We start from the raw sequence: 57,402 nt of genomic DNA, 5'->3' as shown, positions 1-57,402 counted from the left end.
GCAGCACCCGACCTGAAGCCCAGGATCTGGTACGGGATGCCTGCCTACGCCACCTCTGCGAGTACCCCGGCACTGGTGACGCTGCGCAACGACGAGCGCCTCAACCTCGCACTCACCGAGAAGGTCGCCCTCCGACCAGAAGGGGGCGCAGACGGGACGCTGATGCCGGCCGCGTGGTACTTCGAGACTGTCGACAAGGACGCCGAACAGCGCATCACCGACATCGTGCGCACCGCCGTCGCCTGATCACCCGTCCCGCCGGTGCATCACCACGGCGGCGACGGCTCCGGCAACCAGGATCCAGCCGAGCAGGACCAGAGCCCCTGTCACTGGCCCCAAGACCGGATCGGACTGCGCACGGTACAGCATCCCGCCGGCCTCACCGGGCAGCCACCGTGCATGCTCGGTGACCGCGGCGATCACCGGCGGGAACACGACCACCACCCCCAGCAACCCGACCAGTGCCGGGACCATGTACCTGACGGACACGGTGACGAGGTGGGAGAGCACCCCGATCAGGACGAGGTACACCACGGCGCCGAGCAGTCGGGATACGTCGTCACCGGGGGACGTGCTGTCGGCATCTCCCGACACCATCGCCATCAGCACACCGCTGCCCACCGTCAGGATCACGGCGACCACCACCACGATGCCCGCAGCGAGTGTCTTGCCGAGCAGTAGGCGACCGCGATGGGGCTCCGCTGCCAGAGTGGTCCGGAACTGGCTCCCGGCGTATTCGTGCGCGCTCGGCAGGATCCCCAGCAGAATGATGCCGACCTGCAGGAAAGGAATGATCTGCAGCACCGGCATGTCCTCGGACGGCCCTCCCAGAGCCGCGGTGAAGAGCATGGTGAAAGCCACCGTGGCAACGATGGTCAGACCAACCGCGGGGAGGGTGCGCAGTTTCTGAAGTTCCGCTGCAGTGGTCATCGCTCACCCGTCCCGTCGTTCGAAGGCAACGCCGGCAATGACCAGCAGCATCAGCGTCCGCACCAGCATGACCACCGCCCCGGGGAGGGGATCCAGGCCCCCGTCCGCGCCGTCGATGCCGAAGAGGTTGCGTCCGGCCATGTCCGGTAGCCAGTTCGCCACCTCGGTCACCTGGCTCAGCAGGAAGGTCACCGACACCAGCGAGCCGTTGGCGATGAACACGACCAGGGGGATCACCCCGCTGCGGGTCAGGACGGTGACGGCGAAGGCGATCAGTCCCATACACGCCCAGTAGAGCGTCGCGCCGCCGGAGCGAAGCAGAGCGTCGGACAGGGACACACTTTCCTCGGCGACGGACCCCGTCGCCACCCAGGCCGCCCCCACCGAGAGCGGGATCGTCACCACGGCAGTCGCGATGACGAGCGCCACGACGCTGAGAATCTTGGCGACCAGCAGCGTCCCACGGTGCGGCGAGGCGACCAGGGTCGTCGCGATCTGGCGTCCTCCACCGGACTCGGCGCGGTCGGCGGTGTACTCGCTGCCGATGACCACGACACCGATGACCAACGCACCGACGACACCGGTGATCGGCATCGCGGTGAAGCCGGACTCGAACGGCGAGGTAGGCGACGACCCGGAGACCAGGTCAGCCTGACCGGAGTCCACGGCGCCGCGCACACTGACGGCATTGAGGACGGCCAGCGCCACCGAGCCCACCACCGTCACCGCTGCCCCGGCCCAGACGGCGGGCAGTGTGGCTGCCTTGTGCAGCTCGGCGCTGACGGTGCCGGCGATGTTGTTCGCTCCGGTCATCGTCCTGCCCCCGCCCCGCCGGTGAGGTCGAAGAAGGCGTCCTCCAGCGTGGGGTACCCGCGGGTGACGTCCTCCACCGAGCCGGTGGCGACGATGCGTCCGCCGGCGATGACGACGAGGTCGTCGGCGATCTCGGCGACCTCGCCCATCAGGTGGCTGGAGAGAAGGACGGTTCTCCCGGCGTCCGCGTGCTCGCGCAGCAACCGGCGCAGCCACCGGATCCCCTCCGGGTCGAGCCCGTTCACCGGTTCGTCGAGGATCAGCACGTCCGGTTCTCCCAGCAGTGCAGTCGCCAGGCCGAGCCGTTGTCCCATCCCCAGGGAGAACCGCCCCACCCGGGTACGTGCGGCGTCAGCCAGGCCGACGGCCTGGAGGACCTCGTCCACCCTGCTGCCCGGGATCCCGTTGCTGCGGGCGACCCAGGCCAGGTGGTTGCGGGCGGTGCGGGAACGGTGGGCGCCGGAACCGTCCAGGAGGGAACCGACGTGGGTGATGGGACGGTCCAGTGCCGGGTACGGGCGTCCGTCGATGAGTGCGGTACCGGAGGACGCGCGGTCGATGCCCAGCAGGATGCGTAGTGTGGACGACTTCCCTGCACCGTTCGGCCCCAGGAAGCCGGTCACGGTACCGGGCCTGGCGTGGAAGGAGACGTCGTCGAGGATGGTCCGGTTCCCTCGCGTCTTCGTGAGATCCTCAATATTGATCATGACACTCATCCAATCCGGCGCACCCGCCGGTGGTCATCGGTCCGGGGACCGGACTTCGACCCGACGCCGTGGACCGTGGTCCCTCGTACCGTGGTCCGATGTGGACGTCGTCTGCGGCGGATACACTCCGGGGTTATGCACGACGACCGGCCGACCTGGCATTCACGGACCTGGCTCGCCGCGACGGTGGCCATCGTCGCGGTGCTGTGCGCGGTGCTGGCGGTCGGTGTGGACAGCCCCGTGGCGGCGTGGGCCGCGGTGCTGACCGCGGTCGGGATCAGTATGGTGCTCGCCGTCGGTGCGGCGCTCAAGGCCCGCTCGGAACGACGCCACTACGAGGCCGACCTGGAGCAGTGGGCGGCGGAGAAGGCCACGCAGAATGAACGGCTCCGCATCGCCGGTGACCTGCACGACCTGGTCTCCCACGGTCTCGGCCTGACCACCGTCCTGCGCTCTCCCGACGGCGAGGATCGACAACCTGCCGGCGATTGTGTCGCCGGCGGCGAACGCGGGTGTCCCGGCCGAACTCCAGGTCGGCGAGGTCGGCCACGTCTCCCAACAGGCGGAGCTGGTGCGGTAGGTGTTCGCGAGCTTGTAGAGCGGGTTGTGATGCCGCGTGTTCAGAGACCAGCGGCCTTCAGTGCTGCAACCACGTGTAGGGCTGTGGTCGGGAACACCGGTACGGGCGCATCCTTTTGTGTGATCAGAAGCTCGATTTCCGTGCATCCGAGGATGATGCCCTCGGCTCCGGCCTCGACCAGGCGCGCGATGACGTCGCGGTACTTCTGGCGTGACTGCTCGGTGACGATGCCGTGCACCAGCTCATCGTAGATGATGCGGTGCACTGTTGCTCGGTCGTCGGCGTCTGGGATTAACGCACTGATGTCGTGTGATGCGAGTCGGTCGCGGTAGAAGGCTTGCTCCATGGTGAAGGCCGTACCGAGCAAGCCGACCGTCCGCAGATCTGCTGCAGTGATCGCTTCTGCCGTGGTGTCCGCGATGTGCAGGAACGGAACACTGATGGCGTCTGTGATCCGATCGGCAAGCAGGTGCATCGTATTGGTGCACAGGACGACGAGCCCGGCACCGGCGGTCTCAAGCCCCTTCGCATGGGCGGCAAGGGCTGCTCCTGCCGCGTCCCAGTCGCCGGATGTCTGCATCGCCTCGATCTCGGCGAAGTCGAGTGAGTCTAGGAGGATAGGGGCCGAGTGGAACCCGCCGAGTTCGTCTCTGACTTTTTCGTTGGCCATTCGGTACCACTCCAGGGATGACTCCCAGCTCATACCGCCGAGTACGCCGATCATTTGCATGCCTCAAGATTACGGCCGAACACGGCGTGGGTCACTTTAGCAGGGCCTTCACCGGCACCCAATGGGCCCGGATTGAACCCTTTACTACCGTCTTCTGACTACCGGCAGGGCCGACCGTTTCGCAACAACCGTAGAGTCGTCAAAGGCATCATCTACCGGTACCGGGCCGGCATTGCCTGGCGTGACCTGCCCAACGGAACCTGCCGGTCACGGAATCGGACGGTCGCGCGGTGGGTTGTTCAACAAGATTCATGCCGGGGTTGACGGTGCCGGACGGCCGTTGTCGGTCGTGATCACCGGCGGGCAACGCAACGACGGTGCTGTCCTGCGTCAGGTCATCGACGACATCCGGGTGCCCCGGGTTGGTGGTGGCAGACCACGCACCACCCCGGATGCGGTGCTGGCTGATCGGGCGTATCCGACCAAGGCTACCCGGGAGTATCTACGGTCCCGGGGGATCAGGACACTGATCCCCGAAAAGATCGACCAGGTCACCGCTCGGAAGAAGAGGGGTTCGGCCGGTGGCCTCGGATGATCCGGGTGATGATGGTGGACGGTCAACCGTTGCTGCGACACCGTCTGGGGCTCATCATCAACGGTGTGGAAGGCCTGTCGACCGTGGGGGACGCCAGCACCGGCGAGGACGCGGTCCGCCAGGCTCACGCACTCGTGCCCGATGTGATTCTGATGGACATCCGGATGCCCGGTGGGGACGGCCTGGGCGCGACGCAGCGGATCCGGCGCTCGCCGGCGCGCGGGTGATCGTGTTGAGCCTGTTCAACCTGGACGAGTACGTCCATGAGGCCCTGCGCGCCGGTGCCAGCGGCTTTCTCCTCAAGGACGCCCGGCCAGAGCAGTTGGTCGATGCCGTGCGGCGGACCTGTGACGGGGAGTCGCTGTTCGCTCCGGACGACGGCAGACGGTGACCGGGCGTCGGCGTTGGAGCGGTTGACCACCCGGGAGACCGAGGTGCTCACCCTGGTGGCGCGGGGGCTGTCGAACACCGAGATCACCGAGACGTTGACGATTTCCATGCGTACCGTGAAGACGCACATCGGCAACCTGCTGGCCAAGCTGCATGCCCGGGACCGCGCACAGCTGGTGATCGCGGCATATGAGGCGGGGGTTGTGGGGCGGTAGACAGCGCTGCGCGTCCTGTCCCCTGACGACAATCAGTGTCAACAGGTAGGGTAAATACCGTAAACCCTCTCCTTTTATAAACAAACCGGCCGTAGGCCCCGGAGGAACACCATGAGCGCAGCTCGTCCCGCCGTCACCCTCAACCAACTGCCCGTCCTCGCAAAGGGAACACTCCCGCTGTTCAAGTCGGGGGTTCTCGGCCCCATGTCACCGGCCGCCATGGGCAAGGCACTCAAGTACATCTACCAGTGGGAGTTCCTGCCCACCGGTCTCCTCGCGCTCGGCGCAGCCCGCGACCCCCACCACACGGCCATCGTCGACGACGCCGGGTCGATCACCTACGCGGAGCTGCACAACCAGACGAACCTGCTGGCGAAGGCCCTCTACCGGACGGGCGTGAGAGAACGTGACAGGATCGGCATCCTCTCCCGGAACCACCGCGGCTTCATCATGGCCCTGTGCGCGCACGGGCGCCTGGGCACCGACGTCGTCCTTCTCAACACCGGCGCGTCAGCGCACCAGACACGCGCGGTCATCAAGGAGCAGAAGCTCGACCTGCTCTTCATCGACGAGGAGTTCATTCCCCTGCTGCCCGCGGAGTTCGACGAGTGCCCGGTGATCGTCAACTGGGAGGAGAACCACACCACCGCAGCGCGTGTCCCCGACGACCACCAGCACGACGACGTCGAGTACGCGAGCAACGTCGCCGAGGCCACGGAGTCCGGAAATCATGCGACCAGGAACCCGGACTGGCCGACCCTGACCGAGGTGCTGCGGTCGGCGTCCCAGGAGCACACGATCCCGACGCGCCCGCGCCGCGGTCGCACGATCATCCTCACCTCCGGTACGACCGGCACGCCCAAGGGCGCACGCCGACCCGAACCCCGGACCTACCTGCCGGCGTCGTCGATCATGTCCCGGATCCCGCTGAAGCACCACCGCGGGTACTACATTGCAGCACCGATGTTCCACACCTGGGGTTTCGCCCAGATCCAGCTCGGCCTGGCGCTGCGCAGCACCCTGATTCTCCAGCGCCGGTTCTCGCCGACCGCAGCGGTGAAACTGATCGAGGCCAACCGACCGCACGCGATCGCGATCGTGCCCACGATGTTGCGTCGCCTGCTGACCGCCGTGCCCAATGATTTCGATCCGGGAACCCAGGTCATCACCGCCTGCGGTGAAGCCCTGCCACCCGCGGTGATCGAGGAAAGCAACGAGAAGTTCGGCAACATCCTCTACAACCTCTACGGTTCCACCGAGGTCAGTTGGGCGTCCATCGCGACGCCGGAGGAACTGTCCGAACACCCGACCACCGCCGGCAAGCCTCCGATGGCCACCGTGCTGAAGATCTTCGACGACGAGGGCCGGGAGCTTCCCGAGGGGGAGATCGGGCGCATCTTCGTCGGCAACGACATGCTGTTCGAGGGCTACACCCGCCCCGGCGTGGACAGGGACACCCTCCAGGGGCTCGTCGCCACCGGCGACCTGGGCTACTACAAAGACGGTCTGCTCTACATCGCCGGACGCAGCGACGACATGATCGTCTCCGGTGGTGAGAACGTCTTCCCGCAGGAGACCGAGGACATCCTCTCCGGCATGGACGGGGTCGAGGAGGTCCACGTGCACGGCGTCGACGACAAGGACTTTGGCCAGTCCCTCTGCGCCTACGTCGTCCTCACAAGCGGCACGGACGAAGACGAATTCACGGGACGCGCCAAGGCGGCCGTCAAGGACAAGCTCGCCCGCCACAACGTGCCCCGTAATTACGTCTTCATGGATGAACTGCCCCGCAACGCCGTAGGCAAGGTCGTACCCCGCGAGCTCCCGGCTCTCTCCGATAAGGAATAGGTGCCTGCAGCGACGCCTGACCAGAGCAGTTCACTTCATATCAGTCACCGGGTGGCGAAGGACTCCAGTTTCTCCGGCGCCCCCGAAACTATGATCTGGTCCTCCCTGGACAGCGACATGCCAGGCTCCAACGTCCGCCACACAGCGTCACCACGGCGTACCGAGACGAGCCGGACCCGGTAGCGTCGCCAGACCTCGTCGAGATCAACCTCCCGACCGACCAGGGCATTGGGCGGGGACAGCTTGATCATCCCGTAGTCCTCGTCGAACTGGGCGAAGTCGTTGAACCGTCCGCCGAGGAGATGGGCGACCCGACGCCCGGTGTCACGCTCAGGCCGCACCACATGGTGAACCCCCACCTGCGTGAGAATCTTCGCATGGGCATCCGAGTCGGCTTTCGCCCAGATTCTCGGTACCTCCAGGTCAACCAGATTCGACGCCGTCAACACAGACGATTCAAGATCCGAACCGATACCGAGGACCACCCGGTCTACCTCGTGGACCCCGAACTGCACGAGCGTCTCGCGGTCGGTCGTGTCACCCACCGCAGCGTCCGTGAGAAAACCGGTGCACTCCTGCACCAGACGGGCGTCCGAGTCCATTCCCAGGACCTCCACCCCGTGACAGGTAAGCTCCTCCGCCAAGGAAGCACCGAACCGTCCCAACCCCAGGACGACAACCGGGGGAATGTCGATGCGCCCGCGGACGCGCCGTAGTGACTTAACCAATGAAAGGCCTCTCTTCCGGATAGTCGAAACGACGGGCACTGTTCCTGGCCGCCAAGGCGACAACCAGGGTGACAGGCCCAATACGTCCCAGATACATGAGTACGCACAAGACCACCTGCGACGGCGAGGACAGGTCCGCGGTGATGCCGGTGGAGAGACCGACGGTCGCGAACGCCGAGACAGCCTCGAAGGTCACCTGGTCACTGGTGAACCCAGGATCGAGCAACCGCAGCGCGCCGACGGCGACGACGACCAGCATCACGCTCACCACGGCGACGGTCAGCGCCTGCCGGACGACGGGTTGGCTGACGGTCCGGTGCCCGATGGTGGTGACCCGCTGTCCCCGAACCTCCGCGACAATGGCCGCCAGCAGGACGGCAGCCGTCGTGATCTTGATTCCACCGGCGGTACCGGCGGAACCGCCGCCGATGAACATCAGCAGGTCCGTCCCCATCAAGGTGGTGGGATGAAATTCACCGTAGTCCAGCGAGTTGAATCCAGCGGTGCGCGGTGTAATTCCCTGGAAGAATCCTGCAAGAAGTCTCGTTCCTACCGGGAGCCCTGCCAATGTGTTGTCCCACTCCAGAATGGTCACCATCGTCACACCGAGGACGATGAGCACACCCGTTCCAACCACGGTGACCCGGGTAGTCACCGAGAGTCTGCCCATGCCGCGGCGGGAACGTCTGCGGACACGGTCCCGCACGCGATTCCACAGTTCGGAGATCACCGGGAAACCGAGACCGCCCAGAACCAGGGCCGTAGCCAACGGCAGGATGATCCACGCGTCGCCGACATAGGGAACCAGACTGTCGCTACGCAGCCCGAACCCGGCGTTGTTGAAGGCCGAGACCGCATGGAAGAGACCTTCCCACCCCGCCCGCGGCGCGGACATCCCGTAGGACATCATGAACCGTACCGCCGTGACCGAGGCAACCACCGCCTCGCAGATCACGGTGATCAGCAGGGTCGAGATCAGCGTCCGCCCGATGTCACCGGTGTTCAGTGAGCGGTTCTCCGCGCGGGCGAAGAGCCTGGAACGCAGACCGATACGCCCGGTGAGCAGCATGCCGGCCAACGATGTCAGGCTCATGATGCCGAATCCGCCGAGCTGGATCAGGGACAGGACGGTGACCTGCCCCAGCCCGCTCCAGTGCGAACCGGTGTCCACCACCGCCAACCCGGTCAAGGTGACCGCGGAGGTTGCGGTGAAGAGTGCCGGCAGCATTCCGGTGCCGACTCCCGATGCGGAGGCCGCCGGCAGTGTCAGCACCACCGTGCCTGCTGCTATGAGTCCGAGGAAGCCCGCCACGACCGCCTGCGACGGGGAGACATGCACATGCGGCACCGGGGAGCGATGTGAGGAGAGATGGAGACGTCTGAGTTCCACCGGAATGAGCGTAGTCCTGTTGGCGCGAATCGACTACGGAACCAGGGAAGAACGATCGCCTGGCGCCGTCGGCAAGGTCGGGTCCGCGGCGAACAGCACCGGTCCCAGGCGCAGCATCACATAGACCAGCCCCACCAGGACCGGAACCTCAATCAACGGGCCGACCGTGCCCGCCAACGCCTGACCTGACGTTGCACCGAAGGTGCCGATAGCCACCGCAATGGCCAGCTCGAAATTGTTGCCCGCCGCAGTGAACGACACCGACGCCGACTGGGCGTAGCTCAGCCCAGCCATCTTCGCGGCGATCAAGGCGAGTGCGAACATGCCCAGGAAGTAGATCACCAACGGCACAGCCAACCGGGCCACCGCCCACGGGTTCGCCGCGATCTGCTCTCCCTGCAGCGAGAACAACAGCACGATCGTGTACAGCAACCCGATCAGCGCCAACGGGGAGACCTTCGGCAGGTAGGTGTTCTCGTACCAGTCGCGGCCCTTGATCCTCTCACCCAGCAGGCGGGAGCCCACCCCGGCCAGCAGCGGGATACCCAGGAACACCAGCACAGAGGTGACAATCGTCCAGAAGGAGAACTCCGCCGAGGTTGTCTCCAAACCCAGCCAGGCGGGCAGGACCTGCAGGTAAAACCAGCCCAGCACGGCGAACATGAGTACCTGGAACACCGAGTTGATCGCCACCAGTACTGCGGTGGCCTCCCGGTCGGCACACGACAGGTCCGACCAGACCAGGACCATCGCGATGCAGCGGGCCAGCCCGACGATGATCAGCCCGGTGCGCAGCTCGGGTTGATCCGGCAGGAAGATCCAGGCCAGGGCGAACATGAACAACGGGCCGACAATCCAGTTGAGCACCAGCGACACGCTCATCAATCGGGCGTCCCCGGCGACCTTGCCTGCCTTGTCGTAGCGGACTTTGGCCAGCGGCGGGTACATCATCACCAGCAGTCCCACGGCAATGGGAATGGAGATGCCGCCGACCTCCACCGCGCCCAGGGCGTCACCAATGCCGGGCAGTAGGCGGCTGATGATCAGGCCGGCGGCCATCGCCAGGATGATCCATACGGGTAAGAAGCGGTCCAGAAACGACATCCGGGCAGGCCGGGCAGTCGGGGCCGAGGGTGGGGTCATGCGGGTCCATCCTGTTTCGTATCGACGGTAATCGATACTAGAAGGTAGTTCTGATATCGACGCCCGTCAATGTAGCGTGGTGGGCATGAGCACCACACAGCCTCTCCCCGACGCCGGCACCCTGGACGTCCAGCAGTGCTGTTCCCTGGGCACCGGGCCGCTGACCCAGGACGAGTCGGTACGCTATGCCGGACTGTTCAAGGTGCTGGCAGAGCCGGTACGGCTGCGCATCCTGTCGCAGTTGGCCGCCGCCGGATGTGGCCCGGTCAGTGTCAGTGAACTCACCGCGATGATGGGGCTGAGTCAGCCAACGATCTCACACCACTTGAAGATGATGACCGAAGCCGGACTGTTGGAACGCCACCGCGACGGGCGCACTGTGATTCACCAGGTCCGTCCCGACGTCTTCGCCGAGTTGCGCACCGTGCTGCAGATCGGCTGAGCCGTTGCAGCGGAATGACAACCGACACCACCACGAAGCGGTGGTCATCGGCGCGGGCCAGGCCGGTCTGGCGACCGCGTTCTACCTGCTCCGGGCCGGAGTGGACACCCTGGTCCTCGACGATCAACCGGCAGCCGGTGGGGCGTGGCGGCATGTGTGGCCGTCACTGCGGCTGTTCTCAACCGCAGGATTCTCGAACCTGCCCGGCATGCCGATGCCCTCGTACGACGGTTACCCGCCGGCGTCGCACGTCGTGGACTATTTCACCGCCTATGAACGCCGCTTCCGGGTCCCGGTCGAACGGCCGGTACGGGTCGCCCGAGTCGAGCACCACGACGGGATCTTCCGCATCGACGCCAAGTCACTGTCCGTGCCCTGGGCAGGCACGCGGTCCTGGACGGCGACGACCGCAATTGCGGCGACAGGCACCTGGGCGGCTCCGTTCATCCCGTCCTATCCGGGCACCTTCACCGGCACACAGTGGCATTCGGCGAACTACCCAGGCCCCGAGCCCTTCCGGGGCGGCGCGGTCGCGGTGGTGGGTGCGGCGAACTCCGGGGCGCAGATCGCCGCGGAGCTGACCGAGGATCCGGACGTCGGCGAGGTGAACTGGCACACCAGGCACCAGCCCCGGTGGATGCCCGACGACGTCGACGGCCGGGTGTTGTTCCGTCGCAACCGCGCACGCGCCGCCGCGATCGACCGGGGAGAAAAAGACCCTGGCGCCGACTCCGCCCTGGGCGACATCGTCGTCCTGCCGCAGGTGCGTGTCGCACGCGACGCCGGAGACCTGGAGGCCACCCCCATGTTCTCCTCCCTGGATGAGGTGGACGCCGATCAACTGATCTGGTGCACCGGGTTCCGCCCGGCACTGGGACCGGTACGACACCTCGTCACCGACGGCGCACCACAGGTCCCCGGACTGCTGCTGGTGGGCTACGGCGACTGGACCGGTCCCGGTTCAGCGACCATCACCGGTGTCGGCCCGTTCGCCAAGGCCGCCGCCCGGCAGGCTGCGGAGCGGGTCGGCAAGACCGTCCGGTAATTGCGCAGTCGCCAGGACGACCGCCTCCGACTCTTACCCCCGGGGGTTAGATATTAATTTCGCTCATAGGTGGTGATTACATTACATTCCTCTGGGTCCCGCCATTGACGGGCGAGGCCGCACCACATCATTCGAGAGGACCGTCCCACCATGACCGACCCCACCGCCGGAGAGCGCTCCGGTCAAAGCAGCGGCGCCAGTCGCTTCATCAAGCCCACTCTCGCCACGATCGCGGTCGTCATCGGTGGAATAGCACTCCTTACCTCGCTCTTCACCTTGGATTTCGCCGGGGTCTTGATCTCCATCGCCTTCCTACTCCCCGGCGCCTGGTGGTTCCTCCATGAGCGCAAGGCGAAATCCGGGGCTCCGATGAAACGCCACTGGGGCGTCATCGCCGCCGTCGCCGCCGTCGCGTTCATTGGTGGAGGTCTCCTGTTGCCAGCGACCGAACCGACCGAGGAGGCCGAAGCCGCCGTCGAGACAACGTCGGCCGCACCTACGTCCACGAGCACGAGTTCACCGCGTCCGACCACGTCGACCTCACGGCCGACCACGACTGCACGTCCCTTACGGACGACGACCACCCTGACCACGACGACCCGCAAGCCCGCCCCCGCTGTCGCTCCGTCCCCTGCCGAGAGTGAGCCGACCCCGGAGCGCACCTACACACCCCCGCCGGCACCCGCACCAGATCCCGCACCAGCACCCGCCCCTGAGCCCGAGTACACCCCGCCGCCCGCTCCTGCACCGGAGAGCGTCTACTACGCGAACTGCACGGCCGCCCGCGCCGCCGGCGCGGCACCTGTCCTCGTGGGCCAGCCCGGGTACGGCACCCACCTTGACCGCGACGGCGACGGCATCGGCTGCGAGAACTGACGTCCGCCGAGCGTCTCGTATGCCTCCGTCCCGGGCACTGCCCCGCAGCAGGTGCTAGACCGCCGCGCCCAGCTGTCCTGCGATGAACCGCTGCCCCGCCTGCGAGGGGTGGATGATCATCTTGTAGTTCGGCGTCGTCGTGTCGACGAGTCCGGCAATGTACCGCTCGGCGTCCGGGGCGCAGGTGTCATGGCCCTGGCTGGCGGACTTCAGGTCCACGAACTGCGCCCCGATGTCAGCCGCGGACTGTCGCTGCATCGCCTGCACGGCGGTCTCCGCCTTCGCCAGGTACGGCACCGACACCCCCGACGGACGGTCGGGCACCACATTCACGACGCAGTACGTGTCACCGGCCCCGATCTGCGGCATCCCACTGACAACCAGTGACGCCTCCGGCGCGACGGCGCGGACGCGGCGCGCCGCCTCGCGCATGTCAGCCCGGTACGCCTCCTGCACCGCGTCGAAGTCCGTGACATCGACGCCGTCCTTCTGGCCCCACGGGCCGAAGTTGTTCAGGCCCACCGGGAAGATCACCGAATCAGTGTCCGCGGTCAGGTCCCCGGCGGCGATACTGGCGTCGATCCGGTCCAGCATCGTGCGGGACGTCTGTGCGGTGCACGACCAGTCGCGGACGTCCATTCCCTCACCCCGCAGCAGTCGCGGCCAGTTGTCCGGAGCCTGCAGGCACTCCTTGCCGGACTCCAGCTGGCCTGTCCGCGGGTAGTCGGCGAGGAACGGTTGCAGTTCCTCGTACTGGTTCGCCGTGCCGACGATCTGGTCCGGATTGGCGGTGTACGAGTCGCCGTAGGTCACCACCTTCGTTGAGGCGGGTGCAGCCACGCCTGCTGTGGCGGTGGCGGAACCGACCGTCGCCGACAACAGCAGACAGGTGGCGAAGACACGGGTGGCACGGGTGAATCGACGCATTGAGGGGTGTCCTTCCAGGTGAAATCTCGGCCACGGGCATGACCGCCACAGAGAACTGTAACCTGCACCGTCCGCACCTGCCGGGTTTCCTCGGCCGGCCGCACACCGTGTCCCTGTCCGTGTGAGGGCAGTGTCGCGATCGGTTGTTCCTCGTCTGCAAGCATCCTCCGTTGCTCGTCGATAAGCATCCTCCGTTGCTCGTCGATGCGCGCGGCCTGTGCCGCGAGATCGCGGTCACTCTAGCGCCGGTAGCCATTCGGGCCGCGCGGGACGTCCGGTAGCAGTCCGATAGCGCGGTAGTGACACAGGACATGAAATATCGCACCCGTGGGATCGACGGTCTCACGACTGCGCAGTACCGGGCCTACGAAACGTAGCGCCACGTTCGCCCTCTGAAACCATATGAGAATCAAGGGGTCACAGGTTCAAATCCTGTCAGCCTAACGTTCACCAAGGTGAAGTAAGGTCGTTCACCTGAGCGTTGCCGTGCCTGGTCGTTGATGTCGCCGTGAAGCAGCGGAAAGCCCTCGACTCCGTCACTGACGCGGCCGCATGAACTCCTGCTGCTCCATAAGCAGCCTGCTCACTCCAGAATGTCGAGACCGCTGAGCTGACCACTCGATGGACGACAACAGCTCCGCGACCAAGTGGACACAAGCACCCGCTAGCGAGCAACGAGGGCGCGACATTGATAGCAACTACCCTCGAAAACTGGTTGCACTTTACGATCAGATCCACCTACACTAATACTGCTTGTAAAAAGCGATCAGTTAGGAGTTCGTCATGTCAGCGTCGGAAACAAAGGTCATCCTCGTCCCCGGAGCTTGGATGGGAGGCTGGATCTGGGAACCGTCCGCCGAAAGACTGCGCGGCCGAGGCATCGACGCGGAAGCGATCACACTGATGGGGCTCGACCACGGCGTGCCCGAAGCATCCATTGCCGAGGTACGCCTCGACGACCACGTTCAGCAACTCGTTGAGCATATTCGCAACGAGAGCTCACGCCCTGTAGTCCTCGTCTCACACTCGTATTCCGGCGTGGTCACATCGGCCGCCGCGGACGACCTCAGCGACCGGGTACTCGGTCTGATTCACGTCGGTGCATTTGTCGCGACAGACGGTCGATCCCTCCTCGAGGATTGGGGTGGCTCCAACGAGGACCGCGCACAGGAGAGAGCTGACATCGAGGCGGCGGGTTACCTCTGGCCTGCACCCACGCGGCAGATGCTCGACTTCGAGACTGACCTCTCGCCCAGTGACCGTGACTTCCTGTCCTCGAAGTTCACGGCCCATCCGGGGCGGACGATCCTCGATCCTGCCCGTCTTTCGGCACCTGCACAGGTGCAGCCCTCGACCTACGTGGCGCTGACGACCAGTGGAGGCCTCGACGAGGCGTGGAATGATGCGCCCGGGGCCGCCAAGGCAGCTACCGGATGGCGGCGCAAGCACCTGGTCAGTGGCCACTGGCCCATGGTGTCATCGCTCGATGCTACTGTAAACCTGCTCGAAGCTGAGTTCCACTATTACGCTTCCGAGCGGAGTTAACTCATGGCAACAACAGGGAGGTCGGGGTGCCCGATCAATCTGGCCATTGAACTGTTCGGGGATCGGTGGACGTTGTTGATCCTGCGCGACATCGTTTTCGCCGGTCGTCGACACTTCCGTGAGCTGTTGCGGGGGTCAGATGAGGGCATCACCAGCAGTGTCTTGGCCGACCGGCTCGACCGACTTGTCGACGCCGGTATCCTCAACCGTGCCGATGACCCGACGCATAAGCAGAAGGCCATCTACAGTCTCACCAGCAGCGGGATCGATCTCGTTCCAGTTCTGGCCGCGATCGGGAACTGGGGCGCGACGCACTGCCCTGCGGATCCTGACAAGTCCGCTGCAGCACGCGACTTGCACTACGAGATGCCTGAGTCCTGGGCTAGGCTGATGATCCAGCTCAAGGCGGACCATCTGCATAGTGGAGCGACCTAGGTTTACTTTGGACAAGATCCCTCGGAACATGAGTCCCGAGGACTCTTGCACCAACGGGATCGCTTCACACCCTTTCCGCCGGGAGATATGGTTCAGCGACCGATGCCGAGCTACACGCTCTCATCAACGTCCAGCGCCCACTGAACACCCGGTATGAACCCGGCAATGCACATCCAAGCCCTGCGATGACCACAAACTCCGGCAGGAATACAAGGAATACGGCGACGGCGAGGAACAGCCGCAGTGCCGCGCCCCCGCCGATCGTGTCCGTCAGGTTGAGCACCAGCGCGGTGACAAGAACGATGACCGTGATCCCCGCATGCGCCCGATGCGCTGTCCTCGTCCACCGACGTTGCCGAGCCATAGTCCTCAGTCTCAACTATGACGCAGCGTCGCAGTCAAGGGGCAGCGTCAGTCGCGTTTCCCCGTCTCACTGAGCACCGCGTGGGTGTGGCGGATCATCATGTGTGCCAGCTTCCGGTTCGCCCGTGCGCCCAGCACCGCACCGATACCCAGTGGCAGCATTTTCGCGAACGCCGCCCCCGCCATGCGCCGACGCAACTGCCGGAAGGCGATACGCCCCAACCGCGAGTTGATGTTCCTCTTCTCTGCATCGCTCGCACTGCCCAGCTTCCGGAGACCACCGATCCCCTTCGCTCCCGAGGCAGCCGAGACCGCCTCGTTGCCGGCAGCACCGGCGATGCTGAACAGGATCAGCCGGCGACGTGCCTCCCGGTGGCTGATGTCGATGCCCCGCAGACGCGCACTGGACAACGTGTAGAGGGCGAAGACCTCGACGACACCGAGCGCCTCACCGCCGGCGGCGCCCATGCTGAGCAGCGTCCCGATGCCGGGGAAGAACGCCAGCGCGCCCGTCCCCGCCCCGGTACCGGTCGCCAGGGTGCGGAAATGCCTGTCAATGACCTTCTGCTGCCGTGCGACAGACTTGCGGCCGTGCCTGCGCTGGATGTGGTTGACGTACTTCTCGATCGCCGGTGCCTGGACCTCGGACGCCTTGTCGACCGCCTTGAAGAACTGGCGGGCGAGCTTCCCGTCCGGCTCGTCCAGGTCCGCGATGCCCTTGAGTGCCTCCCTGGACTCGGGGGACAGCTCGTCGTCGCCGACGTCGGCAGACGTCCCCGCCGCACCATCCGACGTATCGGTCTGGGTGGACGCGTCGCGGTGACGACGGCGGGAGAAGGGCTTCGGGAGCTTCACGGGTGTCCTCCGATATGCAGGGGCGATGTGCAGGGCCGGTGTGCCTCGGCACCTCAACAATGTCGCGTCGAGTCTAGCCTTTTCCGCCCCCGAGCCGTCTCCTGACCGTCGCCTGACCGTCTCCGGACCGACCGCAACACAGACGTCACAGAAGTGGCACAACCTCGAAACGACCGCTTCGTAGATTGAGTCGTGTTACGAGACCATCAGCGGCTCAGCCGGGTCTGCATCGCACGGCGTCGGGATGACGGAGCGTACGACCGTAGGGGAAACCGCGTGACGTGAAAGGACCATCATGGTTCAGACCACCACGCCCAGCAGCACCGACAACTACAGCAACGCCGAACTCGACCTCGAGTCGAGGATGGGCGGCGTCGGGACAGAGACCACCGACCGGGCCGTCCCGGTCATCGACGTCAACAACTGGGACCTCACCGACCAGGAGTGGGACACCAAGGCCGAGGAACTCTGGCAGGCCGCCACCACCATCGGGTTCTTCCAGCTGAAGAACTTCGGCATCAGCAAGGCGGAGATCGAAGCCGCCTTCGCCGAGTCCCGGCGCCTGTTCGCCCTGCCGAAGGAGACGTTGGAGACCGTCGCCAAGCCGAAGGGCAAGAACGTCGGCTTCGAGCACAAGTCGCAGATCCGCCCGTCCACCGGAACACCGGACGAGAAGGAGAGCTACCAGCTCACCCGTCCGCTGATGGACGGCCTGTGGCTCGACGACGAGACGCTGCCCGGCTTCCGTGACAATGCCCTGTCCTTCGAGAGCCGGTGCCATGACGTGGCCATGCGCATCCTGGAGTTCTTCGCCGTGAAGCTCGGTTTCGAGCGGGACTACTTCACCAAGGTGCACAACCCCGCCTCCGACCTGCACCAGTGCACCCTGCGCATGATCCACTACATGGCCGTGGATGCCGCCGACAACGTCCCCAACGAGGACGGCGCACCCGTCTGGCGCGCCGGCGCACACACCGACTTCAACTGCCTGACGCTGCTGTTCCAGACCGACGGTGAGTCCGGCCTGCAGGTCATGCCCGGCGCGGACGCCACGCAGGACGTCCAGAGCTGGACGCCCGTGCCCGCCTTCACCGACATCCTCACCTGCAATATCGGTGACATGCTCATGCGGTGGAGCGACGACCGGCTGAAGTCCAACTTCCACCGGGTCAAGGCCGCCGACATCGGGGTGGACATTCCGGAGCGCTACTCCATGCCCTACTTCGCCCAGGCCGACCGGGACGCGGTGATCGAGGGCCCGGACCGGAAGTACGAACCGATGACCGCCGGGGAGTACCTCGACATGCGTATCACGGCGAACTTCAGCAAGGCCGAGTCCGCCAGGTAGTTCCGCGCCATCACCCTCCCCCTCCCCTCCCCCACCGCTCAAGCACCGTCCCGCTCAGGAGCATCCTCCCCCATGACCGCCACCCTCGGCCGCACCGGCCAGCACCAGTCCCCTGTCACCGATCCCGGCACTGACCTCGGTCCGGACGTCGGATTCTCCACCGACGGATCCGCGGTGGACACCAACTTCGGTTGGCGCCACAACCTCACCTACGGCATCCAGCACGTCCTGATCATGTACGTGGGGTGCGTCTCCGTCCCGCTCGCACTCGGCGCAGCGCTCGGGCTCGACCGGGAGACCGTCGCGATGCTGGTCAACGCCGACCTCCTCGTCGCCGGTGTGATCACCATGATCCAGTCGCTCGGGGTTGGACGGATCGCCGGCGGGCGCATGCCGATCATCGGCGGCGCGGCGTTCGTCCAGGTGGCGTCGATGATCTCCATCGGGCAGACGTACGGGCTGCCTGCGATCTGGGGGTGCATGCTCGCCGGTGGTGTGGTGGGGCTGCTCCTCGCCTGGCCGTTCAGCAAGCTGTTGAAGTACTTCCCTCCCCTGGTCACCGGTACGGTTCTGCTGGTTCTCGGGGTGTCGCTGATCGGTGTGTCCGCCGGCCTCGTCGTCGGGCAACCGATGGTCGGTGGCCAGGAGAACCCGGACTACGCCGACCCGCTGTCGATCGGCATCGCCGCACTCGTGGTCGTCGTGGCTGTCGCCCTGTCCTGCCTGGCACGCGGTGTGGTGGCGAAGGCGTCACTGATCATCGCGACGATCATCGGCGTGTTGGTCTGCTGGCCCGCCGGTCTGCTGGACTTCTCCGGTGTCGGCGACGAGCCGCTGTTCGCACTGGTCAAACCCTTCCACTTCGGAGCGCCGGAGTTCCCCCTGGTCGGTGTCCTCTCGATGTCGGTGGTGATGATGTTCCTCTTCGCAGAGACGATCGCCAGCGTGAGTGCACTGTCGGAGATCACAGGGAAGAAGATGAGTCGGTCGGACGTGGCCCGCTCACTGGTCGGGGACGCCGCGTCCGGCGTGCTCGGCGGGATCTTCAACGGCTTCTTCGACACCGTCTTCAACCAGAACGTCGGCGCGGTGCGCACCACGCGCGTGCACTCCCGCTATGTCACCGCCACGGCCGGGGCGATCCTGCTGCTCCTGGGACTCACGCCGGCGACAGGTGCGGTGATCGCGGCGCTACCCGACCCGGTGATCGGCGGGATCTCGCTGATCCTGTTCACCTCCATCGCCGCGGTGGGTGTCAACACCCTGCGGAAGGTGGATCTCACCGACACGGTCAACTCGACGATCGTGGCGATAGCGGTCGCCCTCGGACTGTTGTCGAAGTTCTCCACGGGTATCTGGTCGAACTTCCCGGACTGGGCGCAGACGCTCCTGTCGGACGGTGTGGTCCTGGCCGCGCTGGCGGCCTTCGGACTCAACCTGTTGTTCAATCACACCTCCATCGCGGACCGCGCCCGGGCGGCGCGCAATGAGCGGCGACCCGAGCCGGAGTCGGTGTTCGTGTAAGGGACCAACAGCAGGGCAGAGAACACTACCCGGAACGGGCTGGCCCGTTCATCGGCGAATGGCGCAGCGTTGCCTGTAGCCGATCAGGTGCCTGCCGAGTCACGGTTCTCTGTCGTGCTTCGGCGACTGAGGATCCTCACGTCTTCCGTCCGTCGCCGGCTTCTCACCGACGGTGAGTGACGCCTCTCCGGAAGCCGCCCGCTCTGGTGTCGCCTCGCCCCGACGTTGCACACGTCCGGGGTCAAGGACCCTTTCGACGTCGGCGGCGGTCACCGTCGATGGCTCGTCGGTTGTCGCCTCGGTGTACCAGTCAACGAGCCCGGGATCCTCGCTGTCGAATCCGGCCCCAGCGCCCTCCTCCGGAGGGACGGCATCGGCACCGAAGACAAAATCGTCACCGTACTCGTCGATACCGCGTCGGACACCCTGGGCGATCGCTGCACGTGCATATCTGTGACGGATAATGTACGGGTCGGTGCGAAGATCCTTGGTCCACGACACCATGATGCCGATGACAATAATGGCGAACGGCAGTGCCGAGACCACCATCAAAGCCTGCAGCCCCGACAGAGCGTCCTCGCCTCCCGCAAGCAGAAGCGAAACGGCGATGAGCCCCAGCAGCAGGCCCCAGGTGATGGTGACCCACCGAGAGGGTTCCGGCCGTCCTTCTTGCGACATCGACGCCATCACGATAGAAGCAGAATCCGCTGCCGTGACGAAGAAGATCACCACGGCGATCATCGCGACGACCGACGTCACCATTCCGAACGGCAGGTTTTCCAGCAGCCGGAAGAGCACTTCCTCACTGGTTCCGCCGCTCTGCAGGTCGATTCCCTGCATTGTCATGTTGATCGTCGTGGCACCAAAGATGACGAACCATGCAAGCACGATCGCGGAGGGCACGACGACGATGACGGTCACGAACTCACGAAGGGTACGTCCGCGGGAAATCTTTGCAATGAACATCCCGACGAAGGGGGTCCATGACACCCACCAGGCCCAGTAGTAGGTGGTCCACGACCCCAGGAATTCGACAGCCTCAGGACCGTCGTTGGCGTTCAGGGTCAGCATCGCGCCCAGCTGCTGGAAGAACTCCACCACCGTTGTGGGCATCAGGTTGAGAATGAACACGGTCGGCCCCGCAACCAGAACAAACACAGCGAGCAGGCCAGTCAGGATCATGTTGGTGTTCGACAACATACGGATTCCGCGTTTGACACCGGACACCGCTGACGCAATAAAGAGTGCGGTAAGCACGGCGATGGTACCAATCAAGAATCCATTGCCCTGCGCCCCCAGGCCCGTGACAAGAGTGAAGCCACTCTGGATCTGCATTGCACCGATCCCCAAGGACACAGCCGTGCCGAACAAGGTCACGATGATCGCGAAGAAGTCGATGAACCTGCCGAGCACACGGTGAGTCGCACCGGGGAAGACCGGCTCGAACAATGCCGAGATCAGCGGAGCCCGTCCGCGTCGATAGGAGTTGTATGCGATCGCGCCACCCACCAGAGCGTAGAACACCCAGGCCATCGGCCCCCAGTGCAGCATCGGCTGTGCCAGCGCCGGTAGCACCGCGTCGCCACTGCCACCCTCGACGGTCTGGCTCGGCGACGGGGAGGTGAAGTAGGTGAGAGGTTCCACGGGGCCGTAAAACAACAGGCCGATCCCGAGCCCGGCAGCGAAAAGCATCGAGATCCAGGCGAAACGGGAGAACTCCGGTTCTTCGTCATCTGCACCCAGCCGGATACCGCCGGTCCGGGAATACCCTACGACGAGCATGAACAGCGCGATCGCAATGGCCAGGCCACCGAACAGCCACCCGAAGTTTGCCGTCACCCAGGACAATGACGACGAGCCGACCATCGCCAAGTTATCCGGTGCAGCGAAACCCCAGATGATGATCGCCAGTGTCGCCGCCATCGCCCCGGCGAGAACCACCCGGTTTGTGGGGAAAGTGGCACTGGTCCGCTCCACTCCAATACCTGGAATGAGCCCCGGATGTGGTGGGTCGATGGGGTTGACCGCCGCATTTTTCAGAGCGCGTCGCACGTCACCCGCAGAGCGAGGGATGCGAGTACCGGGTCTGGACGATGGAGAGGGAGGAACACTCTCCCGGTCGTCTGAGTCATGCTGATCGTTCATTGCGCTCTCCTGTCGAATCGCAGTTGTGGTGCCGGTCACGGTCATCACGGCCGCTGTAACGGTAACAAGTCTGAGGGGAAGGTGGTAGTTGATGAATAATCACGTGAAGAAAACCACGCACCCGCTCACGCAGGGGCACTACAGTTTCGGCATGGGCCATATCCGTAGTCACCGAACAGCCGATGGATGTCTCTCTCCCCGTAGAAGGACGCACAACACTGCTGGCCAAGGTAGGGTCTCGGGCACTTTCCACCTCAGAGCGCGGAAAGGTGCCCGGTCGCCTGTCCGAATGCCGCCTACCGCAGTGACAGTGACGGTCGAGCGACGGAGATCCAGGCGTCGCTGACAGTTTGTGAGCGCAAGGCACACCATGACACCGTTTCGGGCCCCGACCGTATTTCCTACAGTTTCCCCATGAAGGAGCACGACACATGATGACCAACCTGACCCCGGAACCTACGTCCCGGCTGCATGACCACCCGGATTTCGGCTACACGATCCGCGACTTCGACTCGATCTACCGTTTCGGTTCCACCGGTGGAAGCAAACCGATTCGTCGGCACATGCGCCGGGTACGCGAAACCATTGCTGATGTCTTCGACGACAATCCCCAGGTCAATGACCGGACGCCGGTGCGACTGCCGGTCGTCAACCACCTTGGTCGCGCCCTCGACCGTGGGACCCAGGGCCACTTGAGTACCCTGAGTGATTCGCTGCGGCGCATCGCGCCAGTTCTGACCTGGGAGCACGGTTATGAGAAGGTCCCCCGAGGCCTGGCCAACAAATACGGCTACTGCGAGATCGTCGGTCCACGCGGCCCCATCGTCACCGACCGGCTCATCCTGGGCCTAGTACTGTTCGCCCCAGAGACCGTCTACCCGCAGCACCATCACCCCAATATCGAGGAGTCTTACATCGCCGTTTCCGGGGAGTGGTCGGAGAATGATGTCGCTGTCCACGCCCCCGGCTCGTTGGTGCTCAACACCACCGGCCACGAACACCGGATCACCACCGGGCGACAAGCGCCCTGCCTGCTGGCCTATTCTTGGTTGGGCCCGTCGGAATCACTAACCCACCCGACCATGCGGTTCTCAGCTCCACGGCGCCGCCGAGCCTAGAGTGGCACCTCCCCGTGCCCTAGCCATTTTTCATACTTGTCCTCGATTTTCCCTCCGCAAACTATGGAGACCCCCGCGCCCATGACTGAGACCACATCCGCCAGCCCCCAGCCCCGCAAACGCGGTCGTCCGCGCAAAACGGATGCGTCCCGCCAGGACACCCGGGAACTGTTGTGCCGTGCCGGTGTCGTCGCACTGACAGAAAAAGGCTACGGCGCGACCGGCATCGACGAGATCCTCACCACCGCCGGGGTGCCAAAAGGATCGTTCTACAACTACTTCGGGAGCAAAGAGGCCTTCGGGGCGGCAGTCATCACCGAGTACGACCAGTACTTCACCCGCAAGATCGACCGGCACCTGGGCGATGAAACCATGCCTGCCATCGAGCGCATCACCGCCTTCTGTATGGATGCCGAGGACGGCATGCAACGGCATGCCTACCGGCGTGGCTGTGTGATCGGGAATCTGGGCCAGGAGATGAATGCACTTCCCGAGGCCTACCGCGCCCAGATCATTGATGTACTCGCCGGCTGGCAGGAACGTGTTGCCGCCTGCCTGACCACCGCCAAGGACAATGGCGAGATTCCCGCCTGGATCGACTGCCGGCAGTCGGCCGAGGCGTTCTGGATCGGTTGGGAGGGTGCGGTCCTGCATGCCAAACTTCACCGCCGTGTCGAACCCCTGCGGACGTTCCGAGGTTTTTACCTCACTGGCCTGGGAATCGCTCCGGAGGAGTCTTCGAGGTAGGACTATCGGTCGATTTTTTAAGACGGTCGGTCTAATATTGGTGGGCGAACGCTTCCCCCACTATGCAAGGAGCATCTTCCGTGTTCACAGGTGTACTGATCGACAATGACGACAACGGCTACCGGGCACGCCTGACCGAGCTCGACGAACAGCAGCTTCCCGACGGCGACGTGACGGTGCGGGTGAGCCACTCAGGGATGAACTACAAGGATGCCCTGGCGATCACCGGCAACGGCAAGATCGTGCGCGACTTCCCGATGGTGCCCGGCATTGACTTCGTCGGACAGGTCGAGCACAGCGAGCACTCCGACAGTACCGCCGACTATTCCGAGGGCGACTGGGTCATCCTCAACGGTTGGGGTGTCGGGGAACGCCACTGGGGAGGACTGGCACAGAAGGCGCGGGTCAACGGCGACTGGCTGGTGCCGCTGCCCGACAACTTCACCCCGGCACAGGCGATGTCCATCGGTACCGCCGGTTACACCGCCATGTTGTGCGTGATGGCCCTGGAACGCCACGGTGTCACTCCGGAGCAGGGGGAGATCGCCGTCACCGGAGCATCCGGCGGAGTGGGCAGTGTGGCTGTCGCCGTGTTGGCGAAGCTGGGATACACCGTCGCGGCGATTACCGGGCGTCCCGACGAGAACCAGTACCTGAAGGATCTCGGCGCCTCGGAGATCCTCGATCGGGCTGACTTCTCTGAGGCAGGCAAGCCGCTGCAGAAGGCCCGGTGGGCCGGTGCGGTCGACGTGGCTGGCAGCCACACCCTGGCCAACGTTCTGGCCGGAACGAAGTACCGCGGCGTGGTGACCGCCTGCGGACTGGCGGCGGGTATGGACCTGCCGACCTCGGTCGCCCCCTTCATCCTCCGCGGTGTGACCCTGGCCGGTATCGACAGCGTGATGTGCCCGATCGAGGACCGTCTTGAGGCGTGGCACCGGTTGGGCAAGGATCTTGACCCGGCGAAGCTGGCCATGATCACCAACGAAATCGGCCTGGACGAGGCCATTCCCACCGCCGAGCAGCTCCTGGACGGCAAAGTACGCGGACGGGTCGTCGTGGACGTCAACAAGTTCTAGCACCGCCTGCCCCGACGAGGCGACCGACGGGCAAGAACGCCCACCTGCACTGTCAGCACAGCGTTTGACCGTCGCGAACTCGGCAGGGCACAGAACAAGCGTCGTAAAGACTCCTGCCATCAGGGTCTTCGATCCTCTGCTCTCCGCTCCGATCATGCACGTGCGTCAAACAGATCTACATGGACCGCCAGCCGCGCGAGATCCCGCAAAGTCTACTTCTCACTAGCACCATCTTGACCATACAATCGCAGTCACAGATGCAGTCGACAACGCAGTTCACACTTCCCGCCGACAAAAACTCGATCGGGTCGGACTGATGATGCAGCGCTGGCCGTCCATCCCGCCGTGGCGATGGACCAGACAGCGTGGCGGGGCGCCTAACGGCGTCTACCCCTTGATCACGGCGACCTGAGCATTGGCCACCTGCGCGACAGTGTCCATCGAGGCAGGTTCCGTACCCGCCACCGTCACCACCGTGGAACCGACGGTCGCGGTGATGATCTGAGAGCGTTCGCCGACCTTGCTGCCGACGTTGAACTCTTCACCATCCAATGTCAGCCCGCTGACCGTGAGGTCAACGGCGGCGACGCTGTCAGCGCCCTCGACACTGACGTCGGCGGGTACCATCGCGTAACTCGTGACCGTGGTCCCCAGGGTTGAGGCGTTCTCCCGCGTGACGTCACCGCACAGCGTCGGATCAGGCGTCTCCGCCCCATCAGCGGTGGCGTCAACGTAAACGATCACACTCGACCCGTCATCTCCGGTGAAGTAGGCGACAGCTGTGGTGTCTCGCGGCCGAGCACCCCAGTCGAGTAGGACAGACGTGTCGAACACGAAGGGCGCGCACTCCTGCGGGGTGATCGTGCCGGAGTTTCCTGAGTCGGACGATCCGAAGATGCCGTAGAAGTCCTCGGCCACGTACCCGGCCGGAGCATCGTCCGCAGTGAGCACCACCTCATCAGGCGAGATCGCCACCTCCTGGCTTCCGTTGCCTTCGGCACCCGCAACGGCGGATTCGTCGGATGCATCTGGGTCTTCACCCGTGCAGGCGGACAGGACGAGCAGGCTGGAAACAGCGACGACTACCGCTTTCCGACCAGTTCTCACCATCGGGAGCATCACGCGCCGACGTTGTTCATCCGCGCGACCTGGTCCACAGCCAGCTGCCGTGCGGTCTCATCGTCGACCATGCCACTCGCGACCACATTGAACGTCCGGTCGCCGACGGTTCCGGTGATGTACCGCACGGTCTCGTCCACGGCTTCCGCCCCGATGTCTTCGCCGTCGATGGTCAGGGCGGTCACCGTCACGTCAGCCGCCATCAACTGGTCCGCGTCACCGATGCTGACGTCCACGGGCTCGGCGCGGAAGGACTTCGACATCGCACCCATCGCGCTGTTCGACTCGCTGGAGAACTCCCCGCACTCGGAGACGTCCGGCAGGCCACCTTCCGGGGCCCCGGTGCTCACTCGGACAATCACACCGGACTCGTCGTCCTCACCGTGGGTGAACGACGCCACGGCGGACGTGTCGGACGGTTGCATCATCCATTCGAACAGCAGGGCGCTGTCGACCGCCAGCGGTGCGCAGTGCGGCGGAGTGACGACGTCCTCTTCCTCGGCACCCTCGTCACCGAAGAATTCGCTGAGATCCTCGTCGTCTTCCGACGTGAGGGTCTCGTAGGTGTACCCCTCCGGAGTGCTTGCATCGTCCAGGATCAAGTCCCGCGGAGCATCGGATGCCGGCGGGTTCTGCAGTGCCTCCTGGGAGGCCGAGTCAGTCCCGGCGTCCGAGTTCTCGGCGTCGTCCGAACTACACGACACGAGGGCACCGGAGACTGCCAACGGCAGCACGGCGAGGGACAGGGGCTTGGCAAAGCGACGGATCATGGGGAACCGAACATCCTTAAGTCTCTGAAAAATAACGTCCAGAGAAATGTACCCTGCCGCCGCCCATGAGACTTACTTATGCTGGTAGGTCACCATGCATCCCCCAGGTCCGCGTGCTGGCGGACCCAGGCGTGCATGGCGATACCGGCGGCGACCCCGGCATTGATCGACCTCGTCGAGCCGAACTGGGCGATCGACACCGTCAACGCCGCAGCGTCCTGCGCCTGGGCCGTCACCCCCGGGCCCTCCTGTCCGAACAGCAGCAGGCACCGCTCCGGCAGCCGAGCGGTTTCCAAGGGCACCGACCCCGGGGTGTTGTCCACCGCCACCACCGTCAGATCATGTTCCCGCGCGTAGTCAGTCACTGACTCCGTGTCCGGATGGTGCAGCAGGTGCTGGTAGCGGTCGGTGACCATCGCACCGCGCCGGTTCCACCGCTTGCGCCCCACGATGTGCACCGTGTCCACCGCGAACGCATTCGCCGTGCGCACCACGGTGCCGATGTTCGAGTCGTTCTCGAAGTTCTCGATCGCGATGTGCAGCTTGTGCCGCCGGGCGTCGATGTCCGCGACGATCGACTCCAACCGCCAGTAGCGGTAGCCGTCGACGACATTGCGGCGATCCCCGTTCTCCAGCAGCTCCGGGTCGAAATGGGCGTCCTCGGGCAACGGGACGCCCGGGTACTCCTCACTCCACGGGCTGACGCCGACCGGGTGATCGAACCACTCCGTCGGGCCGCGGCCGGGTGTCTGCTCTGCCGGCTCCTCGCTCACTTCTTCCGCCCCGTCAGCCCCTCGACGATCAGCAGCTGTGCCGCCACATACGTCGCCATGACCAGGCCGTCCACCAGCCCGTCGAGCCGCTGCACCACCGGCGACCCACCACGCAGGAACGCCAGACGCGCCAGGATCAGGCCGTCCGACAGGACGAACAGGTTGCCCCCGAGGCCGAGCCCGGACAGGTCCGCCGACGAACCGTCCGTACGTGCCTCCGGGTCCGCGGCCAGCACCGACGTCGCCGCCAGCGCCGTGCCGTAGCCGGCGGCGGCAGGGAGCGCGGCTGGCGCGCCCGTCGCTGCGGTGACGATCCCCGAGGCGAGCACCGGAGCGCGCAGCACCAGCGTCGAACGGCGCGGCCGGTGGCCCCGGCACCACAGCTCGCTGATGTACGCGAGCTGGTTCACGATGAACGCGGCGGACCCCAGGTTCAGGTTGCGGGCACGTACGGACGCATCCTCGCTACGGCCGTCCTTCCCCATGAGGATCATGTCGCCCACCAGGCCACCGGCGAGCCCGGCGAGCACCACGGGCAGACGGTCACCGCGGGAGGCACGACCGCACGCATGAGCACCCAGCAGCGGCATCAGCGCGGGCTTGACCACCTGGGTCACCCGGTCGCCGCGACGCCCCGCCGCAGCAGCCGTCACCGACACCGCACCGGCGGTGAGGTACGCCGCCCGCCACAACCGCATCAGGCCAGGCCCAGGTCTTCCAGACCGAGCAGGCTGCGGTACTCCACGCCCTCGGCCTCGATGACGTCCTTCGCACCGGTGGCCCGGTCCACCACAGTGGCCACCCCGACGACCGTCGCACCAGCCTCGCGGACGGCGGCGACGGCGGTCAGCGGCGAGTTCCCGGTCGTCGTGGTGTCCTCGACGACGAGCACGCGCTTACCCTCGATGTCCGGCCCCTCGATCCGGCGCTGCATGCCGTGCTTCTTGGTCTCCTTGCGCACCACGAAGGAGTCGACGTCCTCACCGGCGTGCATCACGGCGGTGGCCACCGGGTCCGCGCCCAGGGTCAGCCCGCCGACGGAGACGTAGTCCCAGTCGGCGGTGAGCTCGCGCAGCAGCTCACCGATCAGCGCCGAGGACTCGCGGTGCAGGGTGGCCCGGCGCAGGTCAACGTAGTAGTCGGCCTCCTTGCCGGAGGACAGCGTCACCCGGCCGTGGACCACGGCGAGGTCGGTGACCAGTTCGGCGAGGCGCTTCAGCTTGTCGGCGTTGACGGTGGGCGTGCTCATGGAGGCGTCCTTACGTGTTTCAGACTGTGGCGGGTACTGCTGTGGATCTTACGGGGTTCCGCTGTCCTCGGGATCAACGACCTCGGCGTCGACCTCCGGGTAGTCCGCGTCGCCGGGCTCGCCCGACTCCCCCACGTGACGCGCATGCCGCGCCGACGGTGCACGGTGCCGACCGCGGGACGCGGTGCCCGCCGCCCGGCCGACGATGTCGACCTCCGTCGACGTCGTGTCGGTGGACTCGGTGTCGTCACCGAAGATGGTGGAACGCTGGTCGGCCGCACGGATCACCCGCGGGCCACCCCCCGAGGCCGTCCGGCTGTGCGCCGGGTCCTCGCCGACCGCGGGAATCGGATCCGCGTCGACGGTCTCACCGTCTGCGTCCTCGGGGAAACCCGAGGTGTCGCCCATCGTCTGGGCCTCGGAGCGGGTCGGGAAATCGACCGGCGTGGACGAACGCTCCATCCGCGGCCGGGCCTCACCGACATCTCCGGCGTTCCCGGCGTCCCCGACCTCGCCAGCCTCGCCGTCCCGACGGTCCGCGGCGATCTCGTCGGACGTGGTCTCCGGCGTCACCGCGTCCGGCACCGCGCGCAGGTGGCCACGGTGCGCCGACGTGCCGTCCTGCGCGTCCTCCCCGTCCGATGTCTGCGCGCCCTGCGCCGGCTCGATGCGCTCATCGACGGCGGCGGCCTCCACCGTCCCGCGCACGCGCGGGCGGGTCGGGTCGGCGTTGGTCATGTCGAGTTCCTGCGTGGTCACCCGCGGCGGAAGCACCCGCGACGCCGACACCAGCGCACGGCCCTGGTGGATGACATGGTCCCAGATCGGCGGGTCCGTACGACGGGCCATCTTCATCGCGACCCACGTGGTGCTCAACGCGATGTCCGACACCGAGCCGGCCAGGGCGTGCAGTGCCGCGTCGACCCGGCTGTCGAGCATCCGGTCCAGCGCACGGTTGTCCGAGGAGTAACCCGTGTAGGGCGGACGGTCGCACAGCTCGGAGTGTCGCATCCCCGCCGGCATCGCCGCACCGTCGGAGAGGTGGACCTGCACCGGGGAGAACACCTCCCGGCGCAACGCCACCACGGTGATCCCGTTGACCTCGGCGAGGTGGAACTGGTGTCCGCCGGTGAACCCGGAGACCAGGTCACGGGCGACGGTGGCGGCCGACCCTGCGGCGGCGTCGGCGCGGATCAGGGTCATCAGGCTGTCCGGCCACTCCCCCGGCAGGTAGCGGTCCTCCTTGGCGTACTCGTAGCCGTGGGACTGCGCCCACTGCCGGCGGGCACGCCGACCCGCGAACAGTCCGCCGGACGACGACTCCGACGTCTCGGGCGTCTCCGCCACGTCCGCCGTCGTGCCGTCCGCCCCTGCGGCGGCGGCCTGGCGGGACGCCGGGATCGGCTCACCGGCTGCGTCACTGAGCGAGTCACCGCCTGCGTCGTTGAGCGCGTCACCGACCGCGTCACCGACCGCGTCACCGACCGGGGGCTCCGGCTCGGCCGGTGTCCCGGATGCCGACGGCGGCTCAGACACAGGTGCAGACACCGGCCCGGGCCGCGGGTCAGCCCCGGGGTCTGTCGCGGTCTCCTCGTCGGGGGCCGCGGCGTCCCCCGGCGTCTCCTCCGCCCGCGGGGGCACCGATGACGGCGGCGCCTGCTTCGCCGCACGCCAGAACAGGCCCGCGGCGAAAACCAGCAACGCGAGCCCGAGCAGAAGAGCGACGACGGCGACAGACATCATGCCAAGCATAAACGAGGCGGCCCGGGAGCCGGGAACTACTGGTTGGCGGCCCCGTAGGCCTCGTGGTCCATCAGCTCGCCAACCTCGGTGACGGTGACCTCGTAGAGCCAGCCGGCACCGTAGGGGTCGTCGTTGATGACCCCGGCGTTGTCCTCCAGGTCCTCGTTCACCGCGGTGATCTCGCCGGACACCGGGGCGTAGATGTCGGAGACGGACTTGGTCGACTCGACCTCGCCGTAGGGCTCGCCGGCCTCGATCTCGGTGCCGACCTCGGGCAGCTCGACGAAGACGATCTCGCCCAGGGCCTCGGCGGCGACGTGGGTGATACCGACACGGATGGTGTCACCTGCGGAGATGTCGGTGGAGTTCACCCACTCGTGCTCCTCGGAGTACAGGCGGTCGGTAGGCAGTGCAGTCATGGTGTTTCTCCTCGAAAAAGTGCAGTCAGGGGTGGATGTTACTTCTCGCGCGAGTAGAACGGCAGCGCAACGACGGTGTAGGGGTGGGCCTTCCCCCGGATGTCGACGGTCACGGTCGACCCCACGGCCGCGGCCCCACCGTCGGCGGCGGCGTCGGCGGACACGTAGCCCATCGCCACCGGGTAGCCCAGCGTCGGCGACAGTGCCCCGGAGGTGACCGCACCGAGGCGGTTGCCGTCGGCGTCCTGGATCTCGTAGCCGCCGCGCGCGGCGCGACGCCCCTCGCCGACCAGGCCGACGAGCGTCTGCGTGGTGCCCTCCTCCTTGGCACGGACGATGGCGTCGCGCCCGACGAACTCCTCCTTGGACTTCGTCGCCGCGAGGATGCCCAGCCCGGCGTCGACCGGGGTGAGCTGCAGGCTCAGCTCGTTGCCGTAGAGCGGCATGCCGGCCTCCAGGCGCAGCGTGTCACGGGCGGCCAGCCCGCAGGGGCGCACCCCGTGGGGCTCGCCGGCGGCCAGGGCCGCGTCCCACACGGCGGTCGCCTGTGCGCCGTCGGTCCCGTTCTCGACGAAGATCTCGAAGCCGTCCTCGCCGGTGTAGCCGGTGCGGGCGATGATCGCCGGGACGCCGGCGACGGTGCCCTGGAAGGCTGCGTAGTAGCCGAGGCCGGCGACAGCATCCTGCACGGTCTGTCCCGCGCCGGACGCCTCGGGGGCGTCGGTGACCGCCTCGACGATCTCCAGCATCACGGCGGCGGCCTGCGGGCCCTGTACGGCGATCAGGGAGATGTCGTCGGTCTGGTCGGTGAGGGCGACGTCGAAGCCCTCCGCCCGCTCACGCAGGGCCTCGGCGACGGCGGGGGCGTTGCCGGCGTTGGGGATCACCAGGTACTCGTCGTCGGCCAGGACGTAGGTGATCAGGTCGTCGATGATGCCGCCGTCGGCGGTGCAGATCATCGAGTACTTCGCCTTACCGACCTTCACCGCCGACAGCCGGGAGATCAGCGCGTGGTCGAGGAAGGCGGCGGCGTCCGGCCCGGTGACCCGGACCTCGCCCATGTGCGACAGGTCGAAGACGCCGACGGCCTCGCGGACCGCGCGGTGCTCCTCGAGCTCCTTGTCGTACTTCAGGGGCATGTCCCAGCCGCCGAAGTCGGTGAACTTCGCGCCGAGCGTCTCATGGACCGGGTGCAGTGCGGTGTGCTTGGTCATCAGTTCTCACTCTCGGAGTTCTCGGTGTCAGCTTCTGCAGCGTCGATGTCGAAGTCCTCCAGCGGCGGGCAGGAGCACATCAGGTTGCGGTCGCCGTAGGCGTCGTCGATGCGGCGCACGGCGGGGAAGTACTTGTCGCGGCGCAGCGTGCGCACCGGGAACGCCGCCTTCTCGCGGGAGAAGTGGCCGTGGGAGACGGCGTCCTCGAAGTCGTCGCGGATGACGGACTCGGCGGTGAACGGCGCGTGGCGCAGGACGGAGTCCTCGACGGCGACGTCCCCGGCGATGACCTCGTCGATCTCGGCGCGGATGGTGCGCAGGGCGGTGATGAACCGGTCCAGCTCGTGCTTGTCCTCGGACTCCGTCGGCTCGACCATCAGCGTGCCCGCGACCGGGAAAGCCAGCGTGGGGGCGTGGAAACCGAAGTCCATGAGCCGCTTGGTCACGTCGGCGGCGGTCACGCCGGACTGCTTGGTCAGCTCGCGCAGGTCCAGGATGCACTCGTGGGCGACCAGACCGTTCTCGCCGGTGTACAGGGTGGGGAAACTGTCGGCGAGCTGGCGGGAGATGTAGTTCGCGTTCACCAGCGCCATGCGGGAGGCCTCGGTGAGCCCCTCGTCGCCCATCATCGCGATGTAGGTCCAGGAGATCGGCAGAACGCCGGCGGAGCCCTGGTTCGCGGCGGAGACGGGGCGTCCCTCCTGGGCGTCCGGCTCGACGGTGACGTCGGCCCACGGGTCGGAGGGGAGGAACGGGATGAGGTGCTCGCCCACGCACACCGGGCCGACACCCGGGCCGCCACCGCCGTGCGGGATGGTGAAGGTCTTGTGCAGGTTCAGGTGGCTGACGTCGCCGCCGAACTCACCGGGCTGCGCCAGGCCGACCAGGGCGTTGAGGTTCGCCCCGTCGATGTAGACCTGCCCGCCGGTGGCGTGCACCTTCGAGCACACCTCGCGGACATGTTCCTCGAAGACGCCGTGGGTGGAGGGGTAGGTGATCATGATGCCGGCGATCTGCTCGCCGTACTTGTCGATCTTCGTGTCGAGGTCGTCCAGGTCGATCGACCCGTCCTCGGCGTTCTTCACGCCGACGACCTTCAGACCGGCCAGTGCGGCGGACGCGGCGTTCGTGCCGTGCGCGGACGCCGGGATCAGGACGAGGGTGCGCTGGTCGTCGCCGTTGGCGACGTGGAACCGGCGGATCGCCAGCAGGCCAGCGAGCTCGCCCTGCGAGCCGGCGTTGGGCTGGACGGAGACCGCGGCGTAGCCGGTGATCTTCGCCAGCCGGTCCTCCAGGTCGTCGATGAGCTCCCACCAGCCGGTGGCCTGGTCCGCCGGGACCATCGGGTGGATGCCGGCGAACTCCGGCCAGGTGATCGGCTCCATCGACACCGCGGCGTTGAGCTTCATGGTGCAGGAGCCCAGCGGGATCATCGTGCGGTCCAGGGCCAGGTCCCTGTCCGCGAGACGGCGCATGTAGCGCATCATCTGCGTCTCCGAGGACACGGAATGGAAGACCGGGTGAGTGAGGATGTCGTCGGTGCGCAGCAGGTCGGACAGCGGGCCGTCCTGCGCGGTGAACTCGGTGGTCGTCACCGAGCTGGCGACGTCACCGATGACCTGCAGCAGTTCGGCGATGTCGCCGTCGGTGGTCGACTCGCCGACGGAGACACCGACGTGGGTGTCGTCGACGTGACGCAGGTTGAAGCCCTTTTCACAGGCGGCGGCGACGGTGGACGCGGCGTCCTGCACCTGCACGGTGACCGTGTCGAAGAACCGGTCGTGTGCCAGGGTCAGCCCCGCCCCGGACAGGCCGACGGCCAGGGCGGTCGCCCGGCCGTGCACCGCCGTGGCGATCTCGCGCAGTCCCTGCGGGCCGTGCCAGACGGCGTAGAAGCTGGCGACCACGGCCAGCAGCGCCTGGGCGGTACAGATGTTCGAGGTCGCCTTGTCCCGGCGGATGTGCTGCTCACGGGTCTGCAGCGACAGCCGGTAGGCCGGGGTGCCTTCGGCGTCCACCGACACACCCACGATGCGGCCCGGGAGCTTGCGCTGCATGTTCTCCCGGCACGCCAGGAACGCCGCGTGCGGGCCACCGAAGAACAACGGCACACCGAAACGCTGCGCCGAACCGACCGCGATGTCCGCGCCCAACTCGCCCGGCGAGGTGACCAGCACCTGCGCCAGCAGGTCGCAGGCCACGGTGACCAGACCGTCCTGCTCGTGGACGGCGGCGATGACCTCGCCGAGGTCGTCGCGCAGCCCACCGGTGGTGCCCGGGTTCGAGACGACGACACCAATGAGGGCGTCCTCACGGGCGGCGATAGCTTCGGCGGTGATGTCGACGATCTCCACCGGGATGTCCACCGCGGCGGCGCGGGCACGGGTGATGTTGATGCTGGAGGCGTGCAGGGCGGCGTCCAGCAGGACGACACCACCCTTCTTCGCCGCCTTGGTGTTCAGCCGCGCCATCATCTGCACGGCCTCGGCGACGGCGGTGGCCTCGTCCAGGAGAGAGGCGCCGGCGATCGGCAGGCCGGTGAGGTCCTCGACCATCGTCTGGAAGTTCAGCAGCGCCTCGAGACGGCCCTGGGAGATCTCCGGCTGGTACGGGGTGTAGGCGGTGTACCAGCCCGGGTTCTCGACCACGTTGCGACGGATGACCGCCGGGGTGACCGTGTCGTAGTAGCCGGCACCGATGAGCTGCTTCTTCACCGTGTTCTTCGCGGCGAAACCGCGCAGGGTGGCCAGGGCCTCCGTCTCGTCCAGGGCGGGGGCGAGGCCGATCGGACCCTGCTGGGCGATGCTGGCGGGCAGGGCCGCGGCGGCGAGTTCCTGCGAACTGCCGTAGCCGAGGGTGGCGAGGATCTCCGAGGTGGCGTCGGCGTCAGGGCCGATGTGACGGTTCGGGAATGCGTCGTGGGGCGTTGCCATGTGTCAGGGGGTCTCTTCCTGTGTGCTGTCGTGCGGACACGGGTGTACTCCCTCCCCACTCTGTCGATGGTGCCTGAGAGCTTTTTCTCCTTCGGCGGCCGAGTCACGGACGACGGTGACCGGCTCTTTCCAGAGCTGCCTCGCCACAGTGGTGCTGGTGCCTGAGAGTGTCGACGGGGAGGTGTTGCTCCTACGGCGGCCGGCGCTGGACCTGGCCTCTCCCACAGTGGCTGCGAACGGCGGATTCAGTTGTGGATGGTGCGTCGATCGGGGTCAGTATAACCGCAGACGTGATCTGGCACACCTGGAATCACGGATTGTGTGCCCCTTGCCGCTCCCCCTGCTCCCATCTGATCCTGGTCTGGGTGCCGGAACCCAGGCTCCGCCGACGCCGAAACCCGGTTTCGGTCACCCAAACCAGGATCTGACCCACGCGCCACCAGCGAAACGGGTATCACTGGTTGCATGACGAAAACATCCTTCCTCTCCCGCTTCCGCACCCCCTCCCTCCCCGTCCCCCGGCAGGGCGACACCGCGCTCGTCACAGGGGCCACCTCGGGCATCGGGCAGGCCACCGCGAAGGAACTGGTCAAGCGTCAGTTCCGGGTGATCGGCACCTCCCGTAACCCGGGGTCCGACGCTGCGCGGGCGAACACCCCGGCAGGTGTCGAGCTCATCCCGTTGGACCTCGGCGACCCGGAGTCGATCGCGCAGGTCCCGGACGAGCTGGAGAAACTCGGCGTCGGCCCGGTGACCGTCCTGGTCAACAACGCCGGCGAGAGCCAGAACGGCCCCCTCGAGGAGCTCCCCCGCGAGGCGCTCGAACGGCTCTTCCAGGTCAACGTCATCGGACACGTCGAGCTCACCCAGCTCCTGCTCCCGCAGATGCGCGACGCCCGACGAGGACGTGTCGTGTTCGTCGGCTCCATGCTCGGCACCTTTCCCCTGGCCTTCCGCGGCAGCTACGGCGCGTCCAAGGCCGCGGTCAAGGCCTTCGCCTTCTCCGCCCGGCGCGAGGTCAGCCGGTTCGGCATCGGTGTCAGCGTGATGGAGCCCGGCGCCATCAACACCGGACTGTCCGAACGTCGCACCATCTACGTCGACGACCACGGCCACTACGCCGAGGACTTCCGCACGATGCTCGCCCACCTCAACCAGAACGAGGCGAAGGGCATCTCCGCCGAGGAGGTCGCCACCGAGATCCTCAAGGCTGTCGCCGACAAACGTCCCCGTCCGCTCTACGCCGCAGGATCGAGCGCACGCCTCGCGTTCCCGGCGTCGCGCCTGCTCCCCCGCGACACCATGGGCGGGATCATCGCCGCCAAGCACGGGCTGTAGGCGACGGCGAAAAAGCAGTCAGGGCCGCCGGGAGTAGAACAGGTCACGCCACGGCCGGGCGGACAGTGCCACGACCGCGGCACCGACGATGCCGGTGAACATGCATGCGCTGGCGATCACGTTGACCCACAGCAGCATCGTGTTGCCCAACACCAGTTCCAGCATCAGCACGACCGCCCCGATGGTGCCCACCCAGCTCAGTCCGGTGAACACCCGGTTGACCGGGTGCCGGGCCGGGCCGAAGTACCCCCGCTCGGTGAAGACGATCGCGCTGAGCATCAGCAGGACCAGGACACCGAAGAACGAGTAGAAGAGCAGCTCACCCCACTGCGGGTCCACCCGGTCCCCGAGGCGGGTGACCCCCAGCAGCATCAGCAGGACGCACGCCACGGTGGTGAATCGACGGAGCATGCCACCAGCATAGGCGGTACCGGAGTCAGAACCGGAACAACACGTCGCCGGGCTCGGACGGCTCCCCCGGCGTCAGGCCCTCCTCGACGCCACCGTGCTGCTGCATCATCACCACGGCCACGATGGGGTCGAAGCCGAGCCGGCCGATCGACAGCGGCGCGTAGGTGGTGATCCGCTCACCGACCTGGACCCGTCGCCCCTGCTCCACGTGCAGGGAGAACCCCTGACCGTCGAGTTGCGCGGTGTCGATGCCGATGTGGACGAGCACCGGGATCTCGTCGTCGGTGAGGATGAGGAACAGGTGCGGCATCAGGCGTGTCACGACCCCCTCCACCGGAGCGCACACGGTCACGTACTCCACCCCGGGGTCCGGGACGACGGCCATTCCCGGGCCCACGGTCCCGGCGGCGAACAACGGGTCGGGAACCGCGGACAGCGGTGCCACCGTCCCCGGCATGGGGGTCACGACATCAAGTGCACCCGGACGTCGCCCGGCTCCGGACACTCCGGCGGCACCGGCCTCCGTGGTCCCCGGCGCGCTCGACTTCGCTGTGTCCCCTACGTCCCTCATGGGACCTCCGTATCCTGTTGCGGTGTATGTGGCGGTGGCAAAAGGATAGACCGTGACGAACCCCGCGCGGGCCGTAACCGCATTATTTCGTGCAGAAAAGTTCTACCCCAGTGCTGCAGGACGCGACCGGTCGGACGCCCACTGCGACCAACCACCGACGTAGTGGCGCGCCACCGGCAGGCCGGCGTGCTCCATCAGCGCGATGAACAGTGCCGAGCTCACACCCGACCCGGAGTAGACGACCGCCTCGGCGGCCACGTCGTCACCGGTGATGCCGTGGCCGGCGAGACGGTCCCGCACCACCTCCGACGACGGGACGCGCCCCTCGTCGAGGAGTTCGGCGACCGGCACACCGATCGCGCCGGGAATGTGCCCCGCCCGACGGTCCAGTCGTTCGCGTCGACCCTCGAACCGGTCCGCCGGACGGGTGTCGATCAGCAACGGTGCCGCCGCACCCGTGGTCGCCGCCGCAGAAATCCCGACCACCTCCTCGAGCCCGGCCGTCGGCATCGTCGGCGCACCGTCGGCCAGCACCTCGAACGTCCCCCTGCCGCGCAGGCAACCGATCCCCGCGGCGATGTCGCCGCCTGCGGCGAGCCAGGCGGGCGTCCCGCCGTCCAGGATCCGGACGTCGGTGACACCCGCCCACCGCAGGATCCACCACGCCCGCGCGGCGTACAGCAGCCCGCCACGGTCGTAGACCCGCACCGGCAGGCCGGGCTGGATGCCCCAGTCATCCATGTAGTGCTGCAGGACGTGCTTGTTCGGCAGCGGGTTGCGCCCGGCCGCCGCGGACGGAGACCCGGACAGCATCGTCCCCGGATCACAGAAGAACGACCCCGGAATGTGCCTGGTCACGTACAGGTTCCAGGCGGCGTGCTCACCCCACTCCCAGTCGGAGTCGAGGACGGTCACCGGGGTGCCCCTGCTACTGGCGTCGAAGAGTTCTGCGGCGGAGATGAATGGTTCGGTCTGGCTCTGGGTCATGCGGGCCAGTTTACGAGGGAAAGGGTGCGGCCGCTTCCCGCGGTCACAACCAGCCGTGCTCGCGGGCGATCCGCCACGCTTCGAAGCGGGTCGACGCCCCCGTCTTGCCCATCGCCGACGACAGGTAGTTGCGGGTCGTCCCCGCCGCCAGGTGCACCGTCGCGGCGATCTGCTCGACCGAACCTCCCTGGCCGGCGACCTCGAGCACCTGTACCTCCCGTTCGGTCAACGGCGACTCCCCCGCCCCGATCGCCGCCGCCGCGAGCTCCGGGTCGAGGTACCGACGCCCGGCATGCACCGTGCGCACCGCCGTGGCGAACTCCCCCGCCGAGGACGTCTTCGGGACGAAGCCGAGCACCCCGCCGGCCAGCGCACGCTTGAGCTGGCGGGGCCGGCCGTGGCTGGTGACGATGAGGACGTTCACCCCCTCCGGCAGTGACTCGGCGGTCTCGATGCCGTCCATCCCGCCCATCTGCAGATCCATGACCACGACGTCCGCCACCGGATGGCGCCGGGTCCAGTCCAGGAGCTCCTCGCCGGAACCGAGGGTGGCGACGACGTCGAGATCGTCCTCGAGGGACAGCAGCGTCGACAGGGAACTGGCGACGAGGGACTCGTCGTCGACCACGACGACGCGGATGGCGGTGCTGTCGCTCATGGCCTACTCCTGTGAGGTGTGGTTGAGAATGAGGGTGACGTGGAAGAGACTACCGTCGCGCTCGGCGACGAGCTCCGCCCCCAGCGGCTCCGCGCGACGACGGATCCCGGCCAGCCCCGAGAGCCGTTCAATGCCGCGGGTGACACCGTCGTTGCTCATCCGCACGGACTCGGTGGCGCCGGCCGAGAGCACCAGACGCACGCGGGTCGCGGCGGAATGGCGCACCACGTTGGTGGTCCCCTCCCTGACCAGCCACCCGGCGACCTCACGCATCGGTGCCGAGAGGTCCGTCGGGTCGCCCTCGACCTCCAGGTGGACCCCGGCGCTGTTGAGCAGCTGACGCGCCCCCTCGATCTCCGTCGAGAGGTTCACGGCGCGGTAGCCGTCGACGACCTCGTGCATCTCGGTGACCGACGTCCGCGCCAGCTCCTGGAGCTCCGCGAGTTCACCGTCCAACCGGTCGTCGCCACGCTTCGCCAGGGCCCTGGCGAGCTCCGCCTTGACCGACATCGCCGCCAGTCGCTGACCGAGGGTGTCGTGCAGTTCCTGGGAGAACCGCAGCCGCTCCTCGCTGACCTGCAGCGCCGACTCCGTCAGGCGGGCCCGGTCCAGCTGCTTGGCGACACCGACCGTCCAGGCGGACAGCGTCGCAGTGCAGAGCAGGAAGGTCCCCCAGAACATCGGCCACCACATCAGCTCCGACCACGTCAGCAGCGCCGTCCCGGTGGTCAGGACCAGGGTGACCGTCCACCGCCACCGCATCCACGGCAGGACACCCAGCGGTGCGAAGGTGATGACGACGAAGACCAGGAAGATACCGGTCAATGCGAGGGCGCCGTCGCCCAGAAGGTACATGAGCACCCCTGTGCCCCACACGGCGACACTCAACACCGCGCCGGCCAGCAGCAGGCGCCACGTCTGGGGCCTGGCCCGGGTGTTGAACTCCGGACGGTACTCGGTGATCACCAACGTGACGGTCATCAACACCAGGGCCAGAGTGACGATGAGCAGCTGTTGCCACCCGGAGAGCGACACATCGGGGTTGAGATTCAACAGGGGCAGGACGATCGCGACGACACCGATGCCGATGATCGCCGAGTGCACCGACAACCGGGTGTACACGGCGAGCTTCGCGCCCGCCCCCAGCTGCCGCCACGTGCGGCGCGGGCTGGTGACGGACTGCAGCACTGTCGGGTTCATGCGGTCCATTTAATCAGTGCCTGGAGCACTCAGTGCCGGACGTCCCACCGGACGTACCGTGCCCCGGCCCACACGCACACCGCGGCCCAGGCGACGAGGATGAGCATCATCGGCCAGGTCTCCCCGAGCACCTCACCGGAGGTCAGCGCGGCGACGTCGTTCATCCGGTCCACCGAGGTGTTGCCGGCCCACCCGTACTGGGCGAGGTCGAAGATCAGGGCGAACGGTGTGCGGGCGAGTACGTCGTCGACGGCTTCCGGGTACAGCTGGCGGAAGTTCCCCATGGTGGCGAACATCAGCAGCATCACCGGCATCGACGTGATCTGCGCCGCCTCCGGGTTCTTGGTGAACCCACTCGTGACCAGGGCAAGTCCGCTGGTGACGACGAGCCCGAGGAGGACGGCGACGATGATCGGCACCACATTGACCGGGCCCGGTGCTCCGAACGCCATGAGCAGGCCAGACATCACGACGGTGAAGAGGATGGTCAGCACGGCTCCGGGGAAGGACGACGCACTGAGGATCTCGGCGTCCCGGGCTTCACCGGTACGCAGGCGTTTCAGCACACCTTCGTCGCGCCGGGTCGTGACCATGGACAACACGGTGTAGAACTGCACGAACATCAACGCGAAGAGCAGGAAGTACTCCATCGCCATCGCGCTCGCCTCGATCTTCGACTGCTCGTCGTCCCCGGAGAGGATGAAGTACATCGCCAGGCCGAAGCCCATGGGAACGAGGGTGGCGTTGACCAGCAGCGTCTTGTTGCGCAGGAACTGCAGGGTCTCGGCACGTGCCAGGGCGATGAAGCGTGTGACGGGCGAACCGCCGGTGCGGGTGGACGTCCGGTCGGTGGTGGGAGCTGTTGCGGTAGTCATGATGCTTCCTTTCAGACGGAGGAGTCGGTGCCGGCGATCTTGCTGAAGACACGCTCCAGGCTGGCCGGGCGGGCGGAGAAGTGACCCAGAGAGACGTTGTTGCCGGCGGCCCAGTCGAGCAGTCGGTGGGTGTCCTGCTGCAGTTGTGAGGTCTCGATGCGGAACTGTTCACCGTCACGGGTGACCTGCGCGCCGGGGAAGGACGGGAAGATGTCCTGCATCCGGCCGGAGGAGCCGGCCGACCCGGTGTCCGGAAGGGTGAAGCTGATCTCGGCACCCTCGGTGGCGGCGAGTTCGTCCAACCGTCCCTCCACGGCGATGACGCCGTCGTTCATGATGGCGATCCGGTCGGCGAGGCGTTCCGCCTCCTCCAGGTAGTGGGTCGTGAGGATCATCGTCACGCCGCGGTTCTTCAGGGTGGCCAGCAGTTCCCAGGTCCGGCTGCGGGACTCCGGGTCGAGGCCGGTGGTCGGCTCGTCGAGGATGATGATGCTGGGGTCGTTGAGCAGGGCGCAGGCGAGGTCGAGCCTGCGCTGTTCACCGCCGGAGAGCGAGCCGACGCGGACGTCGGTGCGGTGGTTGAGGTCCACTTCACCGAGGACGTCGTCGACCGGCAACGGGGTGGAGCACGTGCCTGCCCACATGCGCATCGTCTCGGCGACGGTGAGCTCCTTGGGCAGCCCGCCGGACTGCAGCATGATCCCGAGTTCGGGCCGGATAACTGCCCGGTCGGCGACAGGGTCTTTGTCGAGGACGCGGACGGTGCCGTTCGTCGGCGCGGCGAGGCCCTCGACGATCTCGAGGGTGGAGGTCTTCCCGGCACCGTTGGTGCCGAGCAGGCCGTAGACCTCCCCGTGCCGTACGTCGAAGGAGACCCCCTTGACGGCGGTGTAGGCGTCCTTCTTCTTTTTCGACTGGTAGGTCCGTGTCAGGTCATGAACGCTGATGGCTGGTGTCGTGGTCATGACACCGATCCTGCCGGGTGGCCGACAACGCAGGTAGAGGTGTTTGTCATGAGCTGCGACGCGGATGTCACGTGGTTTCCGTGACAGATGTCACCCCCATCCGCTCGAATCATGTAGTTTAGGCTATCCTTTCCCTGACTCCATCCGTTCATCTCCGAGGATCCCCATGACCATCACCCCGCCTGCACCCGTGCGCCGTCTCTCGGCCGTCGTCTGCGCCAGCGCCCTCGCCGTCTCGCTCGTCTCCTGTTCCAGTGACTCCGGGGACGCCGACTCCTCCGGCTCCGACGGCACCGGCACCAGCAAATCGGCCTTCCCCGTCACCATCGACTCCGCCCTCGGCACCACGACGATCGACGAGGAACCCGAGCGCGTGGTCACCATCGGCTGGGGCAGCCAGGACATCGCCCTCGCCCTCGGCGTCACGCCCGTGGGCATGCCGGACATGAGCAGTGACACCACCGACGGCACCGGCGTCCTGCCCTGGGACCGCGAGCACATCGACGGAGAGAACGGCGACCCCGAACTGCTCGACGCCACGTCGGACGACCTCCCCTACGAGGACATCCTCAACCTCGAGCCGGACGTGATCCTCGCCGTCAACTCCGGCGTCACCGACGACCAGTACTCCCGACTCAGCGACATCGCGCCCACCGTCGCCTACCCCGGCGAGCCCTGGCAGACCAGCTGGGAGGACCAGACCACCATCGTCGGCGAGGCACTCGGCCGCGGTGACCAGGCCGAGAAACTCGTCGACGACACCCACCAGCTCATCACCGACGCCAAGGCGGAGCACCCCGAGTTCGAGGGGAAGACCATCGCCTTTGCCTCCGGCACCACCGGTGACGGTCTCAACACCTACCTCGCCACCGACTCACGGATCAGCCTGCTGGAACAGCTCGGCTTCACCGTCGCACCCAGTGTCCCGACCACCGGTGACTCCTTCGCCGTGCAGGTCAGCAAGGAGAACTGGGCGTCGATAGACTCCGACGTCCTGGTGTCCTGGTACCTCAGCGACGACATCCGGGAGTCACTGGAGTCCGACCCCGGCTTCGCCCGCATCCCCGCCGTGGAGAAGGGTGGCTACGTGCCCCTGACCGACCCGCCGATGGTCTACGCCACCAGTGCGATCTCGGTGCTGAGTCTGCCGTGGATGCTCGACAACTACCTGCCGCTGCTGCAGTCCGCCGCCGACGGCGAATCCCCGCTGTGACCGACGGGGGCCTCCTCCCGGTCCCGGACCCCGCCAGCGTCCCCGTCCTCGAGGCCCTCGTCGCCGACGCGCACGTCGTCGGCTGGGCCGAAGGCCTGCACAACTGCGCGGAGTACCTCGCAGCACGCAACGCAGTGGTCGTCCACGGTGTACGCACCGGCTGGTTCCGGCTGATCGCGGCAGAAACCAATGTCCACCGGGCCCGGGCGGTCGACCGTTACCTCGCCGGTCACGGACCGGACGAACCGTCGGACGAGGTGGTCACCGGGATGTGGTCCTGGTTCCGCATCCCGCTGGCACACAACGCCGCACTGCTGCGGTGGCTCCGCGGATACAACGCCGGCGTCCCGTCCTCCCGGCGGGTGGTCGTCGCCGGACTGGACGTCTTCGGCGACGGGGACGGCGACGGCACCCACCGCGACCTCGCCGTCCGCGACAGCGCCCAGTTCGACAACCTCCGCCGGCTGGCGTCCGACCATCCGGGTGAACGCATCCTGGTGTTCGAGCAGACCGAACACCTCGACCCCACGCTCCCCGACTCCCTCGGCTCGCACCTGGCCACCGGCGAACTCGGTGTGTACCGGGTCGCCGGTGCGCTGTGGAGACCCGGCGACCCCCGGGCCCGCTATCCGCTGGGCCCCTACACCCCACTGGCCGAGGCCGCTGTCCGTCCGGAAGCCGTGTCCGCTCCCCTCGTCGACGGCATCACCCTGCTCCCCCGCGCGTGGGCGGGACCGTTCGACCTGCTCCTCATGTCGGATTCCCTGCACGACGCCCCGCCAGAGGACCACACCCGAAAGTGTTGTCCCCCGGCCCGCTCCCATATGCGCGGGCACACACCGTTCCCGTAGCCTTGCCCGGTGCATTCCCCCACGTCCCGCCTCCAGGCCACCTACCTCCCCGGCGAACACGGGTTCGCCTGGTGGGGCGTCCCCGACATCGCGGCCACGATGGCCGCGGCCGGCCTGCCCGCCGGACGCCTGACGACGACGCGCCTCGTCGTCCCCGACGGGGACACGGTGACGGTCGAGGATGTCGAGGTCTGCGTCACGGACCTCACCACCACCGCCCGCTGCCTGTCGACGCTGACCCGCGTGCGTCATCTCGACGACTCCGCGCGGGCGTGGCGCACGGCGAGCCGGTTCGCCCTGCGTCCACGCACCCGGCAGGGGCGCGACGTCGACGAGGTGTTCGCCGACGTCGCCGACGTCCTCCCCCCGGCGGGCCATGCCGTCCCGAACGACGAGGAGACGGCGATCCCCTCGGCAACCTCCCTCGTCAGCGCCTTCCGCACCGACCTGGACACCGCCGGACGTCTCCGGACCGGCGAGGTGAAGGCCGACCTGCGCCCCTACCAGGCGCACGGGGTGTCCTGGCTCCGGGACCGCGTGCGGCACGACGGTGGCGCCGTCCTCGCCGACGACATGGGACTCGGCAAGACGCTGCAGGTCATCGCCCTGCTTGCCACACGTACGGCCGAGCGCCCGCACCTCGTCGTCTGCCCGACCTCGCTCCTGGGGAACTGGGCACGGGAGATCCGGCGCTTCGCACCCCAGATCACGGTCCTGACGTACCACGGCTCCAACCGCAGCCTGCCCGAGGAGGTCCCCGCCGGCGCGGTCGTGCTCACCAGCTACCCGCTCCTGCGCTCGGACGACGTCCTGACGACACGCGCCTGGGACATCACCGTCTTCGACGAGGCCCAGCAGCTCAAGAACCCGTCCTCCCAGGTCACCCGCGCCGCGGTCGACGTCGGGGCCACCGCGCGGATCCTCATGACGGGCACACCGGTGGAGAACAGTCTGGAGGAGCTCTGGTCCCTGTTCTCCGTGGCCGTGCCCCAGGTCCTGGGCACCAGGGCCCGGTTCCGGACGAGGTTCGCCACCCCGATCCGGCAGCGGCAGTCCCGCACCGCGGCAGCCCGGTTGTCGGACACCATCGCCCCGTACATGCTGCGGCGCACCAAGGACGAGGTCGCGCTCGAGCTCCCGGAACGCCTGGACTCCACGGTGGTCTGCGGACTCACCCAGGCCCAGCGCACCCTCTACCGCGACGCCGTGACCGCCGCGTTCACCACCGGTTTCCACACCGGTGCCGGCCGCAGCGGACAGATCCTCACACTGCTGACCTCCCTGAAGCAGATCTGCAACCATCCCGACCAGTTCACGGGCCGGGAGACGACCCGGGAGACGGGCAGGTCGGCGAAGTTCGACCGGGTCGCCGAGATGGTGGACGAGATCACCGCCGCCGGGGAGTACACGCTGATCTTCACCCAGTACCGGACGATGGGCGAGATCCTGGCCACCGGACTCGCCGAACAGCTCGGGTGCGACCCCCTGCCGTTCCTCCACGGCGGGCTCCCCGCCACCGAGCGGGACGAGATGGTCCGTCGGTTCCAGGAGGACGAGGACGCCCCGCCGGTACTGATCCTCAGCCTGCGCGCCGCCGGCTTCGGCCTGAACCTGACCAGGGCGTCCCACGTCATCCACTACGACCGATGGTGGAACCCGGCGGTGGAGGAACAGGCGACGGCGCGGGCGCACCGCATCGGCCAGAAGAACAGGCTCAGCGTCCACACGCTCGTCGTCGGCGGCACCTTCGAGGACTACATCGAGAAGATGCACCGGGCGAAGAAGGGCCTGGCGGACGCCGTCACCGGCGACGACAGTGCCGAACTGACCAGCATGTCCGACGAGGAGCTGCGCGACGTGCTCGAACTGAGGGAGGTGTTCTGATGCCCGACGCTGAATTCGGTGCGACCCCGTGGGGCCGCGCATGGCTGCGCACCGTGGAACGCACGGACGGCTCACCGCGCCCCCAGCTGCCCAAGGCACGCAGCCTCGCCAGGAACCACAAGGTGGAACCGACGTGGTCCGCCGGGGCCGTCACCGCACTCGTGCGCGACGGGTCCTCCGCCCCCACCGTCGTCCTGAACCTGGCGCAGTGGGACGCGGCGGAGAACGATGCCGCGGCCGCCGTCCTCGCCGGGCACCGTCCGGACCCCAGCGGTGACCTGCCGGACGAGATGCTCACCGAACTACGCGACGCCGGGGTGTCGGTCACGCCGACGGCACCGGAGGAGGCCGCGTCCTGCACGTGCCGGTCGAGGAAGAGACCCTGCGCACACATCCTCGCGGCGCTCTACGCCCTGGTGCTGCAGATCGACGAGCGGCCGGTCACCGCGCTGGAGCTCCGGAGCACCACGGTGCCCTGGGGCGACGTCGCGGGACCAGGCTCCGACTGGATCCCGCTGGAGGAGGTCGACGCGGACACCTTCTTCACCTCACCGTCGACGCCGTTGACGCCGTAGGCGGCCCCGACGAGAAATACCCACCATCCTGTGACCGCGATCAGGGCGGATCATGTGCACAGGATGGTGCCCATTGCCGGGGGCTGTGGATAAGTCGGCGTCGCCCCGTGCACGATGGTGTTAGATCAGCCTCATGGGGACACACTTCGGGGGACATCACTGGAACAATGCCGAGAGAACCGGGCGCATCAGACCAGGACGGGGGCCGCTCTTCACCCGTCGTGTCTACCCGTCCCGCGCGCCCAGGCTGCGGAGGGACGCACTCGCGGACGGGGTGTCCCGGCGCACGGCCGACACCTGGGACACACCGGTGCGCAGCGTGCTGCTGCCACCGGCAGGCCCGACACCGGCATGGATGACAGGTCACCGTCTCGGCCCCGACGGGTGGACGAGTTGCGAACCGGGGCCCTACCGGTGGGACATTCTCACCAGACTCCGCTGCCACTGGCTGCTGGCCCCCGACTGTGTGGGCGCAGGTTGGTGTGCGGCGGCGGCACACGGGCTGCCGTACTGGGCGGACAACGGACCGGTCGTGCTGCTGTCCCCCCGGTTGCGTCGCAACCCGACGACCCCGGGCGGACCCGTCTTCCGCAGGTTGCGCGACGACCTGCCGACGGTGAACGTCGACCCGCGGTTCCCGGGCCTCCGGGTCGTGGATGCCCCGACCGCCGCGGCCCAGTGCCTGGCAACGATCCTCACCGGAAAGAAGACGTGGTGGGCCCCTGTGGTTCCGGGACTGACTGACGTGGAGGTCCGTGCGACCCAGTTCATCGACGCGTTCTACCAGTGCACCCTGGTCACTGCCGACGACATCCTGGCGGGGGCGAGATTCATCGTGGATCGACGCCGTCTGAAGAAACTCCTCGCACTCTGTGACGACGGCGCCCAGTCCCCCATGGAGACGGTCATGCGTCTCATCGTCCGCGACGAGATCCCCGCGCACTGTTCCTGGACCTCCCAGGTCACCATCTCGCTGGAGGACGGTGAGGTGCTCGACAAGGACGAGGCACGGCACGTCCGCTGCAAGCGGACCACACCTGACCTGGCCTGTCAGGAGCTGCGGGTCGCGCTCTACTACGACGGCAGGCACCACACGGGGGAGGAGCAGCGGGAGACCGACTTCCGGCTGTACCAGAAGCTCAAGACCCTGGGATGGGAGGCGGTGCGGATCAACAAGGACCTCATCAGGGACCGGGACGAGCTGCTCGGGCACGTGCGCCATGCCGTTGCCACCGCCCTGCGGTTGCATCCGGGCCCCGGTGACGGCCCCGTGACGACCCCCGTGACGACCCCCGTGACGTGAATTGGCACCATCCTGTGCCCGCGATCAGGGTGATCTGCGTGCACAGGATGGTGCCAATTGCCCGTTGGAGGCAGGGATTGGAGGGCAGGGCGCCGGTGGCCTACGCCTCGTGCGCGACCGCCTCGATGGACAGTGCGTCCGCCGTCGGGTCGGCGACACCGGAGGCGTCCCGCGGCAGGTCGACCTTCACGGTGTCCCCGTCACGGACCTCACCGGCCAGCAACTTCTTGGCCAGCGCGTCGCCGATCGCCTTCTGGATCAGACGGCGCAGCGGCCGGGCACCGTAGGCCGGTTCGTAGCCACGCTCGGCGAGCCACACCTTGGCGTCCTCGGTGACCTGCAGCTCCAGGCGCCGGGCGGCGAGTCGCTCGGCGAGCTGCGCGACCTGGATCTCCACGATGGAGGTCAGCTGCTCCTGCGACAGGGCGTCGAAGATGACCACGTCGTCCAACCGGTTGATGAACTCCGGCTTGAACGCCGCCTTCACCGCGTTCATCACCTGCTCCTCGCTGCCACCGGCCCCGAGGTTCGAGGTGAGGATGAGGATGGTGTTGCGGAAGTCCACCGTCCTGCCCTGGCCGTCGGTCAGGCGTCCTTCGTCCAGGACCTGCAGCAGCACGTCGAAGACGTCCGGGTGCGCCTTCTCCACCTCGTCGAACAGCACCACCGTGTACGGGCGGCGCCGCACGGCCTCGGTCAGCTGACCACCGGCGTCGTAACCGACGTATCCGGGAGGTGCACCGACGAGACGTGCCACGGAGTGCTTCTCGCCGTACTCCGACATGTCGATGCGGACCATGGCGTGCTCGTCGTCGAAGAGGAACTCCGCCAGGGACTTCGCCAGCTCGGTCTTGCCGACACCGGTCGGTCCGAGGAAGAGGAAGGAACCGGTCGGGCGGTCCGGATCGGCGACACCGGCCCGGGCGCGGCGCACCGCGTCGGAGACGGCGGTGACGGCCTCGGACTGCCCGACGACCCGTCCACCGAGCACCTTCTCCATGGCCAGCAACTTCTCGGTCTCACCCTCCAGCATCTTGCCGGCGGGGACACCGGTCCACGCGGAGACGACCTCGGCGATGGTGTCCGGGGTGACCTCCTCGGTGAGCATGCGCTGCTCCTCGGCCTGGGCGGCCTCGTACTCGGCCTCACCGACCTGCTTCTCCAACTCCGGGATACGGCCGTAGCGCAGTTCGGCGACACGGGCGTAGTCCCCGTCGCGCTCGGCGATCTCGGACTCGGTGCGCAGGTTGTCCAGCTCCTCCTTCAGCTCACGCAGCCGGTCGATGGACCCGCGCTCGTTCTCCCAGCGGGCCATGAGCCCGTTGAGCTTCTCGCGCTCGTCCTCGAGTTCGGCCCGCAGCTTGACCAGGCGGTCCTTGGAGGCGTCGTCGGTCTCCTGGCTGAGCGCCATCTCCTCGATCTCGAGGCGTCGGACGATCCGTTCGGAGTCGTCGATCTCCTCGGGACGCGAGTCGATCTCCATGCGCAGCCGGGACGCGGCCTCGTCGACCAGGTCGATGGCCTTGTCCGGCAGGAAGCGGCTGGTGATGTACCGGTCCGACAGGGAGGCGGCGCTGACCAGCGCGGAGTCCTGGATACGCACGCCGTGGTGCACCTCGTAGCGCTCCTTGAGCCCACGCAGGATACCGACGGTGTCCTCCACGGTCGGCTCGCCGACGTAGACCTGCTGGAAACGGCGCTCCAGGGCGGCGTCCTTCTCGATGTACTTGCGGTACTCGTCGAGGGTGGTCGCTCCCACCAGGCGCAGTTCACCGCGGGCGAGCAGCGGCTTGATCATGTTGCCGGCGTCCATCGCGGACTCACCGGTGGCACCGGCACCGACGATGGTGTGCAGCTCGTCGATGAAGGTGACGACCTCGCCCTCGGCCTCCTTGATCTCGTCGAGGACGGCCTTGAGGCGTTCCTCGAACTCGCCGCGGTACTTCGCACCGGCGACCATCGAACCCAGGTCGAGGCTGATCAGCTTCTTGCCGCGCAGGGACTCGGGCACGTCGCCGGCGACGATGCGCCGGGCCAGGCCCTCGACGATGGCGGTCTTGCCCACGCCGGGCTCACCGATGAGCACGGGGTTGTTCTTCGTACGCCGGGACAGCACCTGGACCACGCGGCGGATCTCCTGGTCACGTCCGATGACGGGGTCGATCTTGCCCTCGCGGGCCCGGGCGGTGAGGTCGGTGGAGTACTTCTCCAGCGCCTGGAACTGGCCCTCCGGCTCTTCGGTGGTGACCTTGCGGTTGCCGCGCACGGACTCGAAGGCACCACGGATGGCCTCGAAGGTGCCACCGCGGGTGTGCAGGGCCGTGGCGGCCTCGGAGTCGCCCTTGGCGATGCCGGCGAGCAGCACCTCGGTGGAGACGTAGGAGTCGCCGAGTTCCTCGGCGAGTTCCTGGGCGGCGGTCAGCGCGTTGAGCGCGTCCCGGTTGAAGTTCGGGTTGGCCATCCCGGAGCCGGACGCCTGCGGGTAGCCTGCGACGAGGTCGCGGGCGTCGCGCAGGACGTCGTCGGCGTCGACGCCGGCGGCCTGCAGGACGGGGCGGGCGATGGAGTCCTCCTGGTCGAGGATCGCCACGAGGAGGTGGGCCGGACGGATGTCCGGGTTGCCGTTGGCGCTGGCGGACTGCAGTGCCGCCTGCATGGCCTCCTGGGTACGGGTGGTGGGGGTGAATCCGCTCATCGTCAGTCTCCTTCTCTGCGTGTGCGTGCCGGTGTCTACTTTAGCGTGTTCGTGTCAACTTTCACTTACGGTCATTCCAACGCACACCGACTTGAGTCTGTTCCACTCAACTAGAACACAGTACTGTGATGTCCGTCACATTCCGTTGTCGCCCCGGAAGATCTCCGTGCGCGTGCCACAATGGTTCCCATGACACCAGAGAGGGGACACGCCGACGACCTCGGCGACCTGGCTTCAGCAGTACAGGCCGCACGCACGCACATCGACCGTATCGCCTCCCGCGCCCGCACCCACCTCTCCACGCTCGCCGCCCCGCTGGCGCCGGCACACAACCCCGCCACCAGCGACGGAACGACCTGCCCGCCGTCCCCCGTCCCACCCGACCTGCTGCGCCGCGCCGTCCTGCACGCCTCGAACGGGCTGACCGGCTCCCAGGCGGAGTTCACCCCCGCCCACACCGAGTACCTCGCCTACCTGGGCCGTGACCTGCGCAAGTTCGGGGTCACGATGCAGCACTACGTCGCCGCCGCCGAGGCGGCCGGGCGCGCCCTCTGCGACGAGTTCGGCCACCCCTACCCCGGTGTCGACCTGACCTACCGCCGCGCCGGCGAACTCGGCATCCCGGACGGCCTCACCGAGCTTCTCCAGGCCGTGGACAACGCCGTGCGCATCGTCGCACTCGGCGCGGTCGAGGACGACGACGCCGGCATCCCCGCCTCCCTCCCGGCGACGGTGCTCGAGGTCGTCCCCCGCACCGCGCAGACCACCGTCGTACGTCTGCAGGCCTCCTCCCCCGACACCGGGTGGGCGGGGCAGACACTGGAGGTCCGCACCCCCGCCTCCCCGGACGACTGGCAGCAGTACGCCTCCGCCCTGCCGCCGAACCCGGCCGGCTACCTGGAGTTCCACTGCCCCGCCTCCGCGGGCGAACCGGAGGTCGGGGAAACCTGGGTCGTCGCCAACCCGGCCGGCGGACTCGGCGTCCCCACCGGCGACGACGCCCCGTCCCGCGTCGTCATGATCGCCGTCGGCACCGGTCTTGCCGCACTACGCGCCCTGGTCCTGGACGTCTCCGGCACGGACACCCCTCCTGCCGTGGACCTGTTCTGGGGCGTCGACACCTCGCGTGACCTGTACGGACTCGACGACCTCCGCGGGCTGGAGCGGGGCTTCCCCTGGCTCACCGTCACACCGGTCGTCGCTGACGAGGACCACACCACCGCCGCAGAAACGGCCCTGACCACGGCTCTGAGAACGGCGTCGGGGGCGGGAGCGGCCCACCGCGACGGCACCCTCGTCCTGGTCTCCGGGGAGGACGCCGCCACCGTCGGCGACGAGGTCCGCGTCCTCACCGACGCCGGCGTCGACCCGGAGCAGATCTTCGCCGAGCCGTGACCTCCATCATCACCGCCGGGGCGACGAACCCGCCGACCAGCTGGCCCACCCACAGCCACACCTCCCATGAACTGGTGTGGGTCCGCCGGGGTGCGATGACGACCCGCGCACAGGGCCGCATCTTCGCCGTCCCCGAGGGACGCGGCATCTGGATCCCCGCCGGCACCGAGCACTCCGGTGAGGTGACGTCCGGGGTCACGCTCTACGGCACCCTGTTCTCCCCCGACCACACCCCCGCCGGGTTCACCGCGCCGGCGGAGGTCACGGTGGTGACGATGAACCCTGTCCTCGAGTCGCTGCTCACCCACCTCGGGCAGGACACACTCTCCGACGGGGAACGACGACGTGCCGAGGCCGTCGTCTTCGACGTCCTGCACCCCGTGTCCGCCCCACTGGACCTCCCGGTGCCCGACGACCCCCGCATCGCACCCGTCGTCCGCACGTTGCTGTCCGACCCGGGCGACCTCAGTGGGTTGGAGGTGTGGGCCCGACGCCTGGGCACCAGCGAACGCACCATCACCCGCGCTTTCCGCGAGTCCACCGGCCTTCCGTTCGGGCAGTGGCGGCTGACACTGCGCATCCAGCGGGCACTGACCCTGCTGAGCGACGGAACGCCGGTGCAGGACGTCGCCCGCCGACTCGGCTACGCCCAGACCAGCACGTTCATCGACACCTTCCGCCGGACGATGGGGACGACCCCCGGCACCTACCGCCCCGCCACACCCCCGCGCACTGTCCGGTAAACCGAACCGGATGTCCTGAAAACGAGATTGCGGACACCGGTGACGCTGCCCTAGTCTTCTTGAGGTTAGGCTATCGAATCCTCCTGCCGTCCCCCTGTCTCCGAAGGACCCAGAGCACACCCATGTCCAGCGCCTCACCGGGCTCCACCGGCGCCCGCACCCTCGAGGGCGACCACCTCACCCTCGGCTACGGCCGGTCGACGGTGATCCACGACGTCTCCGCCACCCTCACCCCGGGCACCGTCACCGCGCTCGTCGGGCCGAACGGCTCGGGGAAGTCCACCCTGCTGCGGTCCATGGCACGGCTCCACCCCGTCACCGGCGGCACCGTCCGGCTCGACGGCGGGGACATGGCACTGCTCAGCCACCGGGACGTCGCCACCCGCCTCACCCTCTTCTCCCAGTCCCGCCCGACCCCGGACGGGCTGACCGTGCGCGACGTCGTCAGCTTCGGACGCCACCCGCACCGCCGCCGGTTCGCCGGGCTCTCCCCCGACGACCACAGCGCCGTGGACCGTGCCCTGGAGGTCACCGGCATGGCGGACAAGGCCGACCGCAACGCCGGCGAGCTCTCCGGCGGCGAGGTCCAACGCGCGTGGCTGGCCGCCTGCCTCGCCCAGGACACCGGTGTCGTCCTGCTCGACGAACCCACCAACCACCTCGACCTGCGCTTCCAGACGGAGATCCTCGACCTCATCCGCGATCTCGCCGACGGGCGCTCCTCCGCTCCCGTCGCCGTCGGCGTCGTCCTGCACGACCTCGACCACGCCCTGCGCGTGGCCGACAACCTCATCCTGCTCGCCGGCGGTCGCGTCCTCGCCACCGGGCCGCCCCAGGACGTCCTGACCGCCGAGAACATCAGCACCGCCTACGACATCCCCGTCGACGTCGGCGTGGACCCCCGCACCGGACGCCTGCGCATCGACCCGATCGGACGGCACCCCGACCGGGGCATCGTCCGGACCACCCCCTGATAAACAGCCCTGAAAGGACCCCCATGCGAACCCGACGGCTCCTGACCGCGCTCACCGCGGTGACGGCCACCGCCACCCTCAGCCTCGCCGCCTGCGGCACCACCGACACCGGCTCGTCCGGGTCGTCCGACGCCGGCGAGGTCCCCACCTCCGGTGCCGCCGGCTGCGACGGCGACGTCGAGACCAGCACCGACCCGGTCTCCATGACCGACGACCTGGGACGCACCGTGGAGCTCGACAAACCCGCCAGTCGCGTCGCCGTGCTCGAATGGCAGGAGATCGAGGACGCGATCAGCCTCTGCGTCGATCCGGTCGCCGTCGCCTCACCGGACGACTACAGCACCTACGTCAGTGCCGAGGCCCTGCCCGACGACGTCGTCAACGCCGGCGAACGCGGCGAACCCGACCTCGACGCCATCTACGGTGCCGACCCCGACCTCATCATCGTCGAGGCGTTCAGCACCGACGACGCCGTGCTCACCCAGCTCGAACAGCGTGACGTCCCCGTCCTGGCCGTCAAGGGTGCCGACGCCGCCGACCAGATCGGCACCGTCAAGAACGTCCTCACCAAGATCGGCGAGGCCACCGGCCGCTCCGCCCGTGCCGAGGAGATCAACCAGGAGTTCGACGACCATCTCGCCGCCGCCCGCGACGATCTCGCCGACACCGTCGCCACCCTCCGGGACCGCGACGAGTCCGACTTCCTCTACTTCGACGGCTGGGTGGAGAGCGGCAACCTCACCGTCCGTCCCTACACCGACGGTGCACTGATGACCCAGCTCGGCGAGGAACTCGGCATGACCTCCGCCTGGACCGACGACATCAACGACTCCTACGGCGACGGCGGGGTCGACCCCTCCTACGGCCTCGCCCAGACCGACATCGAGGGCCTCACCGCCGTCGGCGACGCCAACCTCTTCTACACCGGATCCCAGGGTGGCGCCGACGACTACGTCGAGGCCATGACCTCCAACCCGATCTGGAACAACCTGCCCGCCGTGAAGGAGAACCGCACCCACGAGTTCCCCAACGATCTCTGGGCCGCCGGCGGACCCCGCTCGTGCATCCAGCTGATCGACGCCTTCGTCGAGGCCGTCAAGGCTGTGACAGGTGCTGAAGGTACTGATAGTTCCGAAAGTTCCGAAAGCTCCGAAGGCACCGCCGACGCCAAGTGAGACAGACCCGCGCACCCCTCGCACCCCTCAGCCTGATCGTCGCCCTCGTGGCGGCGATCCTCGTCGTGGGCCTGTGGCACCTCACCCAGGGCACCTCCGGTCTCGGCATCCGGGACCTGGTCCTGTACGCCGTCGGTCACCCGGACGCGCCGCAGGACGTCAACGGCGTCCCCGTCAGCAGCATCCTCTCCGGATCGCGGATCCCCCGGCTGCTCGCCGGGGTCACCGTCGGCTTCGCGCTCGGCGTCGCCGGTATCCTCCTGCAGTCGGTGACACGCAACCAGCTCGCCTCCCCCGACACCCTCGCGGTGACCGCCGGGTCCTACGTGACGCTGACGGCGGTGGCGGCGTTCGGCGTCAGCGTGCCGTTCTGGGCGTCCGGTCTGGTCGCCTTCGCCGGCGGGCTGGCGTCCGCCACCCTGGTGCTGACCCTCACCGGCACGGGGTCCGGCCGGGGCGGCGCCACCGGGACGACGAAGCTCATCCTCGCCGGCTCCGCGATCGCCATGGCACTGGACGCGGTCACCGGCATGCTGCTGATCCTGTTCAGCCAGAACACCACCGGCCTGTTCGCCTGGGGGGCCGGCTCGCTCTCCCAGCTCAGCGTGGACGCCTCGGCCCGTGCGGTGCCGGTGATCCTGCTGGCCCTCGTCGCCGCGGTGCTGCTGTCCCGCCGCCTCGACGTCCTCTCCCCCGGTGACGACGACACCGCCACCACCCTCGGCATCCCCGTCCGCGCGACCCGTGCCACCGCCGTCGTCCTCGCCGTCCTGCTCACCGCCCTCTCGGTGACCGTCGCCGGGCCACTGGGCTTCATCGGCCTGGGCGCACCGGTGCTCGCCCGGCTGCTCTCCACCCGGGTGCGCGGTCTACGGCGCCACGCCGTGCTGATTCCCGTGACCGGCCTGGTCGGCGCCCTGATCGTCCTGCTGGCCGACGCCCTGCTGCGCGCGGTCCTCGGTGCCGAGCAGGCCGCGTCGATCCCCACGGGCATCCCGACGTCGCTGCTCGGCGCGGTGGTCATCGTGGTCCTGGCGATGCGCATGCGCGACCAGGGGGTGGTACGCGCCGCCCGCGCCAACGCCGGGGCCCGTCGTGGGACATTCACCCCATCCCAGGCACGGCGCCGCTTCCTGACGGTGCTCGCCGCCGCGGTCGTCCTCCTCGTCGTCGCGACCGTCTACGGGCTGCTCGCGGGTAGCCTCTGGCTCCGGCTCGGAGACGTCGCACTGTGGTTGCGCGACACCGCCCCTGGCATCGTCGACGGGGCGCTGGACACCCGTGCCCCACGTGTCGCCGCCGCCGTCCTCGCCGGAGCCGCGCTCGGGGTGGCCGGCACCGTCGTGCAGGGCACGGTACGCAACCCCCTGGCCGAGCCCGGACTGCTCGGCATCACCGCCGGCGCGGGCCTCGGGGCGGTCATCGCCACCACCCTGCTGCCCGACGGTGGACGACCCGTGCTCGTCGCGCTGGCGGTGACGACGGGCCTGGCGACGTTCGCCCTGGTCACGGCGCTCGCCTGGCGTGGTGGACTGCTGCCCGACCGCTTCGTGCTCATCGGGATCGGCTGTGGCTACGGCATCTCGTCGGCGACGACGTTCCTGCTGCTGCGGGCGAACCCCTACGACACGCCGCGGATCTTCACCTGGCTGTCCGGCACGACCTACGGCCGGACGTTCCCCGACGTCGTCCCGGTCGCGGTGGTCCTGCTGCTGTCGCTGCCGGTGCTGGTCCTCCTGCGGCGTCACCTGGACCTGATGTCGATGGACGAGGACACCCCGCGGGTGCTGGGGGTGCCGGTGGAACGCACCAGGCTGGGGCTGCTGGCGCTCTCGGCCGTGCTGGCGGCGGTGAGCGTGGTGGCCGTCGGGGTCGTCGGATTCGTGGGGCTCGTCGCCCCGCACCTGGCCCGGGCCCTGGTCGGCGGGCGACATGCCCGCGTCCTGCCGGTGGCGATGGTGCTCGGCGCGGCGATGGTGTGCCTCGCCGACGGACTGGGACGCTCCGTCATCGCACCGGCCCAGGTGCCGGCGGGGCTGATGATCGCCCTGGTCGGCGCACCCTACTTCGTGTGGCTGCTGCGCAGGACGTGACCCGGGTCCCCCTGCTACGCGCCTTTCTTGCCGATCTCCAGGTCCTGCCGGTGCCCCTTGAGCACCGGGAGGCCCTTGCGGACCTTCTCCACATGGTTCGGGTCGATGTCGACCATGAGGATCTGGGCGACGTAGCCGGTCTCCGCCAACCGGGCGCCACCCGGACTGACGATCACGGAGTGGCCGATGCCGGTCGGTCCGTCATTCTGACCGTAACGGTCCGGGGAGCCTGGACGGGCCTGACCGGCGGCGACGACGTAGCTGGTGGTGTCGAGGGCGCGGGCGGCGGTGAGGGTGCGCCACTGGTCGAGCTTGCCCGGCCCGTCGGTCCAGGCGGTGGGCACGACCATGACCGTGGCGCCCTCCTCCGCCAGGGCGTAGAAGTGCCCGGGGAAACGGATGTCGTAGCAGGTCGCCAGGCCGATGGTGACCCCGTTGATGTCGTAGGTGACCCGGCGGGTACCGGGCTTGACGGTGTCGGACTCCCGGTAACCGAAGGCGTCGAAGGTGTGGATCTTGTGGTAGTGCTCGGTGCCCTGTGGACCGGTGATGAGCAGGGTGTTGTGCACGCGGCGGAACCTGTTGGCCTCACCGGAGCCCTCGACAGGTTCGGTCTGCAGCTCGCCGGACGGCAGCCGGTAGACGGTGTCGGCGGGGGTGAACATGCCGACGACGGCGGTCGTCCCGGCGCCCTTCGCCGCTTTCTCGACGGCACGGGCGAAGGGACCGTCCAACGGCTGTGCGATGACGTCGAGACGTCCCGCGTCGAAGGGGAACATCGCAGCCTCGGGGAAGACCACCAGGTCGGCGCCGTTCTC

54 protein-coding genes, 1 pseudogene and 1 riboswitch (2 of these 56 running past the window's edge) are annotated in these 57,402 nt (G+C 67.6%); of the genes and pseudogenes, 26 read left to right on the top strand and 29 right to left on the bottom strand.

Translation table 11 applies throughout. The features are described from left to right. Positions 1-246, top strand: partial view of a DUF1801 domain-containing protein gene (locus tag PQI66_RS10450; RefSeq protein WP_339998085.1) — the 3' portion only. Its footprint begins 108 nt before the window's first position; the window shows 246 of its 354 coding nt (coding positions 109-354); the start codon falls outside the window, past its left edge; the stop codon is at positions 244-246. Here PQI66_RS10450 and PQI66_RS10445 read toward each other — a convergent pair whose 3' ends face one another. From PQI66_RS10445 to PQI66_RS10425, 5 genes are all read right to left on the bottom strand, one after another. Further along, positions 247-930: a hypothetical protein gene (locus PQI66_RS10445; RefSeq protein WP_339998084.1), complete on the bottom strand. Its 684-nt coding sequence runs from the start codon at positions 928-930 to the stop codon at positions 247-249. It abuts the gene before it with no gap. A gap of 3 nt (positions 931-933) precedes the next feature. Beyond that, a complete protein-coding gene (locus tag PQI66_RS10440) occupies positions 934-1,743 on the bottom strand; it encodes a hypothetical protein (protein ID WP_339998082.1) in 810 nt (269 codons plus the stop codon). Further along, positions 1,740-2,450, bottom strand: a complete 711-nt coding sequence (locus PQI66_RS10435) for an ABC transporter ATP-binding protein (protein WP_339998080.1) — start codon at positions 2,448-2,450, stop codon at positions 1,740-1,742. The genes PQI66_RS10440 and PQI66_RS10435 overlap by 4 nt, the downstream gene beginning before the upstream one ends. Positions 2,451-2,612: 162 nt before the next feature. After that, positions 2,613-2,927: a hypothetical protein gene (locus PQI66_RS10430; RefSeq protein WP_339998078.1), complete on the bottom strand. Its 315-nt coding sequence runs from the start codon at positions 2,925-2,927 to the stop codon at positions 2,613-2,615. Positions 2,928-3,070: 143 nt separating this feature from the next. Further along, positions 3,071-3,754 carry an aspartate/glutamate racemase family protein gene (locus PQI66_RS10425; RefSeq protein ID WP_339998077.1) on the bottom strand — a complete coding sequence of 228 codons (684 nt, stop codon included), beginning with the start codon at positions 3,752-3,754 and terminating at the stop codon, positions 3,071-3,073. On the opposite strand from PQI66_RS10425, the gene PQI66_RS15445 reads away from it, so the two are divergent. From PQI66_RS15445 to PQI66_RS10400, 4 genes and pseudogenes are all read left to right on the top strand, one after another. Next, complete coding sequence (locus PQI66_RS15445; protein ID WP_445228024.1) at positions 3,755-4,024, top strand: transposase; 270 nt, start codon at positions 3,755-3,757, stop codon at positions 4,022-4,024. Continuing rightward, positions 3,996-4,295: a transposase gene (locus PQI66_RS10420; RefSeq protein ID WP_339998075.1), complete on the top strand. Its 300-nt coding sequence runs from the start codon at positions 3,996-3,998 to the stop codon at positions 4,293-4,295. The genes PQI66_RS15445 and PQI66_RS10420 overlap by 29 nt, the downstream gene beginning before the upstream one ends. Then, positions 4,292-4,900 (top strand): annotated as a pseudogene (locus tag PQI66_RS15440) (response regulator). The gene PQI66_RS10420 and the pseudogene PQI66_RS15440 overlap by 4 nt, the downstream one beginning before the upstream one ends. 111 nt (positions 4,901-5,011) lie before the next feature. Further along, on the top strand, positions 5,012-6,748 hold the full coding sequence (locus PQI66_RS10400; RefSeq protein WP_339998068.1) for an AMP-binding protein: 1,737 nt from the start codon (positions 5,012-5,014) through the stop codon (positions 6,746-6,748). 44 nt (positions 6,749-6,792) lie between these two features. On the opposite strand, the gene PQI66_RS10395 is transcribed toward PQI66_RS10400, so the two are convergent. The 3 genes from PQI66_RS10395 to arsB all read right to left on the bottom strand — a co-directional run bounded on the left by PQI66_RS10395 (position 6,793) and on the right by arsB (position 10,009). Beyond that, complete coding sequence (locus PQI66_RS10395; protein ID WP_339998067.1) at positions 6,793-7,476, bottom strand: potassium channel family protein; 684 nt, start codon at positions 7,474-7,476, stop codon at positions 6,793-6,795. Further along, positions 7,469-8,788 carry a TrkH family potassium uptake protein gene (locus PQI66_RS10390; protein ID WP_339998298.1) on the bottom strand — a complete coding sequence of 440 codons (1,320 nt, stop codon included), beginning with the start codon at positions 8,786-8,788 and terminating at the stop codon, positions 7,469-7,471. Before PQI66_RS10390 ends, PQI66_RS10395 begins: the two co-directional genes overlap by 8 nt. 111 nt (positions 8,789-8,899) lie before the next feature. Next, positions 8,900-10,009, bottom strand: a complete 1,110-nt coding sequence (gene arsB, locus PQI66_RS10385; protein WP_339998065.1) for an ACR3 family arsenite efflux transporter — start codon at positions 10,007-10,009, stop codon at positions 8,900-8,902. 85 nt (positions 10,010-10,094) lie between these two features. Between arsB and PQI66_RS10380 the strand changes: the two genes are divergently transcribed. From PQI66_RS10380 to PQI66_RS10370, 3 genes are all read left to right on the top strand, one after another. Next, positions 10,095-10,451: an ArsR/SmtB family transcription factor gene (locus tag PQI66_RS10380; RefSeq protein WP_339998064.1), complete on the top strand. Its 357-nt coding sequence runs from the start codon at positions 10,095-10,097 to the stop codon at positions 10,449-10,451. Positions 10,452-10,455: 4 nt separating this feature from the next. After that, the gene (locus tag PQI66_RS10375) at positions 10,456-11,496 is read left to right on the top strand and encodes an FAD-dependent oxidoreductase (protein WP_339998063.1); all 1,041 of its coding nucleotides are present in this window, start codon (positions 10,456-10,458) and stop codon (positions 11,494-11,496) included. 150 nt (positions 11,497-11,646) lie between these two features. After that, a complete protein-coding gene (locus tag PQI66_RS10370; RefSeq protein ID WP_339998062.1) occupies positions 11,647-12,372 on the top strand; it encodes an excalibur calcium-binding domain-containing protein in 726 nt (241 codons plus the stop codon). Positions 12,373-12,426: 54 nt separating this feature from the next. Here PQI66_RS10370 and PQI66_RS10365 read toward each other — a convergent pair whose 3' ends face one another. Next, on the bottom strand, positions 12,427-13,299 hold the full coding sequence (locus PQI66_RS10365; RefSeq protein ID WP_339998060.1) for a GDSL-type esterase/lipase family protein: 873 nt from the start codon (positions 13,297-13,299) through the stop codon (positions 12,427-12,429). Positions 13,300-14,082: 783 nt separating this feature from the next. Between PQI66_RS10365 and PQI66_RS10360 the strand changes: the two genes are divergently transcribed. Continuing rightward, entirely contained in the window at positions 14,083-14,844 is a 762-nt protein-coding gene (locus PQI66_RS10360; protein WP_339998059.1) for an alpha/beta hydrolase, read from the top strand. Between the two features lie 3 nt (positions 14,845-14,847). After that, the gene (locus PQI66_RS10355; RefSeq protein WP_339998058.1) at positions 14,848-15,279 is read left to right on the top strand and encodes a winged helix-turn-helix transcriptional regulator; all 432 of its coding nucleotides are present in this window, start codon (positions 14,848-14,850) and stop codon (positions 15,277-15,279) included. 411 nt (positions 15,280-15,690) lie between these two features. Here PQI66_RS10355 and PQI66_RS10350 read toward each other — a convergent pair whose 3' ends face one another. Next, positions 15,691-16,497, bottom strand: coding sequence for a hypothetical protein (locus PQI66_RS10350; RefSeq protein ID WP_339998057.1), 807 nt, complete (start codon positions 16,495-16,497; stop codon positions 15,691-15,693). Between the two features lie 295 nt (positions 16,498-16,792). Between PQI66_RS10350 and PQI66_RS10345 the strand changes: the two genes are divergently transcribed. Further along, positions 16,793-17,845 carry an isopenicillin N synthase family dioxygenase gene (locus PQI66_RS10345; RefSeq protein WP_339998056.1) on the top strand — a complete coding sequence of 351 codons (1,053 nt, stop codon included), beginning with the start codon at positions 16,793-16,795 and terminating at the stop codon, positions 17,843-17,845. Positions 17,846-17,917: 72 nt separating this feature from the next. Next, positions 17,918-19,369, top strand: coding sequence for a nucleobase:cation symporter-2 family protein (locus tag PQI66_RS10340; RefSeq protein WP_339998055.1), 1,452 nt, complete (start codon positions 17,918-17,920; stop codon positions 19,367-19,369). A 99-nt stretch (positions 19,370-19,468) separates the two neighbouring features. Here the strand turns inward: PQI66_RS10340 and PQI66_RS10335 are convergent, their stop codons facing one another. Then, entirely contained in the window at positions 19,469-21,421 is a 1,953-nt protein-coding gene (locus PQI66_RS10335) for a BCCT family transporter (protein ID WP_339998054.1), read from the bottom strand. Between the two features lie 524 nt (positions 21,422-21,945). Here PQI66_RS10335 and PQI66_RS10330 point away from each other — a divergent pair. The 3 genes from PQI66_RS10330 (at position 21,946) to acuI (ending at position 24,458) form a co-directional block, all read left to right on the top strand. Further along, positions 21,946-22,632 carry a dimethylsulfonioproprionate lyase family protein gene (locus PQI66_RS10330; protein ID WP_339998053.1) on the top strand — a complete coding sequence of 229 codons (687 nt, stop codon included), beginning with the start codon at positions 21,946-21,948 and terminating at the stop codon, positions 22,630-22,632. A gap of 81 nt (positions 22,633-22,713) precedes the next feature. After that, positions 22,714-23,379 carry an acrylate utilization transcriptional regulator AcuR gene (acuR, locus tag PQI66_RS10325; RefSeq protein WP_339998052.1) on the top strand — a complete coding sequence of 222 codons (666 nt, stop codon included), beginning with the start codon at positions 22,714-22,716 and terminating at the stop codon, positions 23,377-23,379. An 80-nt stretch (positions 23,380-23,459) separates the two neighbouring features. Further along, entirely contained in the window at positions 23,460-24,458 is a 999-nt protein-coding gene (gene acuI / locus PQI66_RS10320; RefSeq protein ID WP_339998049.1) for an acrylyl-CoA reductase (NADPH), read from the top strand. A 387-nt stretch (positions 24,459-24,845) separates the two neighbouring features. Here acuI and PQI66_RS10315 read toward each other — a convergent pair whose 3' ends face one another. The 9 genes from PQI66_RS10315 to gcvP form a co-directional block, all read right to left on the bottom strand. Beyond that, complete coding sequence (locus PQI66_RS10315; RefSeq protein WP_339998048.1) at positions 24,846-25,433, bottom strand: hypothetical protein; 588 nt, start codon at positions 25,431-25,433, stop codon at positions 24,846-24,848. A gap of 143 nt (positions 25,434-25,576) precedes the next feature. Beyond that, on the bottom strand, positions 25,577-26,347 hold the full coding sequence (locus tag PQI66_RS10310) for a hypothetical protein (RefSeq protein ID WP_339998047.1): 771 nt from the start codon (positions 26,345-26,347) through the stop codon (positions 25,577-25,579). Positions 26,348-26,436: 89 nt separating this feature from the next. After that, positions 26,437-27,120, bottom strand: a complete 684-nt coding sequence (locus PQI66_RS10305; RefSeq protein ID WP_339998046.1) for a TrmH family RNA methyltransferase — start codon at positions 27,118-27,120, stop codon at positions 26,437-26,439. Beyond that, complete coding sequence (locus tag PQI66_RS10300; RefSeq protein ID WP_339998045.1) at positions 27,117-27,818, bottom strand: lysoplasmalogenase family protein; 702 nt, start codon at positions 27,816-27,818, stop codon at positions 27,117-27,119. The genes PQI66_RS10305 and PQI66_RS10300 overlap by 4 nt, the downstream gene beginning before the upstream one ends. Further along, positions 27,818-28,369, bottom strand: coding sequence for an orotate phosphoribosyltransferase (pyrE, locus tag PQI66_RS10295; RefSeq protein ID WP_339998044.1), 552 nt, complete (start codon positions 28,367-28,369; stop codon positions 27,818-27,820). The genes PQI66_RS10300 and pyrE overlap by 1 nt, the downstream gene beginning before the upstream one ends. A 48-nt stretch (positions 28,370-28,417) precedes the next feature. Continuing rightward, the gene (locus PQI66_RS10290; RefSeq protein WP_339998043.1) at positions 28,418-30,109 is read right to left on the bottom strand and encodes a hypothetical protein; all 1,692 of its coding nucleotides are present in this window, start codon (positions 30,107-30,109) and stop codon (positions 28,418-28,420) included. Positions 30,110-30,147: 38 nt separating this feature from the next. Continuing rightward, complete coding sequence (gene gcvH, locus PQI66_RS10285) at positions 30,148-30,531, bottom strand: glycine cleavage system protein GcvH (protein WP_339998042.1); 384 nt, start codon at positions 30,529-30,531, stop codon at positions 30,148-30,150. A gap of 38 nt (positions 30,532-30,569) precedes the next feature. Continuing rightward, positions 30,570-31,745, bottom strand: a complete 1,176-nt coding sequence (gcvT, locus tag PQI66_RS10280; RefSeq protein ID WP_339998041.1) for a glycine cleavage system aminomethyltransferase GcvT — start codon at positions 31,743-31,745, stop codon at positions 30,570-30,572. Next, a complete protein-coding gene (gcvP, locus tag PQI66_RS10275) occupies positions 31,745-34,678 on the bottom strand; it encodes an aminomethyl-transferring glycine dehydrogenase (RefSeq protein ID WP_339998040.1) in 2,934 nt (977 codons plus the stop codon). The genes gcvT and gcvP overlap by 1 nt, the downstream gene beginning before the upstream one ends. A gap of 50 nt (positions 34,679-34,728) precedes the next feature. Beyond that, positions 34,729-34,821: riboswitch (glycine riboswitch) on the bottom strand. Positions 34,822-35,143: 322 nt separating this feature from the next. Here gcvP and PQI66_RS10270 point away from each other — a divergent pair. After that, complete coding sequence (locus tag PQI66_RS10270; RefSeq protein ID WP_339998038.1) at positions 35,144-36,016, top strand: SDR family oxidoreductase; 873 nt, start codon at positions 35,144-35,146, stop codon at positions 36,014-36,016. A gap of 18 nt (positions 36,017-36,034) precedes the next feature. Here PQI66_RS10270 and PQI66_RS10265 read toward each other — a convergent pair whose 3' ends face one another. From PQI66_RS10265 to PQI66_RS10235, 7 genes are all read right to left on the bottom strand, one after another. Further along, a complete protein-coding gene (locus PQI66_RS10265) occupies positions 36,035-36,427 on the bottom strand; it encodes a hypothetical protein (RefSeq protein ID WP_339998037.1) in 393 nt (130 codons plus the stop codon). A 25-nt stretch (positions 36,428-36,452) separates the two neighbouring features. Then, positions 36,453-36,998 carry a PTS sugar transporter subunit IIA gene (locus PQI66_RS10260; protein WP_339998035.1) on the bottom strand — a complete coding sequence of 182 codons (546 nt, stop codon included), beginning with the start codon at positions 36,996-36,998 and terminating at the stop codon, positions 36,453-36,455. 102 nt (positions 36,999-37,100) lie between these two features. After that, entirely contained in the window at positions 37,101-37,985 is an 885-nt protein-coding gene (locus PQI66_RS10255; protein ID WP_339998033.1) for a sulfurtransferase, read from the bottom strand. A 43-nt stretch (positions 37,986-38,028) separates the two neighbouring features. Continuing rightward, positions 38,029-38,643 (bottom strand): response regulator transcription factor, encoded by a 615-nt coding sequence (locus tag PQI66_RS10250; protein ID WP_339998032.1) that lies wholly within the window; start codon positions 38,641-38,643, stop codon positions 38,029-38,031. A gap of 3 nt (positions 38,644-38,646) precedes the next feature. Further along, the gene (locus PQI66_RS10245) at positions 38,647-39,843 is read right to left on the bottom strand and encodes a histidine kinase (protein ID WP_339998031.1); all 1,197 of its coding nucleotides are present in this window, start codon (positions 39,841-39,843) and stop codon (positions 38,647-38,649) included. A gap of 29 nt (positions 39,844-39,872) precedes the next feature. Next, positions 39,873-40,718, bottom strand: a complete 846-nt coding sequence (locus PQI66_RS10240; RefSeq protein ID WP_339998029.1) for an ABC transporter permease — start codon at positions 40,716-40,718, stop codon at positions 39,873-39,875. Positions 40,719-40,729: 11 nt separating this feature from the next. Next, the gene (locus PQI66_RS10235) at positions 40,730-41,683 is read right to left on the bottom strand and encodes an ABC transporter ATP-binding protein (protein WP_339998027.1); all 954 of its coding nucleotides are present in this window, start codon (positions 41,681-41,683) and stop codon (positions 40,730-40,732) included. 166 nt (positions 41,684-41,849) lie between these two features. Here PQI66_RS10235 and PQI66_RS10230 point away from each other — a divergent pair, with 166 nt between their 5' ends. The 5 genes from PQI66_RS10230 (at position 41,850) to PQI66_RS10210 (ending at position 47,509) form a co-directional block, all read left to right on the top strand. Beyond that, complete coding sequence (locus PQI66_RS10230; protein ID WP_339998025.1) at positions 41,850-42,896, top strand: iron-siderophore ABC transporter substrate-binding protein; 1,047 nt, start codon at positions 41,850-41,852, stop codon at positions 42,894-42,896. Beyond that, positions 42,893-43,747: an erythromycin esterase family protein gene (locus PQI66_RS10225; RefSeq protein ID WP_339998024.1), complete on the top strand. Its 855-nt coding sequence runs from the start codon at positions 42,893-42,895 to the stop codon at positions 43,745-43,747. The genes PQI66_RS10230 and PQI66_RS10225 overlap by 4 nt, the downstream gene beginning before the upstream one ends. 9 nt (positions 43,748-43,756) lie before the next feature. Then, positions 43,757-45,631, top strand: coding sequence for a DEAD/DEAH box helicase (locus PQI66_RS10220; RefSeq protein WP_339998023.1), 1,875 nt, complete (start codon positions 43,757-43,759; stop codon positions 45,629-45,631). After that, complete coding sequence (locus tag PQI66_RS10215) at positions 45,631-46,206, top strand: SWIM zinc finger family protein (RefSeq protein ID WP_339998021.1); 576 nt, start codon at positions 45,631-45,633, stop codon at positions 46,204-46,206. The genes PQI66_RS10220 and PQI66_RS10215 overlap by 1 nt, the downstream gene beginning before the upstream one ends. Positions 46,207-46,480: 274 nt before the next feature. Next, on the top strand, positions 46,481-47,509 hold the full coding sequence (locus PQI66_RS10210) for a hypothetical protein (protein WP_339998019.1): 1,029 nt from the start codon (positions 46,481-46,483) through the stop codon (positions 47,507-47,509). Positions 47,510-47,609: 100 nt separating this feature from the next. On the opposite strand, the gene clpB is transcribed toward PQI66_RS10210, so the two are convergent. Next, entirely contained in the window at positions 47,610-50,204 is a 2,595-nt protein-coding gene (gene clpB / locus PQI66_RS10205; RefSeq protein ID WP_339998017.1) for an ATP-dependent chaperone ClpB, read from the bottom strand. A gap of 189 nt (positions 50,205-50,393) precedes the next feature. On the opposite strand from clpB, the gene PQI66_RS10200 reads away from it, so the two are divergent. The 5 genes from PQI66_RS10200 to PQI66_RS10180 all read left to right on the top strand — a co-directional run bounded on the left by PQI66_RS10200 (position 50,394) and on the right by PQI66_RS10180 (position 56,584). Then, complete coding sequence (locus PQI66_RS10200; protein WP_339998015.1) at positions 50,394-51,599, top strand: hypothetical protein; 1,206 nt, start codon at positions 50,394-50,396, stop codon at positions 51,597-51,599. Then, a complete protein-coding gene (locus PQI66_RS10195; RefSeq protein WP_339998014.1) occupies positions 51,596-52,342 on the top strand; it encodes a helix-turn-helix transcriptional regulator in 747 nt (248 codons plus the stop codon). The genes PQI66_RS10200 and PQI66_RS10195 overlap by 4 nt, the downstream gene beginning before the upstream one ends. Positions 52,343-52,464: 122 nt before the next feature. Further along, on the top strand, positions 52,465-53,316 hold the full coding sequence (locus tag PQI66_RS10190; protein ID WP_339998013.1) for an ABC transporter ATP-binding protein: 852 nt from the start codon (positions 52,465-52,467) through the stop codon (positions 53,314-53,316). A 23-nt stretch (positions 53,317-53,339) separates the two neighbouring features. After that, complete coding sequence (locus tag PQI66_RS10185; RefSeq protein WP_339998012.1) at positions 53,340-54,491, top strand: ABC transporter substrate-binding protein; 1,152 nt, start codon at positions 53,340-53,342, stop codon at positions 54,489-54,491. Then, positions 54,488-56,584, top strand: coding sequence for an iron ABC transporter permease (locus tag PQI66_RS10180; RefSeq protein ID WP_339998011.1), 2,097 nt, complete (start codon positions 54,488-54,490; stop codon positions 56,582-56,584). The genes PQI66_RS10185 and PQI66_RS10180 overlap by 4 nt, the downstream gene beginning before the upstream one ends. A gap of 14 nt (positions 56,585-56,598) precedes the next feature. On the opposite strand, the gene PQI66_RS10175 is transcribed toward PQI66_RS10180, so the two are convergent. Further along, positions 56,599-57,402: the 3' portion of a carbon-nitrogen hydrolase family protein gene (locus tag PQI66_RS10175; protein ID WP_339998010.1), read on the bottom strand. Its footprint extends 87 nt past the window's final position; the window shows 804 of its 891 coding nt (coding positions 88-891); the start codon falls outside the window, past its right edge — the gene reads right to left on this strand; its stop codon occupies positions 56,599-56,601.

The organism is Corynebacterium sp. USCH3, from assembly GCF_037619475.1.
In the GTDB taxonomy this organism is placed as follows: domain Bacteria; phylum Actinomycetota; class Actinomycetes; order Mycobacteriales; family Mycobacteriaceae; genus Corynebacterium.
The sequence above is the reverse complement of the archived record's forward strand: the minus strand, read 5'-3'. Positions and strand labels throughout refer to the sequence as shown.

What these genes read in the sequence shown, in the direction of transcription:
- PQI66_RS10445 (WP_339998084.1), bottom strand. Translation starts at nt 930, where the DNA reads ATGACCACTGCAGCGGAACTTCAGAAACTGCGCACCCTCCCCGCGGTT.
- PQI66_RS10440 (WP_339998082.1), bottom strand. Translation starts at nt 1,743, where the DNA reads ATGACCGGAGCGAACAACATCGCCGGCACCGTCAGCGCCGAGCTGCAC.
- PQI66_RS10435 (WP_339998080.1), bottom strand. Translation starts at nt 2,450, where the DNA reads ATGATCAATATTGAGGATCTCACGAAGACGCGAGGGAACCGGACCATC.
- PQI66_RS10425 (WP_339998077.1), bottom strand. Translation starts at nt 3,754, where the DNA reads ATGATCGGCGTACTCGGCGGTATGAGCTGGGAGTCATCCCTGGAGTGG.
- PQI66_RS10400 (WP_339998068.1), top strand. Translation starts at nt 5,012, where the DNA reads ATGAGCGCAGCTCGTCCCGCCGTCACCCTCAACCAACTGCCCGTCCTC.
- arsB (WP_339998065.1), bottom strand. Translation starts at nt 10,009, where the DNA reads ATGACCCCACCCTCGGCCCCGACTGCCCGGCCTGCCCGGATGTCGTTT.
- PQI66_RS10380 (WP_339998064.1), top strand. Translation starts at nt 10,095, where the DNA reads ATGAGCACCACACAGCCTCTCCCCGACGCCGGCACCCTGGACGTCCAG.
- PQI66_RS10370 (WP_339998062.1), top strand. Translation starts at nt 11,647, where the DNA reads ATGACCGACCCCACCGCCGGAGAGCGCTCCGGTCAAAGCAGCGGCGCC.
- PQI66_RS10365 (WP_339998060.1), bottom strand. Translation starts at nt 13,299, where the DNA reads ATGCGTCGATTCACCCGTGCCACCCGTGTCTTCGCCACCTGTCTGCTG.
- PQI66_RS10360 (WP_339998059.1), top strand. Translation starts at nt 14,083, where the DNA reads ATGTCAGCGTCGGAAACAAAGGTCATCCTCGTCCCCGGAGCTTGGATG.
- PQI66_RS10355 (WP_339998058.1), top strand. Translation starts at nt 14,848, where the DNA reads ATGGCAACAACAGGGAGGTCGGGGTGCCCGATCAATCTGGCCATTGAA.
- PQI66_RS10345 (WP_339998056.1), top strand. Translation starts at nt 16,793, where the DNA reads ATGGTTCAGACCACCACGCCCAGCAGCACCGACAACTACAGCAACGCC.
- PQI66_RS10340 (WP_339998055.1), top strand. Translation starts at nt 17,918, where the DNA reads ATGACCGCCACCCTCGGCCGCACCGGCCAGCACCAGTCCCCTGTCACC.
- PQI66_RS10330 (WP_339998053.1), top strand. Translation starts at nt 21,946, where the DNA reads ATGATGACCAACCTGACCCCGGAACCTACGTCCCGGCTGCATGACCAC.
- acuR (WP_339998052.1), top strand. Translation starts at nt 22,714, where the DNA reads ATGACTGAGACCACATCCGCCAGCCCCCAGCCCCGCAAACGCGGTCGT.
- PQI66_RS10310 (WP_339998047.1), bottom strand. Translation starts at nt 26,347, where the DNA reads ATGATCCGTCGCTTTGCCAAGCCCCTGTCCCTCGCCGTGCTGCCGTTG.
- PQI66_RS10300 (WP_339998045.1), bottom strand. Translation starts at nt 27,818, where the DNA reads ATGCGGTTGTGGCGGGCGGCGTACCTCACCGCCGGTGCGGTGTCGGTG.
- pyrE (WP_339998044.1), bottom strand. Translation starts at nt 28,369, where the DNA reads ATGAGCACGCCCACCGTCAACGCCGACAAGCTGAAGCGCCTCGCCGAA.
- PQI66_RS10290 (WP_339998043.1), bottom strand. Translation starts at nt 30,109, where the DNA reads ATGTCTGTCGCCGTCGTCGCTCTTCTGCTCGGGCTCGCGTTGCTGGTT.
- gcvH (WP_339998042.1), bottom strand. Translation starts at nt 30,531, where the DNA reads ATGACTGCACTGCCTACCGACCGCCTGTACTCCGAGGAGCACGAGTGG.
- gcvT (WP_339998041.1), bottom strand. Translation starts at nt 31,745, where the DNA reads ATGACCAAGCACACCGCACTGCACCCGGTCCATGAGACGCTCGGCGCG.
- gcvP (WP_339998040.1), bottom strand. Translation starts at nt 34,678, where the DNA reads ATGGCAACGCCCCACGACGCATTCCCGAACCGTCACATCGGCCCTGAC.
- PQI66_RS10270 (WP_339998038.1), top strand. Translation starts at nt 35,144, where the DNA reads ATGACGAAAACATCCTTCCTCTCCCGCTTCCGCACCCCCTCCCTCCCC.
- PQI66_RS10265 (WP_339998037.1), bottom strand. Translation starts at nt 36,427, where the DNA reads ATGCTCCGTCGATTCACCACCGTGGCGTGCGTCCTGCTGATGCTGCTG.
- PQI66_RS10260 (WP_339998035.1), bottom strand. Translation starts at nt 36,998, where the DNA reads ATGAGGGACGTAGGGGACACAGCGAAGTCGAGCGCGCCGGGGACCACG.
- PQI66_RS10255 (WP_339998033.1), bottom strand. Translation starts at nt 37,985, where the DNA reads ATGACCCAGAGCCAGACCGAACCATTCATCTCCGCCGCAGAACTCTTC.
- PQI66_RS10250 (WP_339998032.1), bottom strand. Translation starts at nt 38,643, where the DNA reads ATGAGCGACAGCACCGCCATCCGCGTCGTCGTGGTCGACGACGAGTCC.
- PQI66_RS10245 (WP_339998031.1), bottom strand. Translation starts at nt 39,843, where the DNA reads ATGAACCCGACAGTGCTGCAGTCCGTCACCAGCCCGCGCCGCACGTGG.
- PQI66_RS10240 (WP_339998029.1), bottom strand. Translation starts at nt 40,718, where the DNA reads ATGACTACCGCAACAGCTCCCACCACCGACCGGACGTCCACCCGCACC.
- PQI66_RS10235 (WP_339998027.1), bottom strand. Translation starts at nt 41,683, where the DNA reads ATGACCACGACACCAGCCATCAGCGTTCATGACCTGACACGGACCTAC.
- PQI66_RS10230 (WP_339998025.1), top strand. Translation starts at nt 41,850, where the DNA reads ATGACCATCACCCCGCCTGCACCCGTGCGCCGTCTCTCGGCCGTCGTC.
- PQI66_RS10215 (WP_339998021.1), top strand. Translation starts at nt 45,631, where the DNA reads ATGCCCGACGCTGAATTCGGTGCGACCCCGTGGGGCCGCGCATGGCTG.
- clpB (WP_339998017.1), bottom strand. Translation starts at nt 50,204, where the DNA reads ATGAGCGGATTCACCCCCACCACCCGTACCCAGGAGGCCATGCAGGCG.
- PQI66_RS10200 (WP_339998015.1), top strand. Translation starts at nt 50,394, where the DNA reads ATGACACCAGAGAGGGGACACGCCGACGACCTCGGCGACCTGGCTTCA.
- PQI66_RS10190 (WP_339998013.1), top strand. Translation starts at nt 52,465, where the DNA reads ATGTCCAGCGCCTCACCGGGCTCCACCGGCGCCCGCACCCTCGAGGGC.
- PQI66_RS10185 (WP_339998012.1), top strand. Translation starts at nt 53,340, where the DNA reads ATGCGAACCCGACGGCTCCTGACCGCGCTCACCGCGGTGACGGCCACC.